Origin of the sequence: Aminobacter sp. MET-1, assembly GCF_026521175.1 — a bacterium.
GTDB lineage: Bacteria > Pseudomonadota > Alphaproteobacteria > Rhizobiales > Rhizobiaceae > Aminobacter.
Genome location: NZ_JAMSHL010000027.1, coordinates 1 through 55,243, shown reverse-complemented (window position 1 = coordinate 55,243; position 55,243 = coordinate 1). Strand labels below are relative to the sequence as shown.

The following is a 55,243-nucleotide window of genomic DNA, read 5'->3' as shown; positions in this document are numbered from 1 at the left end:
GCGGGTTGCCGTCATGCATGTGCCAGACCGGGTTGCCGAGGCGGTTCTTCCAGTCTTGCTTCGGGTAAGCGGCCAGGAAGCTGTAATATTCGTCAACGGCCTTGGGGATGACGTCGAAATAGAGCTTCTTGGCCTGGCGCGGACGCTGGAACATGTAGAGCCCGAGGCTCTCGGTCGGCGCATAGGTCAGCCACTCGTCGATGGTGAGGCCGTTGCCCTTGGACTTCGAGATCTTCTGGCCGTTCTCGTCGAGGAACAGCTCGTAGACGAAATGCTCGGGCGCGCGTCCGCCGAGAATGACGCAGATGCGGTCATAGATCGCCGCATTGGTCTGGTGATCCTTGCCGAACATCTCGAAATCGACGTTGAGCGCTGCCCAGCGCATGCCGAAATCGGGCTTCCACTGCAGCTTGACCTTGCCACCGGTGACCGACAGCGTGGTCTCGGTGCCTTCGTCGTCGAATGTGATGGTGCCGGCCTTGGCGTCGACGTTCTTCATCGGCACGTAGAGCACGCGCCCGCTCTTGGGCGAGATGGGCAGGAACGGGCTGTAAGTCGCCTGGCGTTCCTCGCCCAGTGTCGGCAACATCACCTTCATGATGTCATCGTACTTCTCGGCCGCCTTGAGCAGCATCGCGTCGAACTTGCCCGACTTGTAGTAGTCGGTGGCGCTGGCGAACTCGTAGTCGAAGCCGAAGGTGTCGAGGAAGCGGCGCAGCATCGCATTGTTGTGATGGCCGAAGCTCTCGTAGTCGCCGCCGAACGGGTTCGGCACCGAGGTCAGCGGCATGTGCAGATAGGGCTCGAGCGCTGCGCGATCCGGCACGTTCTCCGGAATCTTGCGCATTCCGTCCATGTCGTCGGAGAAGCACAAAAGCCTGGTCTTGACCTTGTTCTCGGTCAGGACATGGAAGGCGTGGCGCACCATCGTCGTGCGCGCCACCTCGCCAAAGGTGCCGATATGCGGCAGGCCCGACGGGCCGTAGCCGGTCTCGAACAGAACCGTCTCGGGCAAGCCCGTTTTCTTGTAGCGCTCGACGATTTTCTTGGCTTCCTCGAACGGCCAGGCTTTGCTTTCAGCCGCAGCCGCCAGGAGTTCGGGGTTGAGATCGATGATGTTTGATCTCGTCATGTCGAGAGCCCTTTGATTGTTGGGCGGAATTTCCGCCGAAGACGGCCATGCTCTATGCGCGCATGCCGCGGGCGTCAACGATTCCGGCCATTTTTCGTTGCAGACAGGCAGGCGCGTTCCTAAGTTCGCGTGGCAAACAACCCTTCCGGAGAACTCAATGGCCCTGCCTTCCGCCCACGAGGCGCTGATCCATCTGATGGTCATCACCTCAGCTTCCGATCGCGACATGACCGATGTCGAGCTGGCGCGCATCGGCGTGGTGGTCAAGACCTGGCCGATCTTTGAGGATTTCAACGAAAAGCGGCTGATCTCGATTGCTCAGGACTGCCAGGAATTGCTGCATGCCGAGGCGGGGCTCGAAGGCGTGTTGGAGCTCGCCCGCCGGGCAATTCCCGACCGGCTGCACGAGACGGCCTATGCCGCGGCCTTCGAGGTGGCGTCGGTCGACCTCGAGATGCGGATGGAGGAACTGCGTGTGCTGCAGCTTCTGCGCAAGCACCTCAATGTCGATCCGTTGACCATCGCGGCGATCGAGCGGGCGACCAAGGCCCGCCACCGCACCCTGACCTGATTGTCGACTGGTCAGTAGAAGCTGACCGGGAAATAGCGAAGATAGAGCTCGGCGAAGGTGCCCTTGGCCGAGATCTCGTGCAGCGCATAGTCGAAGGCTGCGGCTAGTGCTGCATTGTCCGCCTTGGTCGCGACGGCAAGCCCGGTGCCGAGATATTCGGGGGCGATATACGGACCGCCGGCAAAGCGGCAGCAGCCTGCCGCATCCGTGCCCGCAAGCCAGAAGGACAGGCGCATGCCGTCGCCGAAGACGGCGTCGAGCTTGCCGTCCTTGAGGTCCTGGTTGAGCCAGTCGGCCCGCGAATAGGTGACCACCTTCACGTCGCCGAAATAGTCCCTGAGCACGCGCTCATGCGCCGAGCCGGCAAGGACGCCGACGCGCTTGCCGCTGAGCTTGTCGACCATGGGCTCGGTGACGGCCTGGGCCTTGCTCATGATGAAGCGCGCCGGCAATTGCAGATAGGGGCGCGAGAAGGCGTATGTCTCGCGGGTCTCGGCGGTCGCCGGAATACCGGCGATCAGCGCCTCGCCTTCGCCCTTGTTCAGCGCATCGCCCAGTTCCGCCCAGGGCAGCGCCTGGATCTGGCACTTCTCGGCAATGCCGAGTTCGGCGCAGATGGCGCGGGCGAGGTCGATGTGGAAGCCGGACAGGCGCCCGCTCTTGTCGATGAAGTTGAACGGCGGAAAGTCCGTCGTCGTCAGGAAGCGCAGGCGCGGCAGCGTCGAAAGATCCGGCTTGGGCAGCCGCTCCTTGCTGTCCCACAGCACCGGCACCTGCGGTTCGGCGGCGCGCGCCGGGCCGAGCAGCGTTGCAAGCGACACGGCAATCGCAAGCATCAGTGCGGATTTCATGGCTGCGCTCCGGTCCCCGGCTGCGGAGTCGGCTGGAGAGCTCCCCTCGCGGCACGACCCATGGATTCAATGACTTGCACGATTCGCACCGTCCTGAAGGCGCGCTGCTTCCTGATATCGAGGCAAAGCTTTACCGTTCGGATCGCCCGGAGGCAAAGCCAATATGCACAATTGCACGGGCCGCGAACAAAGCTGGGTGGAATGCATATCCTGATATATTGATGCGGGTGGTGTCTCACCCATTCGGGGCATGGCTTACCCAAAGGTGATATGCATTATTGGCATCGGGAGTTGCAGCACTGGGGATGTTGCAATGACACTGGACCAACCGCCGTAGGGAGGACGCGCGCAAGCGTGCGGGCTGCGAGGAGCAGTCGGTAGCGTTTGGTCCATCGACTGTCGAAGTATCCAAATTTTCGGCTCGCAGGCCGTGGGTGCGTGATGGTTGCGCTCGACTCCAGTCACGCAACCATCCGCCCCTCTTTTTTTGGCGCTGACGCCTCTGATCCTGCCACCCCCGAAGAAGCCAACGACAACAGTCTGAGCCTCCATGGATCGGCCCTGTCCGACATGGTCGAGCTGCGTCTCGTCCTCGACCTACTGAGCAATTCCAAGGAAGAGCGTTTGACGCTTGCCGCGCGCGCTGAGTTCCATGGCCCGACCTTCCAGGCCGAACTGCTGGCTCAATCCTTCAGGAACTTCATGCCTTCGTGGATGATCTTGCCGTCGGGCCGGCCGACCTTGTCGAGGTCGCGGCCGTCATAGGGCAGTGCCCTGAGAACATGCCTGATGACGGCGATGCGCGCCCGGCGCTTGTCGTTGGCCTGCACGACCTCCCAGGGCGCATAGGGCGTGTGCGTGCTCTCGACCATCAACTCGATCGCCTTGGTGTATTCGTCCCACTTGGACATGCCCGCGACATCCATCGGCGAGAACTTCCAGTTCTTCAACGGGCTGTGGCGGCGGTCGTGGAATCGCTTGAGCTGCATCTCCTGGCTGATGTCGAGCCAGAACTTGAAGAAGTGGATGCCTTCGTTGACGATCATCTTCTCGAAATGCGGCGTCTCGGCCAGGAACTGGCGGTGCTGCTCGGGCGTGCAGAAACCCATGACCGGCTCGACGCCGGCGCGGTTGTACCATGAGCGATCGAACGTCACGAATTCGCCGGCAGTCGGGAACTGCTGGACATAACGCTGGAAGTACCACTGGCCCCGCTCTGTCTCTGTCGGCTTGGTCAGTGCCACATTGCGCGCGGTACGCGGGTTCATGTATTCGCGCACCACGAAGATGGTGCCACCCTTGCCCGCGGCGTCTCTGCCCTCGAACACCGACAATACGCGTTTGCCGGTCTTCTGCAGCCAGGCTTGCAGCTTCACCAGCTCCGTCTGCAGCGTCTCCAGTGTCTGCTCGTATTCCTTCTGGGGCAGCTTGTCGTCATAGGGGTAGTTGCCCGACTTCAGTGCCTTCTTGTCGATCCAGTCGGGCAACACAGGATCGTCGATGTCGAAGGTCCGCTCCTCCTTGCCGACCTTTATCCTGACTGGCCCGTTCTGGGCCGCAGGATCGGCCGCATCTGCGGCCGGGGCGGCGATATCCTTCTTGCTTTCCTTGTCCTTTTTCATGGGATCGGCACCTTTCCAGCTTTGCGAAGCATGCTATTGGGTGGCCAGGAAGCGGTCCAGAGGCTTCTTCAAGGCGCCGTCGTATTGGGCATTCGCATGGCAGAGACCAGCACGCAGACAAGGGCAAAGCGCACGGCACGGCTGAGCGCGGGCCGGCTCTACCAGAATCGCTGGATGCTGGCGGCTGCGATCCTTGCCGTTCTCGCTGTCCACTATCTGGGCGGTGCTTCGACAGCCTTCGCGGCCGTCGTCATTGTTGTCCTGATCCTCGTTGCCTTCGTTGCTCCGCGCACGCAGGCTGCACGTCGCCTGGCCGAGGAAGCGGCGAGGGCGGAACGCTCGCCGCTCGACCGGTTGTCGGGCGAGAAGCTGGCGGCGGCAGTCGCCGACCCCTTGATCATCTTCGATCGCGGCGGCGCCGTGGTCCATGCCAATGAGGCAGCTGAGACCGCCTTCGGCGCGATCCGATCAGAAATGCCGCTGCTGCTGAAATTCCGCGCGCCCGAGATGCAGGAGCTGATCGAGGCCGTGCTGGCCGGCGAGGGCAATGCCCAGACCGCCGAATATGTCGAGCGCGTGCCGTTCGAGCGCGTCTATCGCGTTACCGCTTCAGCAGTCGGGCGCGGCACCGGCCTGTTCGTGCTGGCCTTCAAGGACCAGAGCGAGTCGCGCCGCATCGACCGCATGCGCGCCGACTTCATCGCCAATGCCAGCCACGAACTGCGCACGCCGCTGGCTTCCATCGCCGGCTTTGTCGAGACGTTGCGCGGGCCTGCCAAGAACGATCCCAACGCGCGCGACCAGTTCTTGCAGATCATGCAGAACCAGACCGGCCGCATGGCGCGGCTGATCGACGACCTGTTGTCGCTCTCCCGGCTGGAGATGAAACCCTACGTCAAGCCGGGCGTGAAGGTCGAGCTGCGCCAGACGATCGAGGCGGTCGTCGCATCGCTCGCCCCGCTCGCAACGCAGATCGGTGTCACCATCGAGCGCGATTTCCCCGAAGGCGCCATCGAGGTGCACGGCGATCGCGACGAGCTGTTCCAGGTGTTCCAGAACCTGCTCGAGAATGCCTGCAAATATGGCCAGTCGGGTGGCCGGGTGATCGTTTCCATGCGCCGCTCCACCGAGACCGGCGAGCCGGAGGTCGAGGTCACCGTGCGCGACTTCGGCCCAGGCATCCCGGCCGAGCATATTCCGCGTGTCACCGAGCGGTTCTACCGGGTCGATGTCGAGACCAGCCGCGCCCAGAAGGGCACGGGCCTCGGGCTGTCGATCGTCAAGCATATATTGAGCCGGCACAATGGCCGCCTGACCATCAAGTCGGAATTGGGCAAGGGTTCGGCCTTTACGGTGCACCTGCCGGCGCGATAAGCCGGCAAAATTGTAAACTCCCCCGAGCGTTTCTTTTTTCTGTCATCAGGCTAGCTTAGGCTTGCGGATTCAGAAGCATGATTCATCCGTATTTTTTGCAGGAAGGCCCGAGCTTAAAATGCAGTCCGTTCATATCGTCAGCGCCTATGACGAGGAGCTGAAGTTCCTCGCCCGCAAGATCGCGGCCATGGGCGGCCAGGCCGAGCGTATGGTCGATCAGGCGGTCGCTGCCCTGGTCAATGGCGATCCCGAACTTGGACAGAGGGTGGTCCAGGACGATCTCGTGCTCGACGAGGCTGAACGCGAGATCGACGACAAGGCGATCCTGATCATCGCACGCCGCCAGCCGATGGCCACCGACCTGCGCGAGATCATCGGCGCGATCCGCATCTCCGCCGATCTCGAGCGCGTCGGCGACCTCGGCAAGAACATCGCCAAGCGTGTCGCCGCGGTGGCCGAGGGGCGGCAGCCGACCAGCCTGTTCCGCGGGCTGGAGGCATTGGCCGAACTTGCGCTGACCCAGCTCAAGGAGGTGCTCGACGTCTACGCGTCGCGCTCGGTCGACAAGATCGGCTTCGTCCGTGACCGCGACGAGCAGATCGATGCCATGTACACCTCGCTGTTCCGCGAGCTCCTGACCTACATGATGGAAGATCCGCGCAACATCACGCCCTGTACGCATCTGCTGTTCGTCGCCAAGAACATCGAGCGTATCGGCGACCACGCCACCAACATTGCCGAGACCATCTATTACATCGTCACCGGCGAGCAGATGCCGCCGGAGCGTCCAAAGGAAGACAAGAGCCATCGGGTGACGACGGCGGGCGAAACCAACTCGGATTGACGAGGGGCTGGCCGCCGCTCGCGACCGGCCACTGCCGTTCCCTTTGATCCCAATAGGTTCTAGACTGGGGTCCTGATCGAACAGGCCCCTCGTTCTTCAGGTGAAGCATGACCGAACATGCCACGAAGTTCGACAAGAGCCCGGAGCTGGAGCCTGGCATCGTTGCCTCCAGCGTCTATCTCGGCGGCCGCCGCATAGCCGATATCTCCCTGGAAGAAGCCGGCGGCTGGGCCTCCCGCGAGGGCCATGTCGTCTGGATCGGCCTGCTCGAGCCCAGCCGCGACCTGCTCTTGCGGGTGCAACGGCAGTTTCATCTTCACGATCTCGCCATCGAGGACGCCGAGCATCCGCACCAGCGTCCTAAGATCGAGCAATATGGCGATGCGCTGTTCATCGTCGCCAGAACAGCCCAGCTCATCCAGGGCAGGGTGGATTTCGGCGAGACCCACATCTTCGTCGGCAAGGGCTACATCGTCAGCGTTCGCCATGGCGTGTCGACGTCTTATGCCGCCGTTCGCCAGCACTGGGAGAGCTGCCCGAGCGCGCTCGCCAAGGGCGAGGACTTCATCCTCTATGCCATCCTCGATTTCATCGTGGACAACTACATGCCGGTGCTGGAGCAGATCGAGGAGGAGGTCGACGCCATCGAGGATGGTGTGCTGGCACGGCCGATGACGACGAGCGACATCGAGCGGCTCTACATGCTGCGGCGCGATCTGTTGCGGCTGCGCAATGCAGCCGGGCCGCTTGTCGAGGTGTGCCGGCGGCTGACCAGCGCCGACCTGCCGCAGTTGCGGCCGGCGATGCACCCGCTGTTCCGCGATGTCGGCGACCATATCCGCACCGTGCTGGAAAAGGTCGACACGCTGCGCGAGGTGCTGGCTTTCGCTTTCGAGGCCAGCCTTCTGGTGGGACAGAGCCAGGAAACGGCGATTGCCAAGAAGCTGGCGTCCTGGGCGGCCATCCTTGCCGTGCCGACAGCCCTTGCCGGCATCTACGGCATGAACTTCCAGGACATGCCCGAGCTTCACTTCGCCTATGGCTACCCGACCGTGCTGGCGGCGATCGCCACCATCTGCTCGGTGCTCTACTGGCGGTTCAGGAAGAGCGGATGGCTGTGAGCAGGGCAGGAGCGAATAGCGAATAGAGAGTAGCGAATAGAGAAAGGGCCTCGGAAGGTTGACGCTCCGAGGCCCTTTCGATTTTTACTGCCCGCTGTTCGCTCAGCGCGTCCGGCGACGCTCCGAAGCGGGCTGGAAAGCGATCTTCGAGTGGTAACCGCAATATGGGCCGCTCTCGCCGGCTTCGTTGCCGCAGAAGTTGAAGTCTTCGCTCAGCGGATCGCCGTTGGGCCACTTGCAGGTGCGCTCGTTGAGCTGCACCAGCTGCAGGCGGCGCGAGATTGGAACGACGACGTTCTGCACCGGACGAATGTACTGGCGGGCGACCGGCTCGACGTCGAACTGGGCCTGCAGCGCCGTGGCGCCGATGCTTGCGGTCACGGTACGGGTGACCGTAGCCGTGCGCTGTACGCTCTTGGTCGCCGAGGTGACGGCCGTTGTCGTCGTCTTTTTCTGGCGGGCGGGCGCAGCCGTGGCGCGGCCGCGGCTCGACAGCTTGAGGCGGTGTACCTTGCCGATGACGGCGTTGCGGCTGACGCCGCCCAATTGTGCTGCGATCTGGCTTGCGCTCAGACCTTCCGACCAAAGCTTCCTGAGAAGTTCGACCCGCTCGTCAGTCCAGTTCATGAGACCGTGCTCCTGATTTAACGCGCAGAATTCGGAATCCTTCGCCACCCCTGGGAGTCGGGTGGGCACCACATCTATTCGGTGAGTTTGTCCGCCGCACGAAATCTAGTTATTTCTCAATTACAATTATCGACGCGCCGACTCCGTGACAAGAGTCCGACCTGCAACAGTGATTCTGTTTTTTCGGTTTTCCCCAACTTGCCTGAGGCTGACCTTGCGGCGCTGGCCACCAAGCCCGGATCGCTTGGGCCTGCCGACGTTTTCGTTGACTTCATGTCCGAAAAACCTGATATACCCGCGGGGGCCGCCGCTTGAGGCGGCTTTTTGATTTTCCGGTTCCGGAGATGCATATAATGAGCGGTTCGGCGCTTTACGAGACGTTTGCTCGCGCACCCCTGGCTTTCGAGCGAGGTGAGGGTTCCTGGCTGGTTGCCGCGAATGGCGAGCGATATCTCGATTTTGCCGGCGGCATTGCCGTCAACTCGCTCGGCCACAGCCATCCGCATCTTGTCCAGGCGCTGACCGAGCAGGCCGCCAAGCTGTGGCATGTCTCGAACCTCTACGAGATCCCCGGGCAGAGCCGGCTGGGCGAAAGGCTCGCCGAGAACTCGTTCGCCGACCGCGTCTTCTTCACCAATTCAGGTGCGGAGGCGCTGGAATGCGCGATCAAGACGGCGCGCCGCTACCAGTACAAGAACGGCCATCCCGAGCGCTATCGCATCATCACCTTCGAGGGCGCCTTCCACGGCCGCACGCTGGCGACGATCGCCGCCGGTGGCCAGGCCAAGTACCTGGAAGGTTTCGGCCCCAAGGTCGACGGCTTCGACCAGGTGGCCTTCAACGACATCGACGCAGCCGAGAAGCTGATCGGGCCTGAGACGGCGGCGATCCTGCTTGAGCCGGTGCAGGGTGAGGGCGGCATCCGTCCGTTCCCGAATGCCTCGTTGAGGCGTCTGCGCGAGCTGTGCGACAAGCACGGCCTGCTGCTGATTTTCGACGAGGTCCAGTGCGGCATCGGCCGTACCGGCAAGCTTTACGCCTATGAGTGGACCGGCGTTGCGCCCGACCTGATGGCGATTGCCAAGGGTATCGGCGGCGGCTTTCCTGTCGGCGCCTGCCTCGCCACCGAGGAGGCCGCAAGCGCCATGACTGCGGGTGTCCATGGCACCACCTTCGGCGGCAACCCGCTCGCCATGGCGGTCGGCAATGCCGTGCTGGACGTAGTGCTCGAAGAGGGGTTCCTTGACGAAGTCAGCCGCAAGGCGCTGCTGATGAAGCAGGGACTGGCTGCAATCGCCGACGAGTTCCCCGACGTGATTGCCGAAATCCGCGGCACGGGCCTCATGCTTGGTCTCAAATGCAGCATGCCCAACACCAAGGTGAATATGGCGCTGCGCGACCAGAAGATGCTCGCGGTGCCTGCCGGTGACAATGTGATCCGTCTGCTGCCGCCGCTGACGACGACCGATGCAGACATCCAAGAGGCGCTCGCGCGCATTCGCGCCGGTGCTGCCAGCCTCTCCAAGGCCGCCGCCAACGGCGGGTAAACCAAGGACGTTAAATGACCAGCGGAATTCGCCATTTCACCGACCTCTCGGCCATGTCCGGGAGCGACCTACGCGGGATTCTGGACGATGCGGCCGCGCGAAAGGCGCGCCTGAAGGCTGGCGAACGATCCAAGCCCCTTGAGGGCAAGGTGCTGGCGATGATCTTCGACAAGCCGTCGACGCGCACGCGCATCTCCTTCGACGTCGGTATGCGCCAGCTTGGCGGCGAGACCATCATGCTGACCGGCACCGAAATGCAGCTCGGCCGTTCGGAGTCGATCGCCGACACCGCCAAGGTGCTGTCGCGTTATGTCGACGCCATCATGATCCGCACCACGGCGCATGACCGCCTGCTGGAACTGACCGAGAACGCGACGATCCCCGTCATCAACGGCCTCACCGACGACACTCATCCGTGCCAGCTGATGGCCGATATCCTCACCTTCGAAGAGCATCGCGGCCCGGTTGCCGGCAAGACCTTTGCCTGGACCGGCGACGGCAACAACGTGCTGCACTCGCTGCTCGAGGCTTCGGCGCGCTTCCGCTTCAACGTCAACATGGCCGTGCCCGAGGGCAGTGAGCCGGAGCAGAAATACGTCGACTGGGCCCAAGCCAACGGTGGCAAGGTGATGCTGACCCGCGATGCCGAGGAGGCTGTCAGTGGCGTCGACGCCATCGTCACCGACTGCTGGGTGTCGATGGGTCAGGAACACCGCGCCCGCGGCCACAACGTCTTCCTGCCCTATCAGGTCAACGCGGCGCTGATGAAACACGCCAAGCCTGACGCGTTGTTCATGCACTGCCTGCCCGCGCATCGCGGCGAGGAAGTGACCGACGAAGTGATCGATGGCCCGCACTCGGTGGTCTTCGACGAGGCAGAAAACCGCCTGCACGCCCAGAAGGCTGTGCTGGCCTGGTGCCTCGGCGCTTGAATGACTGATCCCGCGACCCTATCTGGGGCGGGATCAATCTATTGTCATCAAAGCCTTGTTCTGCGACCGTCGGCGGGCCGAAGGGTCGCAGAATTCGTTATATGGGATACGTTTCAGTGACTGAGACCGAACGCAAGCTCGGCGAATTCGGGTTCGCCGGCGACGACCATGTCGTTCCATTCGCGGTTGAGCCGCTCGACGTGCGCGGCCGTACCGTGCAGCTCGGACCTTTGCTCGACCAGATACTTGATCGCCATGCCTATCCGGAGCCGGTGGCGCGCCTGCTGGCCGAGGCCTGCGTGGTGACCGTGCTGTTGGGCACCTCGCTCAAGTTCGAGGGCAAGTTCATCCTCCAGACCCGCACTGACGGGCCAGTGGACATGCTGGTTGCCGACTTCACGACGCCGCATTCGCTGCGCGCTTATGCCCGCTTCGACGCCGGCCGCGTCGAGGAGGCAATCAAGGCCGGCATGACCGCGCCCGAGGACCTGCTCGGCACCGGTGTGCTGGCGCTGACCATCGACCAGGGCGCCCATACCCAGCGCTATCAGGGCATCGTCGAACTCAACGGTATTTCGCTCGAGGAAGCGGCGCGCACCTATTTCCGCCAGTCGGAACAGATTCCGACCGAGCTGCGCCTGTCGGTCGCCAAGCTCGTGCTCCCGGGCGAGGGCGGCGGCGAACATTGGCGCGCCGGCGGTCTGCTGGCCCAGTTCCTGCCGGATTCGCCCGAACGTCGACGCGTGCAGGACATGCATGGTGGCGACGGTGACAAGCGTGATGTCGCTGTCGGGCCCGAGGACAATGCCTGGCAGGAGCTGTTGGCGCTGATGGCGACCATCGAGCCGACCGAGCTGATCGATCCGACCGTGGGCGCCGAGCGGCTGCTTTATCGCCTGTTCCACGAACATGGCGTGCGCGTCTACGAGGGCGTGCATGTCGCCGACCAGTGCTCGTGCTCGGATCACAAGATTCGTGGCATCCTGCAGGGGTTCTCGGCGGAAGAGATCACGGGCAGCGTCGAGGACGGCCGCATTCGCGTCAACTGCGAGTTCTGCTCGAAGGCCTACGAGTTCGATCCGGGCGAGTTCGCCCCGGCCCAATGATCCGACAATGACGCTGCCGGCTCAGTTGAGCCGGTGGCGCATGCCCGGCAGGTCGAGCGAGAAGGCGGGGATGGCGATGTCGAACATCTCGCCGGCCTCGTTGCGCATGGTGTAGCGCCCGACCATGATGCCCGATGACGTCGAGAGCGGGCAGCCCGACGTGTACTGATAGCTGTCGCCGGGATTGAGCTCGGGCTGGTCGCCGACTACGCCCGGGCCGCGGACCTCCTCGACCTTGCCGCTCGCGTCGGTGATGTGCCAGTAGCGCGACAAAAGCTGGACGAAATCTTCCGAATTGTTCTCGATCGTCACGCGATAGCCCCAGACATAGCGGCCTTCAGACGGGTCGGATCGCTCTTCCAGATAGAAGGGCTCGACCTCGACTGCGATGTTGCGGGTGATGGCGCGATACATATGCGGCGCTCCTGCGTCGCCGGGGCTTGGAGAAAGCCGGGCGACGAACTGTCTGATGCTGCGTTCGGCGTCCAGGCCGTGGCTGGCTGGCGGCGATCACGAGGCCTCATGAAACCGGCGTGGCGGCGCATGGTGCCCTGCGTGACAGGGTCCGCCGCTTGTCGCGGCGGGTCAACTGCCGTTCGCATTGTTCACAGCGAATGTGATGAACATGCGGCGCCCGGTGATGCCGGACGCCGCATGAGTCGATTGCCTCAGCGAGCCGCCTTCAGCGCATCGCCGATATCGTTGAGCAGGTCGTCGGCATCTTCGAGGCCGACCGACAGGCGCAGCGTGCCGTCGTCGATGCCAAGCTCGGCACGCGCCTCGTCGGTCAGGTTCTTGTGCGTCGTCGTTGCCGGATGGGTGATCAGGCTCTTGGAGTCGCCGAGATTGTTGGAGATCAGGATGATCTTCAGCGCGTTTTCGAAGGCGAAGGCCGCTTTCTTGCCTCCCTTGACGTCGAAGCAGATCAGCGTCGAGCCGCCCTTCATCTGCCGCTTGATGATGTCGGCCTGCGGATGGTCGGCGCGGCCGGGGTAGATCAGCCGTGACACTTCAGGGCTCTCGGCCAGGAAGTCGGCGATCTTGCCGGCGGTCTCGGTCTGCTGGCTCACGCGCAGAGGCAATGTCTCCAGACCCTTGAGCAGCGTCCAGGCGTTGAACGGCGACAGGCTCGGGCCGGTGTGGCGGAAGTAGTCGTGCAGGTTTTCGTCGATCCACTTCTTGTCGGAAAGGATGACGCCACCCAGGCAGCGACCCTGGCCGTCGATATGCTTGGTGGCCGAGTAGACGACGATATGGGCGCCGAGTTCGAGCGGCTTCTGCTGCATCGGCGTGGCAAAGACATTGTCGACGACGACGCGCGCGCCGATCGAATTGGCAATTGCCGCAACCGCCGCGATGTCGACCACTTCGAGCGTCGGGTTGGTCGGGCTCTCCAGGAAGAACAGCTTGGTGTTGGGCTGGACAGCCTTTTCCCAGTTCTCGGTGACTGTGCCGTCGATCAACGTCGCTTCAATGCTGTAGCGCGGCGCCAGCGTCTCGACGACCCAGCGGCACGAACCGAACAGGGCACGCGCTGCGACGATGTGGTCGCCGGCCTTCAGGCCGCACAGGATAGCGGCGGAAACCGCGGCCATGCCCGACGCGGTGGCGCGGGCGTCTTCAGCGCCTTCGAGCGCGCACATGCGCTTTTCGAACATGTCGACGGTCGGGTTGGCGTAGCGCGAATAGATGAAACCCGGGGTCTCGCCCTTGAAGCGTGCTTCCGCACTTTCAGCGCTTTCGTAGACATAGCCCTGGGTCAGGAAGATCGATTCCGAAGTTTCGCCGAATTCGGAGCGGAGCGTGCCGCCGTGAATGAGCGTGGTCTGCGGGTTCCAGTTGCGCTTGGTGTCGGAGGTCATGGCCAAATCCAAATACAAAAAAACCGGTCGCGAAAAGTCGCAACCGGTCCACAACGCGGCCCTTTAGCGACTTGTTTAACGTGGCTGCAAGCCGACCGGCCAAATCACCACGGGATAAAGGTCCTTTAGACCCAAGGCCGGCTTGCGTCAATCGCGGGGTCGACTAAACGTCTTGGGCCACGCATATGAGCCTGGACGAGGTCCGGGGTCCAGCGATCCTCTGATATCCGTTCGGATCGGCGGCGCTGTAAAGGAGTGAGGCAATTGCGGCAGTCGGGCATTCTTCCGGATCAGGATATCGCGGCGCTGTTTGCTTCCGGTGCGCTCAAGGCGCCGCCGCTGGACGCCGACCAGATCCAGCCTGCGAGCCTCGACCTGCGTCTCGGCGCCAAGGCTTTTCGCGTGCGCGCCAGCTTCCTGCCTGGTCCCAATTCGCTGGTCTCGGCCAAGCTGGACCGCCTCAAGCTGCACGAGATCGATCTCGCCAACGGTGCGGTGCTGGAGACGGGCTGCGTCTACATCGTGCCGCTTCAGGAGGCGCTCGACCTGCCGGCCGACATCTCGGCCTCGGCCAACCCGAAGAGCTCGACCGGCCGCCTCGACATCTTCACCCGCGTCATGACCGACCGCGGCCAGGAATTCGACAAGATCCCAGCCGGCTACAGCGGTCCACTCTATCTCGAAGTCAGCCCGCGCACTTTCCCGATCGTGGTGCGCGCCGGCTCGCGCCTGTCGCAGATCCGTTTCAGGAAGGGCCATGCGCTGCTGTCGGAGATCGAACTCAACGCGCTGCACCTGTCCGACCGGCTGGTCGCGATCGATCCGCCGAACATTTCGGGCGGCGGCATCGCGCTGTCGATCGACCTCGCCGGCGCGGTGGGCAGCATCGTCGGCTATCGCGGCAAGCACCACACCGGACTGGTCGATGTAGACAAGCGCGCCGCCCATTCTGTCGTCGATTTCTGGGAGCCGATCTACAACCACGGCGCCGAGGAACTGGTGCTCGACCCCGACGAATTCTACATCCTCGTCAGCCGCGAGGCGGTCCATGTGCCGCCGCTCTACGCCGCCGAGATGACGCCGTTCGATCCGCTGGTGGGTGAATTCCGCGTCCACTATGCCGGCTTCTTCGACCCCGGTTTCGGCCATTCGGCCGCCGGCGGTACCGGCAGTCGCGCCGTGCTCGAGGTCCGCAGTCACGAGGTACCCTTCATCCTCGAACATGGCCAGATCGTCGGGCGCCTGGTCTACGAACACATGCTGGCGCGGCCCAAGGCGCTCTACGGCAGCGACCTCGGCTCCAACTATCAGGCCCAGGGCCTCAAGCTCTCCAAGCATTTTCGCATGAGCTGACCTTTGGTCAGTTGCGCCTAGCCGTTAGTCTGCTTGTCCAACAGCTGTTGCTGTGATTGGCTGTGGTCGGGGAAATACTCGCGAAAAAGAGTACCCGACAACGGAGACGACAATGCAGATTTCCAGAAAATTCGCATATTCGGCCGCAGTTGCGGCGCTTCTGTTTGCAATGGGAGGCGCTTCGGCGCAGCAGACGAAGCTCAAGCTCGGCACGGAGGGCGCCTATCCACCCTTCAACACACTGACCTCCGACGGCAAGCTGGCAGGCTTCGACATCGATGTCGGCAACGCGCTGTGCGCCGAAATGAAAGTCGAATGCGAGTGGGTGACGCAGGATTGGGACGGCATCATCCCGGCGCTGCAGGGTGGCAAGTTCGACGCCATCATCGCCTCGATGACGATCACCGACGAGCGCAAGCAGCAGGTCGACTTCACCAACAAGTACTACACCACGCCGCTGGCGCTGGTGGCGCTGAAGAACACCGACCTGACTTCGCCCGAGCCCGATGCCCTCAAGGGCAAGACTGTCGGCGCCCAGGGATCGACCACACAGGCGATCTATGCCGAGGATCATTACGCCAAGGCCGGCGCCGACGTGAAGCTCTATCCGACGCAGGATGAGGCCATGGCCGACCTTACCAACGGCCGCCTCGACGCCGTGGTATCCGACAAGTTCGTGCTGGTCGACTGGCTCAAGACCACCGGTAATGATTGCTGCAAGCTGGTCGGCGATCTCAAGAACACGGAGTCTCTCACCGGCATCGCCGTGCGCAAGGGCGACCCGCTGCGCGAGAAGCTGAACGCCGCCATCGACGCCATCGTCAAGGACGGCACCTACGCCAAGATCAACGCCAAATATTTCGACTTCGACATCTACGGCAAGGATTGATCGGCAGCATCGAACAGGCCGGCCGGGCGTCATTGGCGTCCGGCCGCGCCGATATCGGAGAGTTGACCCGGATCCACTGGCGGATCCGGCCGATCGGGCGCACTATCTCCTCGATCGGAGGTAACAAGCCATGCGCTACATCTTCGTTTCGCTTGCGATCGGTCTCTCAGTGCCATTGCCAGGCTGCATGTCGGACAACTACGGCTATGTCAGCGACTTCCAGCCCAACTACTACAACGACTATGGCCTGAAGTTCGGCTACGCGACCGGACCCCAAGGCCACCATCTGCGCTACCTGCGCGAGCACGAATTCAGGCGCTAGCTCAGCTTAGGCCGGGACAAGGCTTAGACCTTGCAAGCGATGGCTTGGCGGGAGCCTTGGGTCGAGAGGCTTGATGTGGCTGGTGTCAGGCGCGGGATGCTTGTCGTCGCCGCGGTCGGCAGGCCGATAGCATTGTCGGTGAAGGCGTGTTCGAGCCCACCGATTGTCCATCCGTCGCGACGTCTCGTAGTTCGAATGCCGCGTTGCCGAGCGGGGTGCGAGAGGCCGACGCCACGCCAGTGGATATGTCGCGCGCGTCGGCCAACCAGCAGAGCATTTCGGTGAACTGCTGCAACTGCCTTCCCATGACGGAGCCATTCTGTCACTGCCCCGAATGAGGTAATCGGACAACTTTGGGACGCGCGATCATGAAGATGAGACGCGTGGTCATGTCGTTTGGGGCAGAGGCAGCCGTGGGAGCGGCCAGCCATTCAGATAGCCATTTGCCGAGGCACTCCGAGCGCGAGCAGCAACCTTGCAACCCGCAGTATTGGCTGGAGCAATCGCGGATTGAATGCGTTCGCCTGTATGCCGCTGCCGGTTCCGAGCTCCTCTGAAGGGCATGGCGTGAATTCGTGCTGTTGTTCCTATGATGAAGTTAAACAACCGTAGATTGTCGCAGTTAAAGCCGTGCCGATTGCTTGGTCACCCAATTGGAGGAGAGACAAGTCATGCAACTGATGTCATCTCTTATGCTGCAGATACATCCGAGTGTTCTGCTGGTTCGGCCCGTTCGAAGCGCCTATCGCCGGCCTTGAGTTCTTCAGGACCTTTCTGCGGGGGGAGGTTCCTGAATGCCGCTCGGCTCTCCTGCCCGAGACCGAGCGGCGCCCTTCGGGCGAGCCGGCGCCGACCTTTGAACTCAACGGATTTTGCTGGAGATCTGGAGCGGGTAGCGGGAATCGAACCCGCGCGTTCAGCTTGGGAAGCTGACAGGCTACCATTACATCATACCCGCGCGGGCACTTGGTTAGCATTGCGGATGTGCGGCGGCAATCGGGAAGATGCAAAGTTCGCTTGCGGATGTGTAGATGAATTGTCGGCCTAGACTTTCTTCCGGCGCAACCAGAAACGCAGCCGCCACAGCCGGCCTTGCAGCGTTCCGGTAGCGACGTGCAGCGTGGAGCCTTTTCCCAGCCCGGCTTGCAGGATCGTCCAGGCTTGTTTGCCGGAGAAGCGCATGGCTACCTCTCTGGAAAAGGACTTGGCGGTGAAGGCTTCGACCAAGGTCGGCGCATGCTGTACGAAGAGGTCGACCACACGTGGCTCGCCATAGAACCTGTGCAACTTGGTGGTGGGCTGACGCGTGGCGTGGTCCAAAACGTCCCAGAAATTCCGTTGGGCAACCCAACTGAGTTGGCCGGCATGGAGCAGCAGATTCTCGATGTCGCGGTACTTGTGGTCCTTTGCCTTGTCGACATAGGCGAACGTGCCTGACTGCAGTGACGGCAACGTTTCTCGCGTAGCGTAGTAGTTGTTGTCGTGAAGGCGATAGCCTGACAGGGTCTTGCCGATGAGAGCGCTGCCGGCAAAGGCGTGACAAAGAGTATTGAGGTAGGCGTCGGCGGCGCGCATCCAAGGACGGCTTCCGTCTTCGAAGCGGATGAGACGGAGCACGGAACTTCGATACATGTTCGACGTTCCCGGCCCCCAGAACCAGCCCTTCTTCTTATGCGGCACCATTGCGGTAGCAGAGGAAAGAGCCTGATAGGTTTCGTCTGAAACTGTGGGAAGGCGGAGCGTCCCGTTCGCAGGCCGCAAGCCAAGGGGCGGCCCGACACGCGTGATGTCTACGTGCACCGATTCAGCTGTCAGCACGCCGCCGGCAGCATTCATCTCCGCCACATTGGATGAGGTGAAGCCGACGCCGTGAGGCAGCGCCATGTGCACCTGCAGATGGGTCGAGGCATAGTTTGCGAAAAGCACGTCGTCGGCATCGACGAATGTGACGAAACCACCGTTAAGCTTGTCGATCGACCAAAGTGCGGCACCCAATTGACCGCGATTGTCCGGTAGTGTTTCCACGCGGAACCGGCTGTCGCCTGCGACGTGCCTGGCAATCACTTCGGCGCTGTCGTCTGTCGATCCGTTGTTGATCACCAGGCACTCGAAATGCGGGTAGTCCTGCCGTTTGATCGAGTCGATTGCTGCGCCGACATATTGCCCGTAGTTCCATGCGATCACGACGAAGCTGACCAACGGCGGTTGAAGCGCGCCACCGGCAAGAACGTCGATCTCATGTCCTCCAATCGTAAGCGGTGCGCGAGGGACGGTCCCTGCCTCGGGTGTTTCCCGTCCTGCAGAGCGGCGCGACGTCTTTCCGCCAAAGTAGTCTATGTTCATGCTTGTGCAACCTATTGGCGAAATGATGATCGCCCGCTAGAAGCTCATAAGGCAAGTGAATTCGTTCAGGTGCAGTATGACCAGCAAGCGACAGATTCTCGTCACCGGCGGCGCCGGATTTCTCGGCTCTCACCTTTGCGACCGGCTGCTGGCTAGCGGTGCTCACGTTACCTGTCTCGACAATTTCTATACCGGCTCTCACGCCAACATTGCGCATCTGGCTGGTCACCCGGCGTTCCGACTGATTGAGCAGGATGTCTGCGAGCCGCTCGAGATCGACGTGGACGAGATCTACAATCTCGCATGCCCAGCCTCTCCGGTTCACTACCAACGCGATCCCGTTCACACGACGAGGACAAGCGTGCTTGGTGCAATCCGCGTGCTCGATCTGGCGCATCGCAATGGGGCGAAGGTGCTTCAGGCGTCGACGTCGGAGGTCTACGGCGACCCCACTGTGCATCCGCAGAATGAAAGTTATTGGGGCAACGTCAATCCGATCGGCCCGCGCTCCTGTTATGACGAGGGCAAGCGTTGCGCTGAGACCCTGTTCTTCGACTATCGCCGCCAGTATGGACTCAAGATCAAGGTGGCCCGCATCTTCAACACCTATGGGCCAAGGATGCAGCCCGACGACGGGCGCGTCGTCTCGAACTTCATTGTCCAGGCTTTGCAGGGCAAGGACATCTCGATCTATGGCGATGGTTCGCAGACACGGTCCTTCTGCTATGTCGACGATCTGGTCGATGGTCTGATCAGGCTCATGGCCGCGCCGGACGGTCTTACCGGGCCAGTCAACCTCGGCAATCCGCAAGAATTCTCCATGATCGAACTTGCCGACGAAGTGCTGCGCGTGACCAGGAGTTCCTCGCGTGTGGCCCGCTTTCCGCTGCCTGAGGACGATCCGAAGCAAAGGCAGCCGGATATCTCGCTTGCCGGGGCGCTGGGCTGGGGCCCTAAAACCAGCCTCAAGGATGGGTTGCCTCTTACGGTTGCCTACTTCCAGCAACTGTTGCATCCCGTAAGCGAGGCACGGATGGTAAGCCAGGCCGTGTAGCGGCGGCGCTCGCCCACACCTTGAACCGCCGTCGACAATCGCGATATGTCAGGAAAGGTTAGAATCGCAGGAGAATGGGCTTGAACGGACTGACGCGTTTTCTCGGCGACACGCCGCTGCGGGTGTTCCTCAAGCTGCTTGTGATCTCCTTCCTCGTCGGCATCGTCATGAGCGCGTTCGGCTGGTCGCCCTTCGACGTGCTCTACGGTATCCGCGATTTCTTCGTCGACATCTGGCGCATGGGCTTCAGCGCCTTCCACCGTTTCCTCGGCTATTTCATGCTGGGTGCGGCGATCGTGGTGCCAGCCTTCATCATCCTCAGGCTGTTCAGCTATCGCAAATAGGCTTTCCTGAGAGAGCTGTACCAAAGCTTGGCTTTGGAGGGCATGGCGCGGCTTCCAGGAACGCGTCCGGCCAGGCCGCGGGGGCGTTTGGTCAGGCGAAGGCGGCTGCGGTTTCGAACAGGATTGCGTGGCGGGCGGCCAGCGCTGCAACGTCTGTGGAATAGCCTCCCCCGATCACGCCGCATAATGCCACGCCCGCTTTGCGGAAATGCTCGATGACGAGGCGCTCGCGCCGGCGCAAGCCGTCGTCGCTCAGCGCCAGCCGGCCGAGGCGGTCGTCGCGATGGGGATCGACCCCCGCATTGTAGAAGACGAGGTCCCATCGGCCGCGACGCGTCAGATGGGACAGCGCTTCGGCCAGGGTCTCGAGATAGGTGTCGTCGCCGGTCTTGTCGGGCAGGCCGATGTCGAGGCTGGAGGCGACCTTGCGCACCGGATAGTTCTTTTCGGCATGCATCGAGAAGGTGAAGACGCCGGGGTTCCCGGCAAGGATCTCGGCGGTGCCGTCGCCCTGGTGCACGTCGAGATCGACCACCAGGATGCGTTCGACGTCCTTGGCCTGGAGCAGCGCCAGTGCCGCCACCGCAACGTCGTTGAACGTGCAGAACCCGGCGCCCTGGGCCCGGCGGGCATGGTGGCTGCCGCCTGCGGCATTGCAGGCGATGCCGTGGCGAAGCGCAAGCCTGGCCGCAAGCAAGGTGCCGCCAGCCGCGAGCTGGGCGCGGCGTGACACACGCTCGCCAACAGGGAAGCCGATCTCGCGCTCGATGTGGGGTGGCACGGTGCAGGCCAGCACCTGGTCGACATAATCAGCCTCATGGGCGAGGCGCAGATGCGCGGGCGCGATGACTTCGGGTCGGTTGAGCCCGCCGGACAGTCCGAGCGCGTCCAGCCGTGCCATCAACTGGCTGTACTTGCCCATCGGGAAGCGATGGTCGGCGGCGAAGCCGGCGTCATAGTCGGGGTGGCTGGCGATCTGAAGCGGCATTGAACGAAGGCTGAACCAGGCAGGTGAAATCGATTGACCCGCAACTTAAATGGTTGCGGGCGCTGGGGAAACCGGGGCATGTGCCCTAGGGAGATTTGGCAAGCCGGGAGGACTTTCGTTGGAATACGCATCGCCAGAGGGCCGCGCCGTGCCTTTTGCCGTCACCAACCGCTCGGTGCTGGCGATCGCCGTGCCGATGACGCTGGCCTATCTGACGACGCCTTTCATCGGGCTTGTCGGCACAGCTGTTGTCGGCCAGTTCGGCGACGCGGCCCTTCTCGGCGGACTGGCGGCAGGCGCGGTGGCCTTCGATGTGGTCTTCACCAGCTTCAACTTCCTGCGCGCCGGCACCACGGCACTGGTGGCCCAGGCCTTCGGTCGCGGCGATGCGGCGGAAGAACAGGCCGTGTTCTGGCGTGCCGTGGTGATCGCGCTGATCGCCGGCATCGTGCTGGCGTTGACCGCGCCGCTGACCTCGCTCGCCGGGCAATGGTTCATGCAGGCCGAGCCGCGCGTCAGCGAGACGCTCGACCATTATGTCCGCATCCGCATGCTGGGTGCGCCCTTCGCGCTGATCAACTATGCGATCCTAGGCTACATACTGGGGCGGGGAGAGGGCAGCTTCGCGCTGTTCCTGCAGGCGACGCTTAATGGCGTGAATATTGCAATTTCGCTGTGGCTGGGCCTGCATATGGGCTTGGGCGTCGAAGGTGTTGCCTGGGCAGCGGTTGCCGGTGAGGCAGCCGGCATGGCCATCGGCCTTGCCGTGCTTTTGCGGCGCTTCGGGCGCGAACCGAAGCTGGCATGGGGGCGTGTCTTCGATGCGGCCGCGTTCAAGCGCCTGTTCGTGCTCAACCGTGACATCATGATCCGCTCGCTGTCGCTGCTGGTCGCCTTCGCGCTGTTTACGCGTCAGGGCGCGCAGTTCGGAACGGTGACGCTGGCGGCCAATGCGGTGCTGATGAACTTCTTCATTGCTGCAGGTTTCTTCCTCGACGGCTTTGCCGCAGCCGCCGAGCAACTGGCCGGCCGTGCCGTTGGCGCCCGCTATGAGCCGGCTTTCCGCAAGGCGGTCTATCTCTGCTCGATCTGGGGCTTTGCGCTGGCCGGCAGCATGACCACTGCATTGCTGGTCTTCGGCGTCGACCTGATCCAGCTCATCTCGACTGCAGAGGATGTGCGAGTTATCGCCATCGCGTTCCTGCCATGGGCGGCATTCACCGCACTCAGCGGGGTGCTTGCCTTCCAGATGGACGGCGTCTTCATCGGTGCTGCCTGGTCGCGCGACATGCGAAACATGATGGTGCTGTCGCTGTTGGTGTTCATCGCGGCGCTGATGACGCTGCCTGCCGCCTATGGCAATGCCGGGCTGTGGGCATCGCTGCACCTGCTGCTGGCAGCGCGCGGTCTATGCCTGTTGCTGCTGCTGAGGTCGCGCGCCAGGGCGACGTTTCAGAGCGGCGTCGCCGCCCACTGATCGAGCCTTGTGTCGCGCAGCTCCGAAATGCTCTTGAGGCCTTCGCGCGCGGCGAAATCGGCCATGCCGCTGACGATGCGGGCGGGCAGCGACGGGCCGGCATAGATCATGCTGGTGTAGAGCTGGACGAGATCGGCGCCGGCGCGGATCTTTTCGAGCGCGGTCTCCACTGAATCGACGCCGCCGACACCAATGATGGCGAGCTCGGGGCCGACCAGCTTGCGCATGCGGGCAAGCACCGCCGTCGAGCGCGCAAACAGCGGCTTGCCCGAGAGCCCGCCGGTCTCGCTCGTGTTCGCCGAGCTGCGCAGCGTCGGCCGTGTGATCGTGGTGTTGGAGACGATGATGCCGTCGACCATCTTTGCCGTCACCTCGGCGGCGATGTCCTCGAGCTCGGCCTCGTGGAGATCAGGCGCAATCTTGAGGAAGACCGGAACGGCATGGCCGGCTTCGGCGCGGGCGAGCATGACGCTGGCCAGAAGCTCGGCAAGCTGCTCTCGCGCCTGCATGTTGCGCAGGCCCGGCGTGTTGGGCGACGAGATGTTGACGGTCAGGTAGGAGGCATGGCGGGCGAAGCGCTTCACCCCGCGCACATAGTCGCCGATGCGGTTGGTGCTGTCCTTGTTGGCGCCGATGTTGACGCCGACGATACCGGGCCGACCGGCACGGGCGATGAGCCGCTTTTCGGCTGCGTCGTGGCCCTCATTGTTGAAGCCGAGCCGGTTGATGACGGCATCATCCTCGACGAGGCGGAAGATGCGTGGCTTGGGGTTGCCGGCCTGGGGCAAGGGCGTGACCGTGCCGACCTCGGCAAAGCCGAAGCCGAGGCCGAGCAGGCCATCGGGCACCTCGGCATTCTTGTCGTAGCCGGCCGCCATACCCAGCGGGTTGGGGAATTCGAGCCCGGCGACACGGACACGCAGGCGCGCATCGCGGGGCGCGCGGCCGCCGACCGGCAGGCCGCAGCGCAGCGCCTTGATCGACAGGCCGTGCGCGGCCTCTGGATCGAAGGTGAACAGCAGGTGGCGTCCGAGCCGGTCGAAAGCGTTCATTCCTGGTCAAGCTCCGGAAAATCGTGGGCGCCGTCGGCCTTGAGTGGCAGCGGCCTGACCCATTTGGCGGTCGTCGCCTGGAGTGGCGCATAGAGATGCGGGAAAAGTGCGCCGCCGCGCGACACCTCCAATTTCAGCGCGGAACCGAGCTTCTCAGCCTCGATGGCGACAAGCACCAGATCTCTTTGCCCGGCGAAATGCTTGGCGGCGGTTTCCACCACCTGGGCTGCCGTCGAGAAATGGATGTAGCCGTCGGCGAGATCGATCGGAGCGCCTGCGAAGGTGCCGGTGCGCTCGGCTTCGCGCCACATAGCTTCGGGGCAGATCTTGTAGATGGTTTTCGTCATACGGGCGCTATAGGCTGAAAGCATCATGCGGGGAAGGGCGGCAGGGCTTGCCCCACCGCAATTTGGGCCCATTACGGCGCGACACTTGCGCCGGTCGAAATGGAGATTGCCATGCGTCGCAACGCCATCCTTCTGGTTCCGCTCGTTGCCGGTCTCGGCCTCGGCGCTGCTGCTGCCGCGGAGGGCCAGCGCTACCAGATGGAAAAGACCGACAAGGGTTATGTCCGCATGGACACCCAGACCGGCGAGATGTCGATCTGCGAGGAGCGCGACAGCCAGTTGGTCTGCAAGCTGGCTGCTGACGAACGTTCGGCGCTGCAGGACGAGCTTGGCCGGCTGCAGACGGAGCTGAAGACGCTCGACCAGCGCGTCGTCAAGCTTGAGAATTCGCTCTCCCAGAAGCTCGAATCGAAGCTGCCGACGGACGAGGAGTTCGAAAAGAGCCTTGGCTACATGGAGCGCTTCTTCCGCAGCTTCATGGGCGTTGTAAAGGATATCGAAAAGGAAGAGCAAGCCGAGAAGCCGGCGCCGGGTCCTGCGCCGGACCGCACCTGACGGGAATTGCGGCGCTTTTGCCTGAAAGTTGCGCATGACCCGTCATGTCGTGCCGGATTTCTGTATAACTGCTTGAAAAGACGCCACCGGCCCGCATAATCGCGGTCGAAGGTATCGGCGCGCAGAACAGTCGGAGCCTCGGGAGGGATATTTGTCGGCTGGCCACAAGTTCGTCATCGCGGACGACCATCCGCTTTTTCGCGGCGCGCTCAAGCAGGCGATTGCCGGGCTGGCGGATGTATCGAGCGTGCTCGAGGCCGGCGACTTCGAGAGCGTGAAATCGATCGTCGCCGCCAATGAAGATCTCGACATCGTGCTGCTCGACCTGTCTATGCCTGGCGCCTCCGGCCTGTCCGGCCTGATCTCGCTGCGCGGCATCCATGCCACCGTGCCAGTGGTCATCATCTCGGCCCATGACGACCCCGAGACCATTAGGCGGGCGCTCGAACTCGGCGCGTCGGGCTTCATCTCCAAATCGGCGAGCATGGACGAGATCCGCGAAGCGGTGGAGACCGTGCTGTCGGGTGAGATCACCGCACCCGGCGACATCGACCTCGGCGTCGAACGCGATCCCGAGATTTCGGATCTTATCAAGCGCCTGCAGTCGCTGACGCCGCAGCAGACGCGCGTGCTTGGCATGCTGGCCGAAGGGCTGCTCAACAAGCAGATCGCCTACGAGCTCGGCGTCTCCGAGGCGACCATCAAGGCGCATGTCTCGGCGATCCTGCAGAAGCTCGGCGTCGACAGCCGCACCCAGGCGGTCATCCTGCTCTCCAAGATCGGCGGCGAGCCGCGCCCGGTGGCGTAGCGCATTTCGCAATAGCTTGGAAAAGGTGGTGCCCGCGGCAATGCAGCGGCGGGTGAATATTATTCCGCGGCGTGGGCCATGCGTCGCATCCGGTTCATCATCGAACGCAGCACAGCAGGCTTTAGCGGCTTGTTGAGCACGGCGACGTCGATGGCGTCTGCAGCAGCGCGAACCTCATTGGAGCGGTCGGCGGTGATGAGCACGGCGGGTGTCGCTTCGCCGAAGCTGGCACGCATCATCCTGATGACATCGAGGCCATTCTCGCCGTCGAGGTGGTAGTCGGCGAGGATGACATCGGGTGCGGCAGCGGGTTCGGCTTCGAACGCGGCAGAGCCGGAATAGGTGCGCACGACGCAACCCCAGCCTTCGAGCAGCAGCCGCATGCCTTCGAGAATGCGTGCGTCATTGTCGATGCAGATGACCGACAGCCCGTTGAGCACGGCACCTGCCTGAACGCGCGGCCGCGCGGTGGAAGCGGTGGGCAGTTCCTGGGCCGTCGTCACTGGCAGGATCACCGAGAAGCGTGTGCCCTTGTTCTTTTCCGAATGGATGCGGATTTCAAGCCTCAGCACGCGCGCGATGCGGTCGACAATGGACAGCCCAAGGCCGAGCCCCTGCGCCTCGCGCACGCCTTCGTCGAGACGGGTGAACTCATTGAAGACGGTGCCGAGTTTGTCGGCGGCGATGCCGATGCCGGTGTCGATGACCTGTATCTCTACGAGTTCGCCGCGCCTTCTGACGCCAACTAGAATGCGGCCGCTGCGGGTGTATTTGATCGCGTTGGAAACCAGATTCTGGATCAGGCGGCGCAGCAGGTTGCGATCCGTCTCGACGGCAAGCGTCGACGGCACGATCACCAGCTCCAGCTTCTTTGCACGCGCCATCGGCTGGAAGTCGGTGCCGATCTGGCGCAGCAGGCCGTCCAGCCGGAATACGGTCTCGGCCGGTTTCATGGCGCCAGCGTCGAGCCGGGATATGTCGAGCACGGCGCCCAGGATCGTCTCGACCGATTCCAGTGAGGACTCGATGTTGCGGGCGGCGACCCCGGCATTGCCCTTGCCGGCCTTCTCGATCAGCGAAGAGCAGTAAAGGCGCGCGGCGTTGAGCGGTTGCAGGATGTCGTGGCCGGCGGCCGCCAGGAAGCGGGTCTTGCCGAGATTGGCCTCCTCGGCCAGCATCTGCGCCTGCGCCAGTTCCTCGTTGACGCGGGTCAGTTCGGCGGTGCGGCTCTTCACCCGTTGCTCCAGCGACTCGTTGGCGCGCTTGAGTGCGAGGTCAGCGGCAACACGGGCCGAGATGTCGGTATAGGTGGCGACGATGCCGCCATCGGGCATCGGATTGGAGCGCATCTCGATGATGCGGCCGCTTGTCTGCAACTCGATTTGCCACGGGCCGCCGAAGCTGGTCAGGCGGTTGAGCGTGGTCAGCCGCGACGTCTGCGGAATGTCGCCTCGCGCCACCAGATAGCCAAGGATGCGGTCGATCGAGACACCAACCTGGCCCATGTCATCGGGCAGGTCGAACAGGGTGCGGTACTGCCGGTTCCAGCAGATAAGCCGGAAGTCCTGGTCGAAGACGGTGATGCCCTGTTCCATCTGGTCGAGCGCGATCTGCAAAAGGTCGCGGTTGTGCTGCAGCGCCTCGGTGGCGTCGTCGAGCAGGCGGAACGTGTCCTTGGCCGAATTGTCACCGCGTTTGAACAGCAGCGACAGGATCAGCCGGGCCGACGACGAGCCGACCGCGCTTGCCATCAGTTGTTCGGAGAAACGGATGACGTCCATACCGGCCGGGTCGTTGCCGTTGAGTTTGCTGCCGCTGTCGCGCTCGAAGCTCTGGAACGACCTCTCGGTGCGCTCGACGCCGAGGTAGCGCGAGATCGTATCCTTGAGATCGTTGACTGTGATCGCCGTGCGGAAGCGGCGCAGCGACGGCATCGGGCTGGAATCGCGCGGTACGAAGATCGAGGCTTGGATGCGCTCGAGCGGCACGGAGGCGCGGGACAGCGAGCCGAAGACGAAGAACAGCGCGTTGATCGCCAAGCTCCACAGGACGCCATGGTTGAGCGGTTCGGCGGCGGTGCCGAAGAGGGCCTGCGGTCTCAACGCCTCGATGCCGAACAGGCCCTCGGAGAGGATCGCCGTGTCTGGCGAGGCGAGCGTCGGCAAAAGCAGCGTGTAGCACCACACGGCAATGCCGGCCGCCATGCCAAGGGCTGCGCCCCTTGCGTTGGCTCGGCGCCAGATCAGACCGCCTATGAAGGCCGGCGCGAACTGGGCGATGGCCGCGAACGACATCAGGCCGATCGAAGCGAGCCGCGTGTTGTTGGTGCTCTCGCGGTAATAGAGGAAGGCGACGAACAGGATGATGAAGATCGAGGCGCGGCGGATGTTGAGGATGATCGCCGACCAGTCCTCGGTGTCGCCGGCCTTGAGCTTGACCAGGCGGCGCACGAAAATCGGGATCACCAGGTCGTTGGAGATCATGATCGACAGCGCCACGCTTTCGACGATGACCATGGCGGTCGCCGCCGACAGGCCGCCGATGAAGGCGATCATGGCGAGGAAGTCGTGGCCCTTGAGCAGCGGCAGCGACAGCACGTAGAGGTCGCCCGTCGTGGCCGTGCCGACGACGGAGAGGCCGGCGAAGGCGATGGGCAGCACGAACAGGTTGATCGCTATCAGATAGGCAGGAAAGACCCAGGTCGCCTTGCGCAGTTCGCTCTCACTGCGGTTCTCGACGATCATCACGTAGAACTGCCGGGGCAGCATGACGATGGCGAAACCGCTGATGCAGGTCACCACCAGCCAGGTGCCGAGCGAAGTGCCGTAACTCATGGCGTTGCCGACCTGATCGCTCGCGGCGAAGCTTTCGAACATCTGGCCGGGGCCGTCGAATAGGACGAAAGTGACGAGCAGGCCTATGGCGAGGAAGGCCACCAGCTTGACGATCGATTCGACCGCCACCGCCAGCACCAGCCCATTCTGGTGCTCGGTGGCGTCGGCATGTCGGGTGCCGAACAGCACGGCGAACAGCGCAAGCAGCAGCGCCACGACGAGCGAGATGTCGCTGACGAACGGGTCGAAGGATGGTGGCGCGCCGGTGTAGTGCTCGATCATCAGGCTGACCGAGCCCGATATCGCCTTGAGCTGGAGAGCGATGTAGGGGATCGCACCGACGGTGGCGATCAGCGTGGCGATGGAGGCGACGGAAAAGCTCTTGCCATAGCGCGCGCCCAGGAAGTCGGCGATCGAGGTGATCTTTTCGGACTTGGCCAGCTTGATGATGCGGCTGAGCAGCGGGAAGCCGAACATGAACACCAGCACCGGGCCGATATAGATGGCAAGGAACTCGAGCCCGCGCTCGGAGGCGAGGCCGACCGAGCCGAAGAAGGTCCACGAGGTGCAATAGATGGCGAGGCTCAGCGCATAGATGAACGGCCTGGAACCACCGGGCGTCCAGCGCGCGGCACGGCGGTCGCCAATGCTCGCTATGGCGAACAAGAGCGAGACATAGGCGATGGCGATGAAGACGATGGCCAGGCCTTGCACGTGGGACGCTTTCTCCGAAGTCAGGCCACTTCCCGGGCCTTTCCGCCGGAGGCAATCATAGCTTCGGGGCCAAGTCCATTATCCTTGTCTCCTATAGGCTCTCGTGCGCTGAGGCCGGTTTGTACGCTCCCGTTGCATTGCCGGGTTTTGCAACGGGAGGTTTTTGCTATGTTGGTGTTGGGCCTGCGGTCGAAGCGAATGGTCGATTCGCCGCTTGAATGCGTGACAAGGAGGGTTCGATGCTAAAGGAATTCCAGGAATTCATCGCCAAGGGCAATGTCATGGACCTTGCCGTCGGTGTCATCATCGGCGGTGCCTTCGGCCTGATCGTATCGTCGCTGGTGGCCGATATCATCATGCCGATCGTTGGTGCGATCTTCGGCGGTTTCGACTTCTCCAACTACTTCCTGCCGCTGTCGTCGTCGGTGACCGCAGTGACGCTGGAAGAAGCCAAGAAGCAGGGTGCAGTGTTTGCCTACGGCAACTTCTTCACTGTCGTCATCAACTTCCTCATTCTGGCCTGGATCATCTTCCTGATGGTCAAGGGTGTGAACACGATGCGCAAGCGGCTTGAGAAGCAGGCCGAATCAGCACCGCCGCCTCCGCCGGCGGCCGATGTGGTGCTGCTCACCGAAATCCGCGATCTTCTGGCCAAGAAATAATCGCGCTGGCATTGAGAAAAACCCCCGCGTGGCTGGCCCGCCGGGGGTTTTTTCATTGTCGCGGGCACGCTAGGAGTTGGAGGCAACGTCAACTCTCAACCTGGGATGATCATGAGCCTTATCGATCTGGTTCGCCCCGAAGCCCGCCTTGCCCCCGTCAGCGGCATTGAGGCGGTGGCAAATTACGGGCGCGACCGCGCCGGCCTGATCCCGCTCTGGTCCGGCGAAGGCGACATGCCGACCCCCGCCTTCATCAGCGATGCCGCAGCTCGCGGGCTGGCAAATGGCGAAACCTTCTACACATGGCAGGCAGGCATCCCTGAACTGCGCCAGGCGATCGCGCGCTATCACCAGCGTCATTTCGGCAAGACCTTCGGTGAAGACGAATTCGTCGTCACCGTCGGCGGCATGCAGGCGATCACCATGGCGCTGGAGGCAACTGTCGGAGCGGGCGACGAGGCGCTGTATCTCGCGCCGGCCTGGCCGAATTTCGCCGGCGCTGCCGGCGTGGCCGGCGTCAACCCGGTGCCGGTGCTGCTCGACATGACCGGCAATGGTTGGTCGTGCGATGTCGAAAAGATCGCCGCCGCGATCACCCCGCGCACCAGGGCCATCTTCGTCAATTCGCCGTCCAATCCGACCGGCTGGACCGCCGACCGCGAAACGCTGCAGGCAATTCTCGATCTGGCCCGCAAACACGACCTCTGGATCGTCGCCGACGAGATCTATGCGCTGTTCTATTATGGCGGCGGACGCGCGGCCTCGTTCATGGACATCATGGATCCCGAGGACAAGATTCTGTTCGTCAACACCTTCTCGAAGAACTGGGCGATGACCGGCTGGCGCGTCGGCTGGCTGAAGACGCATCCTTCGCTCAGCCGCATGTTCGAGAACCTGGTGCAATATTCGAGTTCCGGCGTGGCGCAGTTCATGCAGCGCGGCGCAATCGCGGCGCTTGACGAGGGGGACGGCTTTATCGCCGAGCAGGTGGCGCGGGCCAGGCAGGCGCGCGACATCGTCTGCCGGGTTTTGGGCGAGACTGGTCGGGTGCGTTTCAGCGTGCCGCCGGCGGCCTTCTACCTGTTCTTCGCCGTCGACGGCATGAAGGATGCCGAGCGCGCCGCCTTCGACATCGTCGACAAGGCAGCGGTTGGCGTCGCACCCGGGACGGCCTTCTGCGCCGGCGGGGAGGGCTTCCTCAGGCTCTGCTTCCACCGTCGTCTCGACCAGGTCGAGGAGGCGTCGCATCGCCTGGCGAAGTGGATCCGGGAACTTTGATGAAAGAAAAAGGCCCGGAAGCGATCTGCTCCGGGCCTTTTCTTTGGGTTCGGATGCCTACGGCTCAGCCGCCGGACTTGGGCACCAGCAGCGGCACGATACGTTCGCTCTTGACGACCTCGGTGTGGCCTTCGGTGCGGTAGGGAATGCCGAGTGCGTTCCAGGTCTCGACCAACGCTTCCCTCAGCGTTTCGATCAGAGCGTCGTCGTGGAACGGGGTGGGCGTGATGCGCAGGCGCTCGGTGCCGCGCGGCACGGTCGGGTAGTTGATCGGCTGGATGTAGATGCCGTGGACGCCGAGCAGGCGGTCCGAGGCCATTTTGCACAACTCGGGATCGCCGACGAGGATCGGTACGATGTGCGTCGGCGATTCCATCACCGGCAGGCCTGCACCGGCAAGCACATGCTTGGCGTGGGCCGCCTGGCGCTGCTGCGCGTCGCGCTCGGCCTGCGAATTCTTGAGGTGGCGGATCGAGGCCGTGGTGGCTGCGGCGATTGCCGGCGGCAGCGCTGTGGTGAAGATGAAGCCCGGCGCATAGGAGCGCACGGCGTCGACGACGGCGCGGGTGCCGGTGATGTAGCCGCCCAGCGTGCCGAAGGCCTTGGCAAGTGTGCCTTCGATGATGTCGATGCGGTGGGCGAGGCCCTCACGCTCGGTGATACCGCCGCCGCGCGGGCCGTACATACCCACGGCATGGACCTCGTCGATATAGGTCATGGCGTTGTATTTCTCGGCGAGGTCGGCGATGGCCTCGATCGGCGCGATGTCGCCGTCCATCGAATAGACGCTCTCGAACACGATCAGCTTGGCGCGCTCGCGGCCGGCTGCCTGCAACAGGCTTTCGAGATGGGCGACGTCGTTATGGCGGAAGATCTTCTTCTCGGCGCCGGAGCGGCGCACGCCCTCGATCATCGAGGCATGGTTGAGCTCATCCGACAGCACCAGGCAGTTCGGCAAAAGCTTGGCGATGGTCGAGATCGCCGCCTCGTTGGAGACGAAGCCCGAGGTGAAGACGAGGCCGGCTTCCTTGCCGTGCAGGTCGGCGAGCTCAAGCTCGAGCTCGACCAACGGATGATTGTTGCCGGAAATGTTGCGGGTGCCGCCGGCGCCGGTGCCCATGTTGCCCGCTGCCTGCTGCATGGCCGACACCACGTCGGGGTGCTGGCCCATGCCGAGATAGTCGTTCGAGCACCAGACCGTGATTTCCTGGGCCCTGCCGTTGGCGCGCCAGATCGCGCGCGGAAACTTTCCGACGATGCGCTCGAGATCGGCGAAGACACGGTAACGGCGCTCGGCGTGGATCTGGTCGATCGCTTCTTCGAAAAACCGCTGGTAGTTCATTTGGACGTCCCGATTTTTGCCGCTGAGCATAATCAACGGTCGGTTCGGCGTCCATCGACCGTTTTTGGTCAAAATGCCACGCCCTCGACCTTTCCAAACGATCACGGCAGGCGAAAACATCCCTTGATGTGGATCAAATCCGGCTGCGACCGATTGGTCAACGTGATGACGCTACGAAAGTCCTGTCTCGCATTCACCGGTAGTGTCAGGCTACACAGGATGCGGAATCGATGCGGAGAGGACGACATGGCGGTTTTGGTGACGGGTGGCGCGGGCTATATCGGCAGCCACATGGTCTGGGAGTTGATCGACGCCGGCGAGGAAGTCGTGGTGATCGACCGTCTGTCGACCGGTTTCGACTGGGCCGTGGCGCCTGAGGCCAAGCTGGTCAGGAGCGATGTCGCCGACCAGGAGCTCGTGGGCCGGCTGATCCGCGAGAATGGCATCGACGCCATCATCCACTTCGCCGGCTCGATTGTGGTCCCGGAGTCGGTCGCCGATCCGCTCGGCTATTACGAAAACAACACCTGCAAGACGCGCGGCCTGATCGAGACGGCGGTGCGCGAAGGGGTGAAGCATTTCATCTTCTCGTCCACCGCAGCCGTCTATGGGGCGGCGGGCGTCGAGCCGGTGCGCGAAGACGCGCGCCTTGCGCCCGAGTCGCCTTATGGCCTGTCCAAGCTGATGAGCGAGTGGATGCTGCGCGATGCGGCCGCCGCCCATCCGCTGCGCTACACGGCCCTGCGCTACTTCAATGTTGCCGGCGCCGATCCCAAGGGCCGCACCGGCCAGTCGACCAAGGGCGCGACGCACCTGATCAAGGTCGCGTCCGAGACTGCACTCGGCAAGCGGGCGTCGATGCAGGTCTTTGGCACCGACTATGCGACGCCTGATGGCACCTGCGTACGCGACTACATCCACGTCTCCGACCTGGCCGCGGCGCACCGGCTGGCCTTGCAGCGCCTGCGTGCGGGCGAAGGCAACCTCGTCGCCAATTGCGGTTACGGCCACGGCTATTCCGTGCTCGAGGTGATCGACAGCGTGCGCCGGGTGCATGGTGGCGACTTCGAGGTGTCGACCGGCGGACGTCGGGCCGGCGACGCGGATTCGGTGGTGGCAAATTCCGATCTCGCCCGTCGCGAGTTCGGCTGGAAGCCCGCTCATGACAATCTCGACGGCATCGTGCGCGATGCGCTCAACTGGGAGCGGCTCTTGACGCGCAAGAACTCGGCCGGCGCCTGATTGAACCAGGCAGCGGAATTCCGCTGCCATCTCTCGAAATCTGCAGCAGCAAGCGCTAAAGGAAGCCGTGAGGAGCCAGGCTCCCGACGGTAAAGGGTTCCCGACAGAGCCTGATGTCGACCAGGATGCGACATGAAGATCCTCGTTCTCGGCGCAGGCGTGGTGGGAACCGCGGCAGCCTACTATTTGGCTCGCGACGGCCATGACGTGACCGTCGTCGAGCGTCATCAGACGGCGGCGCGCGGCACCAGCTATTCCAATGCCGGCCTGGTGTCGCCGGGCGATGCCACCGCCTGGGCCTCGCCTGCGGCGCTGAAGATGTTCATCAAGTCGCTCTACACGCCGGACCTCGGCATCAAGGTGCGGCTCGGGCTCGACCCTTATCTCTACGCCTGGAGCCTCCGTTTCCTGTTCCAGTGCACCAACGCCCGCGTGCGCGAAAACACCAAGGCCAAGCTGAAGCTCGCGCTCTATTCGCGTCTTTGTATCAACGAGATCTCGACCGAGACCGGCATCGGCTACGACAAGCGCGCCCGTGGCATCATGTATTTCTTCCGCTCGCAGGAAAGCCTCGACCACGGCGCCAAGATGTACGGCTTCCTTGCAGAGCATGGGCTGGACATCGAAATTGTCGACCGCGACCGGCTTGCCGAACTTGAGCCGGGGCTCGCCGCCGCCAAGGCCAGCATTGCCGGCGCGGTCTATTCGCCGATGGATCAGACCGGCGATTCCCGTATGTTCGTCGAGGCGCTGGCCGCCTATGCCGAACACAAGCTCGGCGCCAAGTTCATGTTCGACACCACCGTCGAGGATCTGATGGTCGAAGGCGACCGGGTGACGGGCGTGAAGACCTCCGCCGGCAGGCTGGACGCCGACGCCGTGGTGATCGCCATGGGGCCGGAGAGCGGCCTGCTCGGGCGCCGCAACGGCGTCGACCTGCCAGTCTATCCGGTCAAGGGCTACACCGCGACCGTCACCATGGACGACCCGTCGAAGGGGCCGACCATGGGCGGTGTCGACGAAGACCGGATGGTGGCCTATTCGCGCCTCGGCGACCGGCTCAGGCTTGCATCGACCGCCGAATTCATCGGCTTCGATCGCAACCACAAGCCCTCCGATTTCGAAAGGATGTTCGAGACCGGCAAGGAGTTGTTCCCCGGCGCGTTCGATCCGACCAAGGCCGAGCTCTGGGCCGGGCTTCGGCCGATGATGCCGGGCTCGGTGCCCGTCATAGGTCCCGCCCGCTACAAGGGGCTCTATCTCGACACAGGCCACGGCCATGTCGGCTGGACCATGGCCTGCGGCTCCGGCAAATTCCTCGCCGATCTGGTTGGTGGGCGGAAGCCGGAGATCGACCCCGAGGGGCTGGTCTACAAGGGCTGACAGTCGGCTGGTTTAGCGTCGGCGCGTGCTCTGCCTGGATTCATAGAGATATTGCAGGGCAATGATCACGGCTGCGATGCCAAGATAAAAGACCGACACCACCAGCAGCACCTCGATGGCCTTGTAGGTCTCCGAGATGATGACGGTCGACGCCGCCGTCAATTCGTCGATGGCGACGAGGCTGGCGAGCGAGCTGCCCTTGACCATCTGGATGGCGTTGGAAAACAGCGATGGTGCCGCGAGCCTGTAGGCCTGCGGGATCATCACCTTCCAGTAGGTCGCGAACGGCCGCAGGCCGAGCGCCTTTGCGGCGTCGAGCTGGCCTGATGGGATGCTTTCGAAACCCGAGCGCAGGAATTCGAGATTGTAGGCGGTCGAGGCGAAGATCAGGCCGATCAGCGCCGACGGCACCGGCTCGAGATAGATGCCGAAGCGGGGCAGACCGTAGTAGAGCGCAAATAGCAGCGCCAGCACGGGTGCTGCGCGGGCAAAGAAGCTGTAGCCGATGATGACGCGCCGAAACGTGCCCTTGGGCCGCTGCATGTAGATGGCTAGCGGCAGCGCAAGCAGGTTCGACACGATGATGACGACCACCGAGATGAGCAGCGTCATCACCAAGCCGTCGAACAGCATCTGCTGGTAGGTCGGGTCGAGCAGGATGTTCATCGCGCCACCGCCTGTTTCGGCTTGCGCTCGTTGAAGACGAGCAGCGGCGTGACGATCAGGATGTAGAGACCGACGGCGAGCGACAGGAAGGTGAAGGGCGCGTTGGTGGCGGCGATGCCCTGCTTGGTGACGTAGAGGATTTCGCTGACCGACACCGCTGAGGCAATAGACATGCGCTTGACCGTGCCGATGGCGTAGGTGATCCAGCCTTTGCGCGCCAAAGGCAGGATCTGCGGAATAAGCACCCGCAGGAACACGATCCGCTTGGACAGGCCGAGCGCGAGGCCTGCCTCATACTGGCCGAACGGCACCACCTTCAGTGCGCCCTTGAACACCTGATAGTCGAAGGCGATACCGACCAGTGTAAAGGCGATGATGGTCGAGCCTATGGGGCCGAAGTCGATGCCGATCTGCGGCCCGCCGAAGAAGAACAGGAACAGGACCACGAGCTCCGGCACCGAGCGGAAGAAGGCGCTGAACGCTTCGATGCCGTTCCTGAGCCAGGATTTCTCGCGGCCGTAATGGACGAGGGACAATAAAAGGCCAAAGACTGCCGACAGGGTGAAGACCACTGCCGACAGCCCGATGGTGAGGGCAGCCGCGACCAACAGCCGCGGCAGCCAGGCTAGTACGATTTCCATGTTCCGCCGTCCCTCGCGGAGGCCCTTTTTACTGAGCCTTCGACCAGTCGATGGAGGCGCCGAACCACTTGTCGGCCAGGCCCTGCAGGGTGCCGTCCTTGCGCCAGGTCTCGAACTGGGCGTCGATGGCATCGGCCAGCGGCTTGTTCTTGTTGCTGACGGCAACGCTCTGGGTGATGGTCGTCAGCAGATCGTCGAGGGTGACCGCGCCGGTCAGCTTGCCCGACTTGGCGAGGTATTTCGGGCCGAGAAAGTCGTGGGCGGCGAAATCGATGCGGCGGTTCTCGAGGTCGAGGAACAGCTCGGTCGCGCCGGGATACTCGCGGCTCTTGGTGACGCAGTCGGCCGGAAGCTTCTCCTTGGCGACCTTCTGGAAAGCGCCGCCGCGCACTGCACCCATGGTCTTGCCGCAGACATCCTTCCAACTGGTGATGTCAGTGTCGGTCTCACGGCGGGTGATTGCAGCGCCGTTGACGATGTAGGGCGACAGCAGGAAGAAGTCTTTCGAAGCCAGGCGCTCCGGCGTGCGCGTCACGCCCGAGGCGATGAGGTCGAAGCGGCCGGCGGTGAGGCCGGGCAGGAGCCCGGCGAAGTCGAGCTTCTCGAACTTGGCGGCAAGGCCGAGCTGCTTGGCTACGAGATTGACGACGTCGATGTCGAAGCCTTCAAGCTCGCCCGCGGCATTGGTCATGCTGAAGGGCGGAGCCGAGCCCGACGTGCCGACCGTGATGGTATCAGGCGCAACGAGGGCGGCCTTGTAATCCTGTGCACTTGCTGCGCTCACGCCAAAAACCGCAATGAGGGCCAGCAGGGCTGTCCGCGCAATTCCCATGATCACTCCTTTAATGGGCTGCTTGAAAACAGAATGTTTGCGTTATATCGCAAATTGCTAAAGCCACCAAGGACGGCGGCCAATTTTGGATACAATAGTTTCTGGAGAATCTGTTTCTCAAGAACGGCCGTTCCGAAAATTCGAGGTTTTGTGGAATGGAACTGCGTTTCAAGCTCAACTACCTGTTTCAGGGACAGAATTCGCCGTTTCTGCATGCCGTCGACGCCGGCTACTTCGACGATCATGGCCTCTCCTGTACCTTCGTCGAAGGCTTCAGCTCGTCGCTTGTGACGCGCGCTCTGGTTGGCGGTGAGGCAGATATCGGATACGGTGATGTATCCTCTGTGTTCGAGCGCGCGCTGCGCACGGGCGAAACAGAGATCTCCTGTCTCGTTCCGATCTACGAGCACACGCCCTGCTGCCTGGGCTACATCTCCGACGGCAAGCGGCTGACCCTCGCCGATGTTCCCGGCAGCACCTTGTGCGGACCGAATGGCGACACCTCGGCGCGGCTTCTGCCGCTGCTGCTCAAGCGCAACGGCTTTGCACCCGACAGCTACACCTATCTCGGTGTCCAGCCGGAGGAGCGCGACCGGTTGGTGGCGGCCCGCTCGGTGCTGGCGGCGACTTGTTTCGATGCGACGCTGAAATTTGCCATGCAGATGCGCGGCCACGACGCCAGCGGCCTCGACTTCCTCTATTTCGCCGACAACGGGCTCGACATCTATTCCGGCGCACTGGTGGCGCTGAACTCGGTGCTGGAAAAGGATACTGGTCTCGCCGGCAAGCTGCAGGCGATCACGCGACAGGCCTGGCATGATTGCCTCGCCAATCCCCAGCTCGGCGTTGATGCGGTGGTCAGGCGTTCGCCCGACATGGATCCCGAGATTGTGCACAACCAGCTGACCTGGATTCTCGAACGCCAGGTCTTTCCCGAAGGGGCACGGCCGATGGAGTTCGACCTCGGCGGCGCCAAGATGGCCGATACGCTGGAATGCGCCACCTATTCGGTCGGCGCCGAGGCCAAGCGCAGCGCGGAAGGTCTTGCGGCCGAGATCTGCCTGAATTAGCCGGTCTGGAAGTCGCCCGGCTGCGGCGGGGCGATGGGGGTGAACAGGGTGCGGTCTGGCTTGATGTCGATCAGAGGCGTGCCGTCGAGGCAGTCCATGCCGCGCACCGACAGCACGTTGCCGTCTATGCCGACCAGCTCGACGATCTGGGTGCCGATCGGGTTAGGCCGGACCGGCGAGCGCAGCGAGAAAGTGCCGCGCGCCGTGCCGTCATTGGCCGGGCTCTGGCGCACCAGGTCACGGCGGGAGAGGTGCAGCCAGTAGAGCACTTCGAGGCGGGCGAATTGAGCGACCCCCTCAAGTGCCGCCACCCAAGGCTCGAAAATCTCGATCTGGCAGACCGGGCCGTCGGCGCGGCCTTGTCGCGGGGTCAAGAGGCGCGAATCCCAGGGCGTCCGGATGCGGCCGATGAAATAGAGTTCGGCGTCGTATCGGAGCGGTAGCGCGACGGCGCTTTCGCCGTCGCGGATTTCGTTTTCGCGAACCACGTTCAGTCGACCGCGACCATGACGTCGGAGGCCTTGATGACCGCATAGGCTTCCTTGCCGGCGGCAAGCTTCAGTTCGTCGACCGCCGCATTGGTGATGGAGGCGGTGACGACGGCGCCGCCGATGTCGATGCGGACATGCGAGGTGGTCGCCCCCTTGGTCACTTCGACGATCTTGCCCTTGAGCTGGTTGCGGGCGCTGATCTTCATGGTGCATTCCTTTCGATGAGGGTTGGGGTGCAGACATGGCGTCCGGCCTGTTCGAGATAGGCAACTGCAACTCCGACGCCATAGAGAGCCTGCAGCGCTTCGGACGTTAGCACATCCTGCGGCTTTCCAATGGCAATGAGTGCGCCCGCCTGCATCAGCGCGACGCGGCTGGCGCAGGCGAATGCGTGGCTGGGATCGTGGGTGGAGATGACAACCGCCATGCCAGAGCCGGCAAAGCTCGAGATGCGGCTGAGCACGCGGGCCTGATTGCCGAAGTCGAGGCTGGCGGTCGGCTCGTCCATGACGATCAGTTCGGGCTCCTGGGCGAGCGCGCGGGCGATCAAGGTCATCTGCTTTTCACCACCTGAGATGTCGGTGAAGGGGCGGGCGGCGAGATGGCCGATACCGAGCGCGGCAAGCGCGTCCTGCGTGATCGCCCGGTCGGCCATGGTGGGCGAGGCGAAGGTGTCGATGCGACTGGCCCGGCCCATCAAGACGACGTCGAATACCGAGAACGGGAAATAGGCACCGGTCGCCTGTGGCACATAAGCGATGTGGCGTGCGAACTGCGAACGCGAGAAGGTGGCGATATCCTTGCCGTTCAGTTCCAGCCTGCCGCCCTGGCGCGGCAGCAGGCCGAGCAGGGTCTTGAACAGCGTGGTCTTGCCGCAGCCATTGGGGCCGAGCAGGCACAGCACCTCGCCACGATCCACCGAAAGCGTCACTCCGTGGCCGATTTTGACGCGGCCATAGCCGAAGGCGAGATCGGTTGCCTGAAGCATCATTGCCAGCCTCGCCGGGTCGTCAGGAGCAGATAGAGGAAGAATGGCGCGCCAATGGCGGCCGTCAGGATGCCGAGCGGCACCTCGATCGCGGCGATGCTGCGGGCGAGCGTGTCGACGCCGACCAAGTAGGCGGCGCCGATGAGCATCGAAGCCGGCAGCAGGCGCGAGAAGTCGGGTCCGACAAACATGCGCGCGACATGTGGTACGAGCAGGCCGATCCAGCCGATGATGCCCGATATGGAAACGGCAGCCGCGGTCATCAGCGTGGCGGCGGCGACAATGACGATGCGTATCCAGCGCGTCTCGACGCCGAGTGCACGCGCCTCCTCGTCGTCGAGCGTCATCAGGTTCATTCGCCATCGCAGCAGTACCATCGGCACCAGCGCGACAAGGACAGCGGGCAGGATGGACACAAGATCGGCGCGGCTGATGCTGGCGAGGCTGCCGAGCAGCCAGAAGGTGATGGCCGGCAGTTGGTTATAGGGATCGGCGAGTACCTTGAGCAGTGACACGCAGGCGCCGAGAAGCGCGCCGATGGCGACGCCCGCCAGCACCAGCACCAGGATCGGATCGCGCTCGCGCACGATAGAGCCGATGGCGTAGACGAGCGCCACGGCCGCAAGCCCGCCGGCAAAGGCAAGGCCCTGTATGGCAAGCACCGACAAGGACAGGAAAATGCCGACCACGGCGCCGAAGCTGGCGCCGGCGGAGACGCCGAGGATGTCGGGCGAGACAAGCGGGTTGCGGAACAGGCCTTGATAGACCGCACCCGCGGCCGCGAGCGATCCGCCGACGAGGATGCCGGCGCCGACACGCGGCAGGCGCACATTCCAGATCACGGTCTCGACAGTGGGCGCGACGCCGCTTGCGCCGCCTGACAGCTTGGCCATGACCACGGCGAGAATGTCAGGCGGCGCAACCGGATATTTGCCGGTCAGGATCGCCACCAGGATGATGGCGATGAGCAGCACCGCCAGCGCGCCGATGGCGATCGGCCCGGCGCGCTGGGCTTTCTGGTGCTGCTGCAAGTGCTCGGCTTCCGCTCGAAGCTCAGGGCTTCGGACCGGTGTCGGCCAGCAGCTTGCCAAGTTGCTCGTCGGTGAGATCGACATGATAGAACAGCTTGTAGAAGTCGCGGGTCTCGGCCTTCAGGTCGATTTCGGCCTTGCCAGGGTAAAGCGCCGAGGTGAGCCAGGAAACGCCGATGGCGCGGTTGACGCCGGGAGGCGCATCGAACCAGCCGAAGGGCAGGGCCGGTGCACGAAACACGCGACCGTCCTTCACTGCCTTGATGCCGGCCCATGAAGGGTCAGACAGCACCGACTTCTGGAACTTCGGGCTGAGCGTCAGGATGACGTCGGGGTTCCACGACAGGATCTGTTCGAGCGAGACATTGGCGAGCGAGCCCTTGCCTGCGGCTTCGGCGACATTGGTGGCGCCGACGGCGGACAGCACTTCCATATTGATCGAACCGGCGAGGCCGGTCTCCAGCCCGTCAGGGCCGCGGCCGTAATAGACGCGCGGGCGCTGGTCGGCCGGCACCTCAGCCACGACCTTGTCGAGCCGCTGCATCGCAGCTTCGGTGTAGGCGGCGAGCTTTTCGGCCTGCTCCTTTTCGCCCAGGAGTTCGCCGATCTCGCGCAGCGACTTCGGCGTGTTGGCGAAACTGCCGTCGATCAGCACATAGGGAATGCCGGTCTGTTCCTGCACCTTGTCGGCGAGCGAGGCATAGGTCGGGTTGACCGTGCCGACATCGAGGATGATGTCGGGCTTCATCGCCAGCACGGCTTCCATGTTGGCGGTGTCGCCCTTGCCGGTCAGGCGGCCATGGACGGGCAGGTCGCGATAGGGAGCCGCGATGAAGTCCTTCTCGTCGTCTTTGAACTCGCGCACCCAACCGACCATACGGTCGGGCGCGACCGAGTAGAGCAGCACCGAAGCGGGCGGGCCGGCGGCCATGACGCGGGTGATCTTCTCGGGCAGCGCCACCTTGCGGCCGGCGGCGTCGGTGAAGACGCGCTGCTCAGCCGAAGCAAGCGAGGCGAAGCCGACCAGAGCGGTGGCGGCAGCCAAGAATGAAATCAAGAGGTTGCGGCGTCTCATGCTGTCGATCTCGGGTTGAACAATGGGTTTGGATATATACATGCCAATATAACGAGCGGCGCATTGTTATGTTTGATCGAATATAACGGTCAAGGGCTTTGTGCGGCTGTGCCAGCCGATTCCAGGGCCTTCGCCTTGACCCATGGGCGCCGGTCGGAAAGGCTGGGTCGAGATTCAGGTGAACCTCAAAGGTTCAGTGAGCCAAGGAGAGACATTCATGTACACCCATATCCTCATCGCCACCGACGGCTCGGAACTGGCGCAGAAGGGGTTGGAGCACGGGCTCAGCCTCGCCAAGGGCCTGGGCAGCACGGTGACGATCATGAACGTGACCGAGCCGGCGCCAATCTTTGCCTCTGCCGGTATGTACGGCCCGGTGGCGACCGCCGAGGACATCGTGTCCTACCAGAAGGCTGGTGAGGAATACGGTGCCAAGGTGCTGAAGGCTGCCAAGGCCGAAGCCGACAAACTGGGCGTCAACGCCAACACCATCCATGTCGAGGAGATGTGGGCCGCCGAGGCGATCAACCAGATCGCCCAGGACAAGGGCTGCGACCTCATCGTCATGGCCTCGCATGGCCGCCGTGGCCTGGGACGCCTGATCCTCGGCAGCCAGACTGTGGATGTTTTGACCAACAGCAAGGTGCCGGTGCTGGTCGTCCGCTAGAGCAATTCCAGGAAGAGTGCGCAGCGGTTTTTCCGTCCGGAATTGCGCAAAAACAAAGAGATCGAGGGGTTCCGCGATTCGAAGGAAAGCGGAATTCTCCAAGAGCTTCGGCCTGAATGAGAAAAGGCCTCCCTGACCGGCGTCGGGGAGGCCTTTCTTGCTCGTTTGTGCTGTTCAGATGATCTTGCCGCGTGCCGGCACCGGCCACAGCTCCGCCGCCTTGTCCTTGCCGTAGACATAGACGCCGTCGACCATGTTGGTGACGACGCAGGCGTGGTTGGGCACGATGCGGATGCGCTGGCCGACTGTGAGGTTGATGTCGCCGTCGCAACGCAGGCGGCCATGCTCTTCCGACAGCTGATCTATTAAGATGTCGGGCCGGCCAAGCACATGGCCGTGACCGACGAGGCCGAGCAGGTCCGAGGTCAGCGTCTTTGAGCCGGCGTCGATGATGGCGCGGTTGGGTGCCGGCACCGAGACGACGGTGGCAAGCACCGTCAGCGCGCAATCGTCCCAACTGGTGACGCCGCGAGCGACCAGCGAGCGGTCGTTGTAGACATACGTGCCGGGGCGGAATTCGGTGGCTACAGGCGCCAGATGCGCCAGCATCATGTCGGGCGAGCCGCCCGAGGTGACGGCGGGAACGGCAATGCCCTTGGTCTCGATCAGCGCCTTGGCCTCGGTCATGAAGGCCTGCACCTTGGCTGCGCCGCCGACCGGCGGGTAGGTCATCAGGCCGGCGAAATGCAGGCCCGGGGCGGCATGGATGCGGCCAGCGAGTTCGGCTGCTTCTTGCGGCGAGCCGACGCCGCAGCGATCGGCGCCGGTGTTGCATTCGACGAAAACGCTGAGCGTTGTGCCGGCGGCCGCAAAGGCGGCCGAGAGCCCGTCGATCACGGTCGCATTGTCGGCGACAACAGCAAGCTTGACCTTGCGGGCGAGCGCCACGAGCGCGTGCAGCTTGTCGTCACCCAGGATGTTGTAGGTGATCAGCACGTCGTTCAGCCGGTCGCTGCCGGCGACCATGGCCTCGGCTTCCGACACTTTCTGGCAGGTGATGCCGACGGCACCCGCGTCGAGCTGCATCTCGGCGATGCGGGGTAGCTTGTGCGTCTTGATGTGCGGGCGGACCTTCAGCCCGTGGCTGTCGGCATAGGCCTGGAAGCGCTCGATGTTCCGCTTCGCCACATCGATGTCCACCAACACGGCGGGCGTCTGGATCTTGTCGAACATGCCTTTGCCTCGCCTCCAAATCACGAGCGCCGCGGACCTTGCCTCCGAAGCGCTTGACAAACAATGCCGCCTGTCGCCTTATACGTCAATCCATTATTCAGGACACATGTCCGTAATAATGGACATTGCATTAGAGAGTTCTTTTGGGAGGAACGGCGAGATGAAGATCGCACTTTCCGCGGCTGTCGCCGCGCTCGCGCTGATGGCGGCAACGCCTGCCGGCGCACAGGAAAAACAAAGCAAGCTCGATGAGGTTCTGGCACGTGGCCATCTGGTCATGGGCACCGGCAGCACCAACGCGCCGTGGCACTTCAAGAGCGCCGACGACAAGCTGCAGGGCTTCGACGTCGACATGGGCCGCATCGTCGCCAAGGCGCTGTTCGGCGATCCGGACAAGATCGAATACGTCAACCAGTCTTCGGATGCCCGCATCCCGAACATTACCACCAACAAGGTCGATCTGACCTGCCAGTTCATGACCGTGACAGGCGAGCGCGCCCAGCAGATCGCCTTCACCATTCCCTACTACCGCGAAGGCGTCGGCCTGATGCTGAAGGGCGACAGCAAATATGCCGACTATGCCGCGCTCAAGGCCGCCGGCTCGGGCGTGACTATCTCGGTGCTGCAGAACGTCTACGCCGAGGCCATGGTGCATGCCGCCCTGCCGGAGGCGAAGGTCGACCAGTATGAATCCGTCGACCTGATCTACCAGGCGTTGGAATCTGGCCGGGCCGATGCGGTCGCTACCGACCAATCGTCGCTGGCTTGGTACATGAAGCAGAACCCGGACCGCTACAAGGACGCGGGCTACGGCTGGAACCCGCAGACCTATGCCTGCGGCGTCAAGCGCGGCGACCAGGACTGGCTGAACTTCGTCAACACCGCGCTGCATGAAGCGATGACCGGTGTCGAGTTCGACTTCTACGCCAACTCCTACAAGACCTGGTTCGGCAAGGAACTCGCTCCGCCGCAGATCGGCTTCCCGGTCGAGTACAAGTAAGCTCGCCAAAAGTGGCGCGGCCCCTGGCCTGAACTCGGCCGCGCCACATCTCTCACTCGGACGGCACCATGGGTTACACCCTCAATTTCTCGGCGGTCTGGCGCAGCTTCGATCAGTTGCTGTGGGGCCTGGGGCTCAGCCTCGGCCTGGCCTTCGTCGCCATCGCCATCGGCTGCGTCATCGGCCTCGTCACGGCCTTCGGGCTGCTGTCGAAGCAGGCGTTTCTGCGCCGGCTGGCGCAAGTCTATGTCACGATCATCCGCAACACGCCGATCCTGGTGCTGGTGCTGTTCACCTTCTTTGCGATGCCGCAGATGGGCATTCGCCTCGGCAAGGTCGAAAGCTTTGTCGCCACGCTGGCGATCTATTCTGGCGCCTATCTCGCCGAAGTGTTCCGTGGTGGTCTTCTGGCTGTGCCCAACGGGCTCAAGGAAGCAGGTCTCGCCATCGGACTGACGCAGGCGCAGATACGCAGCTCAATCGTCATTCCGCTGATGCTGCGCAACGTACTGCCGTCGCTGTCGAGCACGATGATCTCGCTGTTCAAGGACACCTCGCTGGCCGCGGCAATCGCCGTGCCGGAACTGACCTTCGAGGCACGCAAGATCAACGTCGAGAGCTTCCGCGTCATCGAGACCTGGATGGTCACGAGTATGCTCTACGTCGCCACCTGCTCCGTGCTGGCCGCACTGCTGCGCCGGCTCGAGAAGCGCATGTCCATTCCGAGGTGACCGACATGGAACTCGTCGCATTCCTCGAAACGCTTTGGCTCGCCCGCATCCCGATCCTCAAGGGCATCGGCGTCACCGTCTCCATCTCGCTGCTGGCGATCCTCGTCGGCACCGTGCTCGGCATCGGCGTCGGTCTGGCGCTGACCTATGGCAAGGGGCCGGTGCGCTGGCTGGTGCGCGGCTACACTGACTTCATCCGCGGCACGCCCGTGCTGGTGCTGGTTCTCGCGAGCTACTACGTGTTGGGTACGGTGGGCATCGACCTCGGACCGTTCCAGGCCGGCGTGCTGGCGCTCGCCGTGTTCTGCTCATCGCATGTCGGCGAGATCGTGCGCGGCGCGCTGCAGTCGATCCCGAAGGGCCAGACCGAGGCCGCAAAGGCGATCGGCCTAACCTTGCCGCAGACCTTCGCCTATGTGCTCGGGCCGCAGGCCTTGCGCCAGGTGCTGCCCGCTTGGGTCAATACGGCTGCCGAGATGGTCAAGGCTTCCACTCTGCTTTCGATCATTGGCGTGGCGGAGCTTCTGCTCAGGACGCAGGAGCTGATCTCGCGCACCTTCATGAGCCTCGAATTCTATCTCTTCGCGGGCTTCCTCTACTTCGTGATCAACTACGGCATCGAGCGCTTCGGCAAATATGTCGAACGCAAGACCTCGATCCCCTCGTGAGGCCGCATCCATGACCGGCAACCTTCTCGAAATCCGCGACTTGCATAAGCGCTACGGCGATATCGAAGTCCTCAAGGGCGTCGACTGCACCATGGCCCAGGGCGACGTCATCTCCATCATCGGCTCATCCGGCTCGGGTAAGACGACCATGCTCCGCTGCATCAATATGTTGGAGGAGTTCCAGGGCGGCTCGATCCGCATCGACGGCGAGGACATCGGCTACGAGACCGTGGGCGGCACCCGCCGCCGCAAGAAGGAAAAGGAAATCGCTCGCCAGCGCGCGATGACCGGCATGGCCTTCCAGCAGTTCAACCTGTTCCCGCATATGAGTGCTGCCGAGAACGTCATGCTCGGCCTGGTGAAGGTCAAGAAGATGAACCGCGACGAGGCGCGCGGCGTCGCCGAGAAATGGCTCGACCGTGTCGGCCTGGCAGAGCGCCGCGATCGCTTCCCCGGCCAGCTTTCCGGCGGCCAGCAGCAGCGCGTTGCGATTGCGCGGGCGATTGCCATGAACCCCAAGCTGATGCTGTTCGACGAGGTCACCTCGGCGCTCGACCCGGAACTGGTCAACGAGGTGCTGCAGGTTATCAAGGACCTCGCCCGCGACGGCATGAGCATGCTGCTGGTGACCCACGAGATGCGCTTCGCCTACGAAGTGTCGTCGCGCGTCATCTTCATGAACCAGGGCCGCATCGGCGAGGAGGGCAATCCGCGCGAGATGTTCCTGAAGCCGCAGACCGAGCGGCTGGCCGAATTCCTCAAGACTTCAACCTTCAACTAGCATTCGGAGAATTGCATGACGATCAAGCGTTACGGCACCGGCCAGTCCGGAGCAGGCAAGCAGGCACTGCCCTTCGCCCGTGCCGTTGAGGCCAATGGCTGGCTCTACGTGTCCGGCCAGGTCGCCATGGAAAACGGCGAGATCGTCGGCGGCGGCATCATCGCCGAAACCCGCAAGACGATGGAAAACGTCATCGCCATCCTCGATGAGGCCGGTTATGGCCTCGAGCATGTCGTGCGCGTCGGCGTGTGGCTCGACGACCCCCGTGACTTCTGGTCGTTCAACGGCGTCTATGCCGAGTATTTCGGTGGCCATCCGCCGGCCCGCGCTTGCGTGCAGTCGAGTATGATGGTCGATTGCAAGGTCGAAATCGACTGCGTCGCCTACAAGGCGCCGTGAATAGGTAGCGGATGCGAGGAAAAGGCGGCGCATGGACGACGTACAGGACGATGTGACAAGCAGGCGGGCGCGCGGTCTCGATCGCGCTTTCGAGATCCTGACCTATCTGCGTCTCAAGCGCACGCCCTTGCGCCCCAACGAGATTGCGTCGGGCATCGGTGCCCCGCGATCTTCGGTCTATGAGCTGGTCAACCTTCTGATGCGGCAGGGCGTGCTCGAATATCGCGGCGAGGACGGCCGCGTGTTTCTCGGCCGCAAGCTCTATTTCCTCGGCATGGCCTATGCCGAGCAGTTCGATCTGATGCGCGAGTGCGACAAGCTTTTGACTCACATCGCCGAAGAGACGCGCGAGACCGCGCAGATGTGTCTGCTCGAAGGCAACAAATACACCGTTGCCCAGATGAAGGAGGGCTCGCGTCCCTTCCGCATCTCGTCCAATGTTGGTGATCCCGTCTCTATTGCCTGGACCGCGTCGGGCCGCCTGCTTGTCGCCCATATGAGCGACCAGGAAATCCTCGACTTCATCCCGAAGGAGGATTTCCAGCTGCCCAACGGCGAGTGGCTCGATCCGGCTGTTTTCATTGCTGAGGTGCGCGAGGCGACGCGGGTCGGCTATTACACCTTCAACAGCGCGGTCGAGACCTTCACCCACTGCTTCGCCGTGCCGGTTTACCAGGCCGACAACATCTGTGTCGCCACGCTGTGCCTGGTTGCGCCGCGCGAGGATGGTCTCAAGAACCACGCCAGCTACCTCAAGACGCTGCTGAACGCTGCGGCCGACCTGTCGAGCCGCCTCGGGCATGTTGCCGACGAGCATGCACCGGGCGCCGCCCGAGCTGTCGGTCGGCGCTGAGCAGCACACAACATTCTGGATACACGATGGCCGGACGCGCACTCCTGATCGGCGAATGCATGGTCGAACTTCGCCAGGCCGGCGACGGCCTGATGCGCAAGGGCTTTGCCGGCGACACCTTCAATACGGCCTACTATCTCAGAAGCTTCCTGCCGGAGGCTTGGCCCGTCGACTATTTCACCGCTGTCGGTACCGATGCCATCTCCGACGAGATGCGCGCCTTCATCGAGGGCACCGGCGTCGGCACCGGCTTTATCCGCCGCCTGCCGGAGCGCACGCCCGGCCTCTACATGATCCATCTGAAGGACGGTGAACGCAGCTTCTCCTACTGGCGCTCGTGCTCCGCCGCGCGGCTGTTGGCCGACGATCCCCAGTCACTGCGGGTGGCGATCGACGCCTCCGACACGATCTTCTTCTCCGGCATCACGCTCGCGATCCTGGCGACCGATGCGCTTGCGACGCTGTTGGCCGAGATCGGCCGCGCCAAGGCTGCCGGCAAGCTCGTCGCCTTCGACCCCAACATCCGCCCGCGCTTGTGGGACAATGCCGACAGGATGCGTCAGGCGATCTCAGCGGGCGCCGAAGCCTCGTCCATGGTAATGCCCAGCTTCGAGGACGAGCAGACGCATTTCGGCGACACTTCAGTGGACGCGACGATTGCCCGCTATGCGGGGCTCGGGGTGAAAAAGCTCGTCGTCAAAGACGGCGCGGCCGGCATCACGCTCAGCTTCGACGGTAGCCAGTCTTTCGTGCCCGCCACACAAGCGGAAAAAATCGTCGACACGACAGGCGCCGGCGACAGCTTCAACGGCGCCTTCCTCGCCAATTACCTTCAGACCGGCGATCATTTTGGCGCGGCGAGATTTGCGGCTGGCGTGGCAGCCGCCGTCATCGGCCATCATGGCGCGCTCGTCAGCCCGGCAGAGATCGATGCGAGCGAAGTGGCGGCGCACTAGGCAATGCGCCGCGTGAATTCGCGTCCCGGCGAACCGGCCGGCTCAGTTGGCATGCACCATCTTGGTGGGCTCCTCCAGCAGGGTGAATGCGTAGCTGTCGCATTTGACGTCCGGATTGGTCGGACTGAACATCCCGTTTGGATTGTCCTTGAACAGCCAGGCATGCAGATCGTAGTGGACGAACTCTCTGGGGATCAGGGGTTCGTGGCCCTCCATTGGCCCCTGGAAGGGCTGGCCAAACAGGCTTGGCCGCTCCTTGGCTGCTTCAAGCGGAACCAGCCATTCGACCGCAACAAGGCGCAGCTTTCCGCGGTGAGGTTCGTAGATCAGCACATTCGGCTTGTTGGGGTCGGGTGGGCCCTTCACCGTGAGATTGACGAAGTGGACGCCCATGGCCCCCTTCGGATACTCCATGCGTCCTTCCATCTTCTTGCCACTGTAATGGACGCAGCCGACCGTCGAAAGATAGAGGTCGCGGACCGCCACATACGGGTCCTGGTATTTGGCCAAGGCCTGGCGGGCCTTGTCGAGATCGGCTTTGCTGGCTTCTTCGGCCTTGGCGGAATTGATGGCCGGGTTCACATTCCAGATGAGAGCCAGGGCAATGATGGCTCCGCCGGCGAATGTTGCAGACTTCATGACAGCTCCTCCGATTGTGTTGTCGGGTAAGCACTGCAATCAACTGCACGATCCCGAAGTCTCGCGCTCTACGCCGCTGCTGTAAATCAATCGAATGGGGGAGGGAGCGTTGGGCTCGGGTGGCGATCACGCTTCACGACAAAAATGCTGCAAAGCCCAGTCGCGGAATGGTTTTTCGCGGTGACCTGCCTTTTCGGTATGCATTTTGCCTACACTTTGATCGGCTACCCCTTGAATTTATTGGAAAGAAATTTTACCATGGGTGAACTGATCATTTTATGAGTTGCCGCAACGAGGGATAGCTGCGTGAAAGAGGACCGTTTGTCAGCCGTGATGACTGCCGACGGCAAGAGGGCGCCGGCCCCGGTATCGACAAAGGCTCAGCCGGCACCGCTTCACCAGGACCCGCATGCCATCCGCGACACGCCCGAGAAGGTGCTCGAGGTCGCGCTCGGTCATGAGGTACGGGCCTTCCGCAAGAAGCTCGGCATCACCGTCGCCGATCTGGCGGCGATGACCAACATCTCGCTCGGAATGCTCTCCAAGATCGAGAACGGCATCACCTCGCCGTCGCTGACGACATTGCAGGCCCTGTCGCGGGCGCTGGGCGTGCCGCTGACCGCCTTCTTTCGCCGCTTCGAGGAAGAGCGCAGTGCTGTCTTCGTCAAGTCTGGCGAGGGTGTCGACGTCGAGCGCCGCGGCACCCGCGCCGGTCACCAGTACAATCTGCTCGGCCATATCGGCTCGAACACCGCAGGCGTGACCGTCGAGCCCTATCTCATCTCCCTTTCGGGGGATTCGGACATCTTCCCGACCTTCCAGCACGAGGGCATGGAGTTCCTCTACATGCTCGAAGGCGAGGTGGTTTACCGCCACGGCACCAACCTCTACCGCATGACCCCAGGCGACAGTCTGTTCTTCGATGCCGATGCGCCGCACGGACCGGAAGAGCTGACCACGCTGCCGATCAAATACCTCTCGATCATCTCCTATCCGCAGGGCAATTCGGGCGAATAGCCTTCAGTCAGCAGATCGGAATTGGGCTGGATCAGTCCTTGTTGCGCGCGGTTTCCGCGGCAAAGCCAAAATGACGCATCACCATCTCGCGCCAGTTTTCTGCGATATCGGCCTTCTCGACGGCACGGCGCATGCATGTCAGCCAGAGGTCGCGCTCGACCGGCCCGATCTCGACATGCTCGTGGATTTCCTTGAGGCGGGAATGGCCGTGCTTCTGCACATAATAGCTCGGGCCGCCGAAGAAGCCGCAGAGATAGTTGAACTGCTCTTCTCGCGAATGGGCAACGCCATGGCCACGCAGGTGCAGCCGATGCAGCAGCGCCGCGTCCTCGTCCTGCTCGACGATGTCGTAGAAGGTCTCGACCAAGCGGTGGATGGTTTCTTCGCCGCCGAGTTCGGCAAACAGCGAGCGTCGCGCGGGTTGCAGCGGTTCGTTCATCGTCACCTCCTGCGACGTGCCCGTGGGGGCGCGGCCACGCCTTCAAAAAAGCAAGGGCGGCCCCGCCGAGACGCGGAGCCGCCCTTGTGTATTCTGGCGTCTAGTCAGGGCCGAAGCCGGGCGAAGTCGGTGCGCCGTCATCATATTTCGACAGCCACTCGACCACTGTCGGCCGGTATCGGGTCAGACCCTTGTAATCGGCAAGCTCGACCGGCAGGTCCCGCAGCACGCGATGGAAACGGCGCGCCCATTTCGGCTGGGCCACAAGTTCATCCATCTTGATCAGGTAGCATCGGATCGGGAACACCAGGGCATTGGAACGCGGCAGGCGCCAGAAACTCTGCAGTTCGACGCGCAGATGCACCTTGTTACCGACATTCTCCGGCGTCACCGTCAGCCGGTCGGTGCCCCATTTGTGGAAATTCTCGGGGCTGGTGTCGAGACGCGGATTGATCGTCATCGTCCAGTTGAGGCGGCGCGCCGGCTGGCCCTGCTGGATGTTGGTCAGGAACTTCAGAGCGCGGGTGAAGATGCCCTTTTCATGCGCCAGCGGCACCGGTGCGTGCCACTCGAAGAAGTTCATGCCGATGTCGAAGTCGAGCGACCAGTCGGCCTGGGTGGTGACCATGCCGGCGTCCATCCAGAGATTGCCATCGCGCTGGTCGAGGATGGCGAAATCGCCCTGGCTCTGGCGGGTGATGTATTCCATCGGCCCATAGGGCAGGGTGGAGACGTCGCCGAAGGTGAAGGTGTCGTCGATGCCGAGCGGACGATTGATCCAGCGCCAGCGGTCGCCGTCGCGGGTCAGCGAAAAATGCTCGGGATAGCTCTTGGCTTTCTCGACCATCAGGAGCTCAAGCAGGTCCCAGCCGGCCAGCGTCATGTGCGGCAGCGACTGGCAGCGCAGCGGATCTTCCGCCAACACCAGTGCGCGGTCTTCCATCTCGGAGATGTAGTGCTCGTCGACGTCGATCAGATGCTCGAACACGCTATTGCGCGGACCCGGCACATGCGGCTCGATGTTCACCGCATACATGTATGCGTCTTCGTTGAACGGGAACGGAAACCGCCTGACCTGCTCCGGACTGTTCTTGAAGCTGAAGTCGTCGCGGAACGTTTCTTTCCTGAAGTTGATACCCATGAAATCCTCCCTGTTCCGGCCTGATGTCAGCGTTCGAGAACCAGCGATCGTCCTTCGAAACGCGACACGCACGGCATGATCTTCTTGCCCGAGCAGTGCTCCTCGGCACTCAGCCAGTGGTCGTTGTGCTTGAACGTGCCGTCATAAGAGACAACGTTGGTCTCGCACTGGCCACACACACCGCCGCGGCAGAGATAGGGCGGGTCTATGCCGGCTGCTTCCATCGCTTCGAGCAGGCTCTGCTGCTCGCCGACATGGATGTCCTTCTTGGATACGGCCAGCGTGACGTCGAACGGCTTGCCGGGCTGAGGGGCCGCGAAATGCTCGAAATGCACGGTTTCGTCGGGCCAGCCGTGCTGGGCCGCGGTGTCGCGCACCCATTTGATCATGCCGGCCGGGCCGCAGACATAGAGATGCGTGCCAAGCGGCTGGGTTGCCAGCAGACGGTCGAGCGGAATGCGCTCGTTGCGGTCGTCGTAGTAGAGGTTGACGCGATTGCCGTAGCGGTCGCGCAGCATGTCGGTGTAACTGCCCAGCGCTTCGCTGCGGCAGGTGTAGTGCAGCTCGAAATTGCTGCCGGAAGCAGCGAGTTGCGCTGTCTGTGCCAGGAACGGGGTGATGCCGATGCCGCCGGCGATCATAAGGTGCTTCCTGGCGCGCAGGTCCAGCGAAAACAGGTTCACCGGATAGCTGATCACCATTTCCATGCCGCGCTTGACGCGGTTGTGCATGAACAGCGAGCCGCCGCGACCGGAATCGTCGCGGCGCACGCTGATGGTGTAGTCGCGCGTGTTGAGCGGCGAGCTCATCAGCGAATAGGGGTTGAGCCTGGTCCGGTCGCCGTCGCGCATCTCGACCACGACATGGGCGCCGCCTGAGAAGGTTGGCAGGCTCTCGCCATCGGTGCGCTCGAAATGGAAGCGCTTGACCAGTTCGTTGACCGCGACCACGTCGGTCACGGTGACGTTGAGTTTTGTCGTTCCCGCGCTCACCGGAAAATCTCCTCCTTGTGAGGCACCTCGGTCGGATCCTCGGCGTTGATGCAGACGCCCTGGAACGCTGCCAGCCGCCGCGAATAGTGGTCGCGGACGAGCAGCAGCAGCCCGCAATGCGAGCAGGTGGCGGGCTGGGTGGTGACGTTTTCGGTGATGCCCTTGCAATGCACGCACTGCATGCGGCGGGCCAGCGATCCACGCTGCTCGGTCTGGATCGAGGCGTGGTCGATGCCAGCCTCGAGCGCTGCCTGCATCACCTGGCCGATCAGCCCTTCGGTGCCTGCCAGATAGATGCGCAGGCCCATATGGGCGTTGGCGAGGGTCCATTTCAGTCGCGGCATGGCTGCCGCGACTGACGGGCCTTCGTAGTACTGGGTCGGCTTGAGCGCCTTCAGGCTGTCCTGGAAGCGGTTTTCGGTGCGGCCCGGTATGAACATGATGTGGGCACTGGCGAAGAAGCCTTCGGGCGCCTGCCGCGCCAGGTCCAGGATCGCGGACGCCCCTTCGGCGTCCGCTACGAGAAGATGGCTGCTACCGGCCTGCGGTGACAATGTTCCGTAGACCGGCCGACTGAGGATCGTCTTCACCGGTGCACTTTCCAAGGTTTCAGCCCTTCGCTGTCCGCTTGAGCTTCTTGGGATCGTCGAAGGGCAGCGACTGGGCGGTGGCCTTCACGGTGCCGCTGGCGTTGCGGATCTCGAGCGGGGTTCCGACGATGGCGCAGTCGACGTCGAGCCGGGCGATGCCCATCGACTTCTTCACCAGCGGCGAATACATCGCGCAGGTTACCACGCCGACCTTCTTGCCGTCGCGCCAGATCTCGGCGCCTTCGTCGGCGGCCTTGTCGCTGTCGAGCAGCACGCCGAAAATCTTGAAGCGCTCCTTGCCCTTTAGGCGGTAGTGCTCCTCGGCGCCACGGAAGCCGGTCTTGCCGGGGCTGACGGTGAAGTCGAGGCCGAGCTCCCACAGCGTGTCGCCGGGGCCTTCATTGGCGAAGGGATACTTCTGCGAGTTGTCGTAGGGGTAGAACAGGAGGTAGCTTTCGACGCGCAGCATGTCGAGCGTGGTGAAGCGCGTCGGGATGATGCCCATCGACTTGCCTTCGGCGACGATGGTGTCCCAGATTTTCGGCGCATCCTGGCCGCGGCAGAAGATCTCGTAGCCGCGCTCGCCGGTGTAGCCGGTGCGCGAGATCATGACGGGCAGGCCGAACAGCTGGGTCTGCATGTGGTGGAAGTAGTTGAGGTCGCGGATACCGGGCACGTGCTTGGCGAGGTAGTCGACCGCGAGCGGGCCCTGCAGCGACAGGTCGTGCAGATTGTCGTCGAAGCGCACCGAGACGTCGCGGCCGATCGAGGCGCGGGTCAGCTCCTCATGGCCCGATCCCGAGCCGTGCACGACCATCCAGGAGTTGGTCGAGATGCGGTAGATGACGCAGTCGTCGGTGAACTTGCCGGCGTCGTTGAGCATGCAGGCATAGACCGACTTGCCTGGATAGATCTTCTCGACGTCGCGGGTGGTGCAGAGGTCGATGAGGTGCGAGGCGTGCGCGCCGGTGATGTGGACCTTCTTGAGGCCCGACACGTCCATCAGGCCGGCCTTGGTGCGGATCGCCAGATACTCTTCGTCCGCGTCCTTGTCGTAGGACCAGGCCGTGCCCATGCCGCTCCAGTCTTCGAGCTTGGAGCCAAGGGCGCGGTGGCGGTCGGCCAGGGTCGAGAAACGCCAAGAAGCTGTCATCGGTAATTCTCCTCCGTTTGTTCCACTCCGCCTATGTTGGCGATCCTGCCTTCAGGCGGACATTGTTGGGGACATATTGAACCGAAACTTGCCCCCAGGGCAATATCCAAGTGCAAGAAATTTTACTTACAGGCAACTTTTCTTGGGCTGGTTTTGCTTGGCTCGACTATCGGCGCAGCGCAGGCAGGAGACGCCGTACCTTCGGCGGGAACGGCAGAAGAGATCGGCACGAGGTGCCCGCCAACGATGCCGTTGGAAAAAAAAGGGCCTGGCACAAGGTGCCAGGCCTTGAAGGGCGCTCCAGGCCTGGGGGACAGGTGGGTGGGGAGGAGCGCCTTGGGAGAGTGAAGCTCGCTTCGGAGTGCCGCGAGCCTTGGTGACGCGCGGCATTCCCAGTCATTTGACCCTTTCCGAAGATCGAAATCGTTCGTCGGGCCGATCGGTTCTCAGAACAGGCCTTCGATCTGTCCCTGTTCGTTGAGGAAGATCTTTTCCGATGACGGCGCCTTTGGCAGGCCCGGCATGGTCATGATCTCACCGCAGATGGCGACGACGAAGCCGGCGCCGGCCGACAGCCTGACCTCACGCACCGGCACCACATGGTCGACGGGGGC

Annotated in this window: 57 protein-coding genes, 1 tRNA gene and 1 riboswitch (1 of these 59 cut by a window edge); of the genes, 29 read left to right on the top strand and 29 right to left on the bottom strand. The window is 63.1% G+C overall.

Going from position 1 to position 55,243, the window contains the following annotated elements; genetic code table 11:
• Window positions 1–1,132, bottom strand: the 5' portion of a protein-coding gene (locus NDO48_RS25905; protein ID WP_018426452.1) for a lysine--tRNA ligase. It extends 518 nt beyond the left edge of the window; 1,132 of the gene's 1,650 nt are visible here — the first part of the coding sequence; its start codon is at window positions 1,130–1,132; its stop codon lies off the left edge, out of view.
• A gap of 157 nt (window positions 1,133–1,289) precedes the next feature.
• Here NDO48_RS25905 and NDO48_RS25900 point away from each other — a divergent pair, with 157 nt between their 5' ends.
• Complete coding sequence (locus tag NDO48_RS25900) at window positions 1,290–1,703, top strand: tellurite resistance TerB family protein (protein WP_018426453.1); 414 nt, start codon at window positions 1,290–1,292, stop codon at window positions 1,701–1,703.
• Window positions 1,704–1,714: 11 nt separating this feature from the next.
• Here the strand turns inward: NDO48_RS25900 and NDO48_RS25895 are convergent, their stop codons facing one another.
• Both NDO48_RS25895 and ppk2 read right to left on the bottom strand, forming a co-directional pair.
• The gene (locus tag NDO48_RS25895) at window positions 1,715–2,554 is read right to left on the bottom strand and encodes a transporter substrate-binding domain-containing protein (protein WP_040456012.1); all 840 of its coding nucleotides are present in this window, start codon (window positions 2,552–2,554) and stop codon (window positions 1,715–1,717) included.
• Window positions 2,555–3,237: 683 nt separating this feature from the next.
• Complete coding sequence (ppk2, locus tag NDO48_RS25890) at window positions 3,238–4,176, bottom strand: polyphosphate kinase 2 (protein WP_018426455.1); 939 nt, start codon at window positions 4,174–4,176, stop codon at window positions 3,238–3,240.
• A 96-nt stretch (window positions 4,177–4,272) separates the two neighbouring features.
• Here ppk2 and NDO48_RS25885 point away from each other — a divergent pair, with 96 nt between their 5' ends.
• The 3 genes from NDO48_RS25885 (at window position 4,273) to NDO48_RS25875 (ending at window position 7,515) form a co-directional block, all read left to right on the top strand.
• Window positions 4,273–5,550, top strand: a complete 1,278-nt coding sequence (locus NDO48_RS25885; RefSeq protein ID WP_267322656.1) for an ATP-binding protein — start codon at window positions 4,273–4,275, stop codon at window positions 5,548–5,550.
• A gap of 118 nt (window positions 5,551–5,668) precedes the next feature.
• Window positions 5,669–6,394 carry a phosphate signaling complex protein PhoU gene (phoU, locus tag NDO48_RS25880; RefSeq protein WP_018426457.1) on the top strand — a complete coding sequence of 242 codons (726 nt, stop codon included), beginning with the start codon at window positions 5,669–5,671 and terminating at the stop codon, window positions 6,392–6,394.
• Between the two features lie 107 nt (window positions 6,395–6,501).
• A complete protein-coding gene (locus NDO48_RS25875; RefSeq protein WP_267322655.1) occupies window positions 6,502–7,515 on the top strand; it encodes a magnesium and cobalt transport protein CorA in 1,014 nt (337 codons plus the stop codon).
• A 102-nt stretch (window positions 7,516–7,617) separates the two neighbouring features.
• On the opposite strand, the gene NDO48_RS25870 is transcribed toward NDO48_RS25875, so the two are convergent.
• Window positions 7,618–8,142, bottom strand: a complete 525-nt coding sequence (locus tag NDO48_RS25870; protein WP_018426459.1) for a GcrA family cell cycle regulator — start codon at window positions 8,140–8,142, stop codon at window positions 7,618–7,620.
• Window positions 8,143–8,495: 353 nt separating this feature from the next.
• Here NDO48_RS25870 and NDO48_RS25865 point away from each other — a divergent pair, with 353 nt between their 5' ends.
• From NDO48_RS25865 to NDO48_RS25855, 3 genes are all read left to right on the top strand, one after another.
• Entirely contained in the window at window positions 8,496–9,689 is a 1,194-nt protein-coding gene (locus NDO48_RS25865) for an aspartate aminotransferase family protein (protein ID WP_018426460.1), read from the top strand.
• 14 nt (window positions 9,690–9,703) lie between these two features.
• A complete protein-coding gene (argF, locus tag NDO48_RS25860) occupies window positions 9,704–10,621 on the top strand; it encodes an ornithine carbamoyltransferase (RefSeq protein WP_026226879.1) in 918 nt (305 codons plus the stop codon).
• A gap of 101 nt (window positions 10,622–10,722) precedes the next feature.
• Window positions 10,723–11,727 (top strand): Hsp33 family molecular chaperone, encoded by a 1,005-nt coding sequence (locus NDO48_RS25855; protein ID WP_018426462.1) that lies wholly within the window; start codon window positions 10,723–10,725, stop codon window positions 11,725–11,727.
• A 21-nt stretch (window positions 11,728–11,748) separates the two neighbouring features.
• Here the strand turns inward: NDO48_RS25855 and apaG are convergent, their stop codons facing one another.
• Entirely contained in the window at window positions 11,749–12,141 is a 393-nt protein-coding gene (gene apaG / locus NDO48_RS25850; protein ID WP_018426463.1) for a Co2+/Mg2+ efflux protein ApaG, read from the bottom strand.
• Window positions 12,142–12,395: 254 nt separating this feature from the next.
• Window positions 12,396–13,589: an O-succinylhomoserine sulfhydrylase gene (locus NDO48_RS25845; protein ID WP_267322654.1), complete on the bottom strand. Its 1,194-nt coding sequence runs from the start codon at window positions 13,587–13,589 to the stop codon at window positions 12,396–12,398.
• 43 nt (window positions 13,590–13,632) lie between these two features.
• A riboswitch (SAM riboswitch) is annotated at window positions 13,633–13,710 on the bottom strand.
• A gap of 143 nt (window positions 13,711–13,853) precedes the next feature.
• Between NDO48_RS25845 and NDO48_RS25840 the strand changes: the two genes are divergently transcribed.
• The 3 genes from NDO48_RS25840 (at window position 13,854) to NDO48_RS25830 (ending at window position 16,153) form a co-directional block, all read left to right on the top strand.
• Entirely contained in the window at window positions 13,854–14,942 is a 1,089-nt protein-coding gene (locus tag NDO48_RS25840; protein WP_026226880.1) for a 2'-deoxycytidine 5'-triphosphate deaminase, read from the top strand.
• A 112-nt stretch (window positions 14,943–15,054) separates the two neighbouring features.
• Complete coding sequence (locus tag NDO48_RS25835) at window positions 15,055–15,831, top strand: ABC transporter substrate-binding protein (protein WP_026226881.1); 777 nt, start codon at window positions 15,055–15,057, stop codon at window positions 15,829–15,831.
• 130 nt (window positions 15,832–15,961) lie between these two features.
• Entirely contained in the window at window positions 15,962–16,153 is a 192-nt protein-coding gene (locus NDO48_RS25830; RefSeq protein WP_267322653.1) for a hypothetical protein, read from the top strand.
• A gap of 884 nt (window positions 16,154–17,037) precedes the next feature.
• On the opposite strand, the gene NDO48_RS25825 is transcribed toward NDO48_RS25830, so the two are convergent.
• Window positions 17,038–17,111: transfer RNA gene (locus tag NDO48_RS25825), tRNA-Gly, on the bottom strand.
• 86 nt (window positions 17,112–17,197) lie between these two features.
• Window positions 17,198–18,496, bottom strand: a complete 1,299-nt coding sequence (locus NDO48_RS25820; RefSeq protein ID WP_081623431.1) for a glycosyltransferase family 2 protein — start codon at window positions 18,494–18,496, stop codon at window positions 17,198–17,200.
• Between the two features lie 76 nt (window positions 18,497–18,572).
• Here NDO48_RS25820 and NDO48_RS25815 point away from each other — a divergent pair, with 76 nt between their 5' ends.
• Together NDO48_RS25815 and NDO48_RS25810 are read left to right on the top strand one after the other, a co-directional pair.
• On the top strand, window positions 18,573–19,550 hold the full coding sequence (locus NDO48_RS25815; RefSeq protein ID WP_018426469.1) for a UDP-glucuronic acid decarboxylase family protein: 978 nt from the start codon (window positions 18,573–18,575) through the stop codon (window positions 19,548–19,550).
• A 74-nt stretch (window positions 19,551–19,624) separates the two neighbouring features.
• Entirely contained in the window at window positions 19,625–19,894 is a 270-nt protein-coding gene (locus NDO48_RS25810; protein ID WP_018426470.1) for a DUF6460 domain-containing protein, read from the top strand.
• A 91-nt stretch (window positions 19,895–19,985) separates the two neighbouring features.
• On the opposite strand, the gene NDO48_RS25805 is transcribed toward NDO48_RS25810, so the two are convergent.
• Window positions 19,986–20,882: a histone deacetylase gene (locus tag NDO48_RS25805; RefSeq protein WP_018426471.1), complete on the bottom strand. Its 897-nt coding sequence runs from the start codon at window positions 20,880–20,882 to the stop codon at window positions 19,986–19,988.
• A gap of 118 nt (window positions 20,883–21,000) precedes the next feature.
• Here NDO48_RS25805 and NDO48_RS25800 point away from each other — a divergent pair, with 118 nt between their 5' ends.
• On the top strand, window positions 21,001–22,359 hold the full coding sequence (locus NDO48_RS25800) for an MATE family efflux transporter (protein WP_018426472.1): 1,359 nt from the start codon (window positions 21,001–21,003) through the stop codon (window positions 22,357–22,359).
• Here the strand turns inward: NDO48_RS25800 and NDO48_RS25795 are convergent.
• Both NDO48_RS25795 and NDO48_RS25790 read right to left on the bottom strand, forming a co-directional pair.
• Entirely contained in the window at window positions 22,335–23,411 is a 1,077-nt protein-coding gene (locus tag NDO48_RS25795; protein WP_267322652.1) for a quinone-dependent dihydroorotate dehydrogenase, read from the bottom strand. The genes NDO48_RS25800 and NDO48_RS25795 overlap by 25 nt on opposite strands.
• Complete coding sequence (locus NDO48_RS25790) at window positions 23,408–23,758, bottom strand: DUF952 domain-containing protein (RefSeq protein WP_026226883.1); 351 nt, start codon at window positions 23,756–23,758, stop codon at window positions 23,408–23,410. Before NDO48_RS25790 ends, NDO48_RS25795 begins: the two co-directional genes overlap by 4 nt.
• A gap of 111 nt (window positions 23,759–23,869) precedes the next feature.
• Here NDO48_RS25790 and NDO48_RS25785 point away from each other — a divergent pair, with 111 nt between their 5' ends.
• Both NDO48_RS25785 and NDO48_RS25780 read left to right on the top strand, forming a co-directional pair.
• Entirely contained in the window at window positions 23,870–24,313 is a 444-nt protein-coding gene (locus tag NDO48_RS25785; protein WP_040456528.1) for a hypothetical protein, read from the top strand.
• Between the two features lie 151 nt (window positions 24,314–24,464).
• Window positions 24,465–25,121 carry a response regulator transcription factor gene (locus tag NDO48_RS25780; RefSeq protein WP_018426476.1) on the top strand — a complete coding sequence of 219 codons (657 nt, stop codon included), beginning with the start codon at window positions 24,465–24,467 and terminating at the stop codon, window positions 25,119–25,121.
• 59 nt (window positions 25,122–25,180) lie between these two features.
• Here the strand turns inward: NDO48_RS25780 and NDO48_RS25775 are convergent, their stop codons facing one another.
• A complete protein-coding gene (locus NDO48_RS25775) occupies window positions 25,181–28,669 on the bottom strand; it encodes a PAS domain-containing hybrid sensor histidine kinase/response regulator (RefSeq protein ID WP_018426477.1) in 3,489 nt (1,162 codons plus the stop codon).
• A 239-nt stretch (window positions 28,670–28,908) separates the two neighbouring features.
• Between NDO48_RS25775 and mscL the strand changes: the two genes are divergently transcribed.
• Entirely contained in the window at window positions 28,909–29,331 is a 423-nt protein-coding gene (mscL, locus tag NDO48_RS25770) for a large conductance mechanosensitive channel protein MscL (protein ID WP_026226884.1), read from the top strand.
• 111 nt (window positions 29,332–29,442) lie between these two features.
• Complete coding sequence (locus tag NDO48_RS25765) at window positions 29,443–30,609, top strand: pyridoxal phosphate-dependent aminotransferase (protein ID WP_026226885.1); 1,167 nt, start codon at window positions 29,443–29,445, stop codon at window positions 30,607–30,609.
• 64 nt (window positions 30,610–30,673) lie between these two features.
• On the opposite strand, the gene hemA is transcribed toward NDO48_RS25765, so the two are convergent.
• The gene (gene hemA / locus NDO48_RS25760; protein ID WP_018426480.1) at window positions 30,674–31,951 is read right to left on the bottom strand and encodes a 5-aminolevulinate synthase; all 1,278 of its coding nucleotides are present in this window, start codon (window positions 31,949–31,951) and stop codon (window positions 30,674–30,676) included.
• Between the two features lie 246 nt (window positions 31,952–32,197).
• Here hemA and galE point away from each other — a divergent pair, with 246 nt between their 5' ends.
• Window positions 32,198–33,193: a UDP-glucose 4-epimerase GalE gene (galE, locus tag NDO48_RS25755; protein ID WP_018426481.1), complete on the top strand. Its 996-nt coding sequence runs from the start codon at window positions 32,198–32,200 to the stop codon at window positions 33,191–33,193.
• Between the two features lie 132 nt (window positions 33,194–33,325).
• A complete protein-coding gene (locus tag NDO48_RS25750; RefSeq protein WP_018426482.1) occupies window positions 33,326–34,576 on the top strand; it encodes a D-amino acid dehydrogenase in 1,251 nt (416 codons plus the stop codon).
• Between the two features lie 12 nt (window positions 34,577–34,588).
• Here NDO48_RS25750 and NDO48_RS25745 read toward each other — a convergent pair whose 3' ends face one another.
• The 3 genes from NDO48_RS25745 to NDO48_RS25735 are packed head-to-tail and all read right to left on the bottom strand — an operon-like array spanning window position 34,589 to window position 36,715.
• On the bottom strand, window positions 34,589–35,242 hold the full coding sequence (locus NDO48_RS25745) for an amino acid ABC transporter permease (RefSeq protein ID WP_018426483.1): 654 nt from the start codon (window positions 35,240–35,242) through the stop codon (window positions 34,589–34,591).
• Window positions 35,239–35,883: an ABC transporter permease subunit gene (locus tag NDO48_RS25740; RefSeq protein ID WP_018426484.1), complete on the bottom strand. Its 645-nt coding sequence runs from the start codon at window positions 35,881–35,883 to the stop codon at window positions 35,239–35,241. The genes NDO48_RS25745 and NDO48_RS25740 overlap by 4 nt, the downstream gene beginning before the upstream one ends.
• Window positions 35,884–35,911: 28 nt before the next feature.
• The gene (locus NDO48_RS25735) at window positions 35,912–36,715 is read right to left on the bottom strand and encodes a substrate-binding periplasmic protein (protein WP_018426485.1); all 804 of its coding nucleotides are present in this window, start codon (window positions 36,713–36,715) and stop codon (window positions 35,912–35,914) included.
• Window positions 36,716–36,870: 155 nt separating this feature from the next.
• Between NDO48_RS25735 and NDO48_RS25730 the strand changes: the two genes are divergently transcribed.
• Window positions 36,871–37,785: an ABC transporter substrate-binding protein gene (locus NDO48_RS25730; RefSeq protein ID WP_018426486.1), complete on the top strand. Its 915-nt coding sequence runs from the start codon at window positions 36,871–36,873 to the stop codon at window positions 37,783–37,785.
• Here the strand turns inward: NDO48_RS25730 and tsaA are convergent.
• Genes tsaA through NDO48_RS25705 form a run of 5 tightly spaced genes read right to left on the bottom strand, consistent with a single transcriptional unit; the run spans window position 37,782 to window position 41,370 of the window.
• The gene (gene tsaA / locus NDO48_RS25725; protein WP_018426487.1) at window positions 37,782–38,273 is read right to left on the bottom strand and encodes a tRNA (N6-threonylcarbamoyladenosine(37)-N6)-methyltransferase TrmO; all 492 of its coding nucleotides are present in this window, start codon (window positions 38,271–38,273) and stop codon (window positions 37,782–37,784) included. The genes NDO48_RS25730 and tsaA overlap by 4 nt on opposite strands.
• Before the next feature lie 2 nt (window positions 38,274–38,275).
• Entirely contained in the window at window positions 38,276–38,482 is a 207-nt protein-coding gene (locus NDO48_RS25720) for a TOBE domain-containing protein (RefSeq protein WP_018426488.1), read from the bottom strand.
• Window positions 38,479–39,267 (bottom strand): ABC transporter ATP-binding protein, encoded by a 789-nt coding sequence (locus NDO48_RS25715; protein WP_267322651.1) that lies wholly within the window; start codon window positions 39,265–39,267, stop codon window positions 38,479–38,481. Before NDO48_RS25715 ends, NDO48_RS25720 begins: the two co-directional genes overlap by 4 nt.
• On the bottom strand, window positions 39,264–40,295 hold the full coding sequence (locus NDO48_RS25710; RefSeq protein WP_018426490.1) for a FecCD family ABC transporter permease: 1,032 nt from the start codon (window positions 40,293–40,295) through the stop codon (window positions 39,264–39,266). Before NDO48_RS25710 ends, NDO48_RS25715 begins: the two co-directional genes overlap by 4 nt.
• Window positions 40,296–40,317: 22 nt before the next feature.
• Window positions 40,318–41,370, bottom strand: a complete 1,053-nt coding sequence (locus tag NDO48_RS25705; RefSeq protein WP_051091939.1) for an iron ABC transporter substrate-binding protein — start codon at window positions 41,368–41,370, stop codon at window positions 40,318–40,320.
• 217 nt (window positions 41,371–41,587) lie between these two features.
• Here NDO48_RS25705 and NDO48_RS25700 point away from each other — a divergent pair, with 217 nt between their 5' ends.
• Window positions 41,588–42,037, top strand: coding sequence for a universal stress protein (locus NDO48_RS25700; protein WP_018426492.1), 450 nt, complete (start codon window positions 41,588–41,590; stop codon window positions 42,035–42,037).
• Window positions 42,038–42,211: 174 nt separating this feature from the next.
• Here NDO48_RS25700 and NDO48_RS25695 read toward each other — a convergent pair whose 3' ends face one another.
• Window positions 42,212–43,270, bottom strand: coding sequence for a D-TA family PLP-dependent enzyme (locus NDO48_RS25695; protein ID WP_018426493.1), 1,059 nt, complete (start codon window positions 43,268–43,270; stop codon window positions 42,212–42,214).
• A gap of 160 nt (window positions 43,271–43,430) precedes the next feature.
• Between NDO48_RS25695 and NDO48_RS25690 the strand changes: the two genes are divergently transcribed.
• The 7 genes from NDO48_RS25690 (at window position 43,431) to NDO48_RS25660 (ending at window position 48,658) form a co-directional block, all read left to right on the top strand.
• Window positions 43,431–44,270, top strand: a complete 840-nt coding sequence (locus NDO48_RS25690; RefSeq protein WP_018426494.1) for a transporter substrate-binding domain-containing protein — start codon at window positions 43,431–43,433, stop codon at window positions 44,268–44,270.
• A 68-nt stretch (window positions 44,271–44,338) separates the two neighbouring features.
• Window positions 44,339–45,001 (top strand): amino acid ABC transporter permease, encoded by a 663-nt coding sequence (locus NDO48_RS25685; RefSeq protein ID WP_018426495.1) that lies wholly within the window; start codon window positions 44,339–44,341, stop codon window positions 44,999–45,001.
• A 5-nt stretch (window positions 45,002–45,006) separates the two neighbouring features.
• On the top strand, window positions 45,007–45,669 hold the full coding sequence (locus NDO48_RS25680) for an amino acid ABC transporter permease (protein ID WP_026226888.1): 663 nt from the start codon (window positions 45,007–45,009) through the stop codon (window positions 45,667–45,669).
• Window positions 45,670–45,679: 10 nt separating this feature from the next.
• Window positions 45,680–46,450: an amino acid ABC transporter ATP-binding protein gene (locus NDO48_RS25675; RefSeq protein WP_018426497.1), complete on the top strand. Its 771-nt coding sequence runs from the start codon at window positions 45,680–45,682 to the stop codon at window positions 46,448–46,450.
• 15 nt (window positions 46,451–46,465) lie between these two features.
• On the top strand, window positions 46,466–46,849 hold the full coding sequence (locus NDO48_RS25670; RefSeq protein WP_018426498.1) for a RidA family protein: 384 nt from the start codon (window positions 46,466–46,468) through the stop codon (window positions 46,847–46,849).
• A 31-nt stretch (window positions 46,850–46,880) separates the two neighbouring features.
• Window positions 46,881–47,702 (top strand): IclR family transcriptional regulator, encoded by an 822-nt coding sequence (locus NDO48_RS25665; protein WP_018426499.1) that lies wholly within the window; start codon window positions 46,881–46,883, stop codon window positions 47,700–47,702.
• A 26-nt stretch (window positions 47,703–47,728) separates the two neighbouring features.
• On the top strand, window positions 47,729–48,658 hold the full coding sequence (locus NDO48_RS25660) for a sugar kinase (protein ID WP_018426500.1): 930 nt from the start codon (window positions 47,729–47,731) through the stop codon (window positions 48,656–48,658).
• Window positions 48,659–48,700: 42 nt separating this feature from the next.
• On the opposite strand, the gene NDO48_RS25655 is transcribed toward NDO48_RS25660, so the two are convergent.
• On the bottom strand, window positions 48,701–49,297 hold the full coding sequence (locus NDO48_RS25655) for a hypothetical protein (protein WP_018426501.1): 597 nt from the start codon (window positions 49,295–49,297) through the stop codon (window positions 48,701–48,703).
• 333 nt (window positions 49,298–49,630) lie between these two features.
• Here NDO48_RS25655 and NDO48_RS25650 point away from each other — a divergent pair, with 333 nt between their 5' ends.
• Complete coding sequence (locus tag NDO48_RS25650) at window positions 49,631–50,314, top strand: helix-turn-helix domain-containing protein (protein ID WP_018426503.1); 684 nt, start codon at window positions 49,631–49,633, stop codon at window positions 50,312–50,314.
• 31 nt (window positions 50,315–50,345) lie between these two features.
• On the opposite strand, the gene NDO48_RS25645 is transcribed toward NDO48_RS25650, so the two are convergent.
• From NDO48_RS25645 to NDO48_RS25620, 6 genes are all read right to left on the bottom strand, one after another.
• Window positions 50,346–50,753 carry a group II truncated hemoglobin gene (locus NDO48_RS25645; RefSeq protein WP_018426504.1) on the bottom strand — a complete coding sequence of 136 codons (408 nt, stop codon included), beginning with the start codon at window positions 50,751–50,753 and terminating at the stop codon, window positions 50,346–50,348.
• Between the two features lie 100 nt (window positions 50,754–50,853).
• The gene (locus tag NDO48_RS25640; protein ID WP_018426505.1) at window positions 50,854–51,894 is read right to left on the bottom strand and encodes a heme-dependent oxidative N-demethylase family protein; all 1,041 of its coding nucleotides are present in this window, start codon (window positions 51,892–51,894) and stop codon (window positions 50,854–50,856) included.
• 26 nt (window positions 51,895–51,920) lie between these two features.
• On the bottom strand, window positions 51,921–52,886 hold the full coding sequence (locus NDO48_RS25635) for a PDR/VanB family oxidoreductase (RefSeq protein WP_018426506.1): 966 nt from the start codon (window positions 52,884–52,886) through the stop codon (window positions 51,921–51,923).
• Window positions 52,883–53,476, bottom strand: a complete 594-nt coding sequence (locus NDO48_RS25630; RefSeq protein ID WP_040456017.1) for a dimethylamine monooxygenase subunit DmmA family protein — start codon at window positions 53,474–53,476, stop codon at window positions 52,883–52,885. The genes NDO48_RS25635 and NDO48_RS25630 overlap by 4 nt, the downstream gene beginning before the upstream one ends.
• A gap of 19 nt (window positions 53,477–53,495) precedes the next feature.
• The gene (locus NDO48_RS25625) at window positions 53,496–54,629 is read right to left on the bottom strand and encodes an aminomethyltransferase family protein (protein ID WP_018426509.1); all 1,134 of its coding nucleotides are present in this window, start codon (window positions 54,627–54,629) and stop codon (window positions 53,496–53,498) included.
• Between the two features lie 446 nt (window positions 54,630–55,075).
• A partial coding sequence (locus NDO48_RS25620) for a formate--tetrahydrofolate ligase (RefSeq protein WP_267322566.1) occupies window positions 55,076–55,243 on the bottom strand: 168 nt, incomplete at its 5' end.

Coding starts and splice junctions, on each gene's coding strand:
- NDO48_RS25900 (WP_018426453.1), top strand. CDS start 1,290: ATGGCCCTGCCTTCCGCCCACGAGGCGCTGATCCATCTGATGGTCATC.
- NDO48_RS25895 (WP_040456012.1), bottom strand. CDS start 2,554: ATGAAATCCGCACTGATGCTTGCGATTGCCGTGTCGCTTGCAACGCTG.
- ppk2 (WP_018426455.1), bottom strand. CDS start 4,176: ATGAAAAAGGACAAGGAAAGCAAGAAGGATATCGCCGCCCCGGCCGCA.
- NDO48_RS25885 (WP_267322656.1), top strand. CDS start 4,273: ATGGCAGAGACCAGCACGCAGACAAGGGCAAAGCGCACGGCACGGCTG.
- phoU (WP_018426457.1), top strand. CDS start 5,669: ATGCAGTCCGTTCATATCGTCAGCGCCTATGACGAGGAGCTGAAGTTC.
- NDO48_RS25875 (WP_267322655.1), top strand. CDS start 6,502: ATGACCGAACATGCCACGAAGTTCGACAAGAGCCCGGAGCTGGAGCCT.
- NDO48_RS25870 (WP_018426459.1), bottom strand. CDS start 8,142: ATGAACTGGACTGACGAGCGGGTCGAACTTCTCAGGAAGCTTTGGTCG.
- NDO48_RS25865 (WP_018426460.1), top strand. CDS start 8,496: ATGAGCGGTTCGGCGCTTTACGAGACGTTTGCTCGCGCACCCCTGGCT.
- argF (WP_026226879.1), top strand. CDS start 9,704: ATGACCAGCGGAATTCGCCATTTCACCGACCTCTCGGCCATGTCCGGG.
- NDO48_RS25855 (WP_018426462.1), top strand. CDS start 10,723: ATGGGATACGTTTCAGTGACTGAGACCGAACGCAAGCTCGGCGAATTC.
- apaG (WP_018426463.1), bottom strand. CDS start 12,141: ATGTATCGCGCCATCACCCGCAACATCGCAGTCGAGGTCGAGCCCTTC.
- NDO48_RS25845 (WP_267322654.1), bottom strand. CDS start 13,589: ATGACCTCCGACACCAAGCGCAACTGGAACCCGCAGACCACGCTCATT.
- NDO48_RS25835 (WP_026226881.1), top strand. CDS start 15,055: ATGCAGATTTCCAGAAAATTCGCATATTCGGCCGCAGTTGCGGCGCTT.
- NDO48_RS25830 (WP_267322653.1), top strand. CDS start 15,962: ATGCGCTACATCTTCGTTTCGCTTGCGATCGGTCTCTCAGTGCCATTG.
- NDO48_RS25820 (WP_081623431.1), bottom strand. CDS start 18,496: ATGAACATAGACTACTTTGGCGGAAAGACGTCGCGCCGCTCTGCAGGA.
- NDO48_RS25815 (WP_018426469.1), top strand. CDS start 18,573: ATGACCAGCAAGCGACAGATTCTCGTCACCGGCGGCGCCGGATTTCTC.
- NDO48_RS25810 (WP_018426470.1), top strand. CDS start 19,625: ATGGGCTTGAACGGACTGACGCGTTTTCTCGGCGACACGCCGCTGCGG.
- NDO48_RS25805 (WP_018426471.1), bottom strand. CDS start 20,882: ATGCCGCTTCAGATCGCCAGCCACCCCGACTATGACGCCGGCTTCGCC.
- NDO48_RS25795 (WP_267322652.1), bottom strand. CDS start 23,411: ATGAACGCTTTCGACCGGCTCGGACGCCACCTGCTGTTCACCTTCGAT.
- NDO48_RS25790 (WP_026226883.1), bottom strand. CDS start 23,758: ATGACGAAAACCATCTACAAGATCTGCCCCGAAGCTATGTGGCGCGAA.
- NDO48_RS25785 (WP_040456528.1), top strand. CDS start 23,870: ATGCGTCGCAACGCCATCCTTCTGGTTCCGCTCGTTGCCGGTCTCGGC.
- mscL (WP_026226884.1), top strand. CDS start 28,909: ATGCTAAAGGAATTCCAGGAATTCATCGCCAAGGGCAATGTCATGGAC.
- NDO48_RS25765 (WP_026226885.1), top strand. CDS start 29,443: ATGAGCCTTATCGATCTGGTTCGCCCCGAAGCCCGCCTTGCCCCCGTC.
- hemA (WP_018426480.1), bottom strand. CDS start 31,951: ATGAACTACCAGCGGTTTTTCGAAGAAGCGATCGACCAGATCCACGCC.
- galE (WP_018426481.1), top strand. CDS start 32,198: ATGGCGGTTTTGGTGACGGGTGGCGCGGGCTATATCGGCAGCCACATG.
- NDO48_RS25750 (WP_018426482.1), top strand. CDS start 33,326: ATGAAGATCCTCGTTCTCGGCGCAGGCGTGGTGGGAACCGCGGCAGCC.
- NDO48_RS25745 (WP_018426483.1), bottom strand. CDS start 35,242: ATGAACATCCTGCTCGACCCGACCTACCAGCAGATGCTGTTCGACGGC.
- NDO48_RS25740 (WP_018426484.1), bottom strand. CDS start 35,883: ATGGAAATCGTACTAGCCTGGCTGCCGCGGCTGTTGGTCGCGGCTGCC.
- NDO48_RS25735 (WP_018426485.1), bottom strand. CDS start 36,715: ATGGGAATTGCGCGGACAGCCCTGCTGGCCCTCATTGCGGTTTTTGGC.
- NDO48_RS25730 (WP_018426486.1), top strand. CDS start 36,871: ATGGAACTGCGTTTCAAGCTCAACTACCTGTTTCAGGGACAGAATTCG.
- NDO48_RS25720 (WP_018426488.1), bottom strand. CDS start 38,482: ATGAAGATCAGCGCCCGCAACCAGCTCAAGGGCAAGATCGTCGAAGTG.
- NDO48_RS25715 (WP_267322651.1), bottom strand. CDS start 39,267: ATGATGCTTCAGGCAACCGATCTCGCCTTCGGCTATGGCCGCGTCAAA.
- NDO48_RS25705 (WP_051091939.1), bottom strand. CDS start 41,370: ATGAGACGCCGCAACCTCTTGATTTCATTCTTGGCTGCCGCCACCGCT.
- NDO48_RS25700 (WP_018426492.1), top strand. CDS start 41,588: ATGTACACCCATATCCTCATCGCCACCGACGGCTCGGAACTGGCGCAG.
- NDO48_RS25695 (WP_018426493.1), bottom strand. CDS start 43,270: ATGTTCGACAAGATCCAGACGCCCGCCGTGTTGGTGGACATCGATGTG.
- NDO48_RS25690 (WP_018426494.1), top strand. CDS start 43,431: ATGAAGATCGCACTTTCCGCGGCTGTCGCCGCGCTCGCGCTGATGGCG.
- NDO48_RS25685 (WP_018426495.1), top strand. CDS start 44,339: ATGGGTTACACCCTCAATTTCTCGGCGGTCTGGCGCAGCTTCGATCAG.
- NDO48_RS25680 (WP_026226888.1), top strand. CDS start 45,007: ATGGAACTCGTCGCATTCCTCGAAACGCTTTGGCTCGCCCGCATCCCG.
- NDO48_RS25675 (WP_018426497.1), top strand. CDS start 45,680: ATGACCGGCAACCTTCTCGAAATCCGCGACTTGCATAAGCGCTACGGC.
- NDO48_RS25670 (WP_018426498.1), top strand. CDS start 46,466: ATGACGATCAAGCGTTACGGCACCGGCCAGTCCGGAGCAGGCAAGCAG.
- NDO48_RS25665 (WP_018426499.1), top strand. CDS start 46,881: ATGGACGACGTACAGGACGATGTGACAAGCAGGCGGGCGCGCGGTCTC.
- NDO48_RS25660 (WP_018426500.1), top strand. CDS start 47,729: ATGGCCGGACGCGCACTCCTGATCGGCGAATGCATGGTCGAACTTCGC.
- NDO48_RS25655 (WP_018426501.1), bottom strand. CDS start 49,297: ATGAAGTCTGCAACATTCGCCGGCGGAGCCATCATTGCCCTGGCTCTC.
- NDO48_RS25650 (WP_018426503.1), top strand. CDS start 49,631: ATGACTGCCGACGGCAAGAGGGCGCCGGCCCCGGTATCGACAAAGGCT.
- NDO48_RS25645 (WP_018426504.1), bottom strand. CDS start 50,753: ATGAACGAACCGCTGCAACCCGCGCGACGCTCGCTGTTTGCCGAACTC.
- NDO48_RS25640 (WP_018426505.1), bottom strand. CDS start 51,894: ATGGGTATCAACTTCAGGAAAGAAACGTTCCGCGACGACTTCAGCTTC.
- NDO48_RS25625 (WP_018426509.1), bottom strand. CDS start 54,629: ATGACAGCTTCTTGGCGTTTCTCGACCCTGGCCGACCGCCACCGCGCC.